Origin of the sequence: Bradyrhizobium sp. C9, assembly GCF_002532045.1 — a bacterium.
Taxonomy (GTDB): Bacteria; Pseudomonadota; Alphaproteobacteria; order Rhizobiales; family Xanthobacteraceae; genus Bradyrhizobium.
In genome coordinates, this window is record NZ_NWTG01000018.1 from 111,544 (window position 1) to 163,535 (window position 51,992).

Genomic DNA, 51,992 nt, shown 5'->3' on the forward strand with positions numbered 1-51,992 from the left:
TTCGAATTCATCAGCCAGTATCCGTCCGTCAATGGCTCGTTCCTCGGCATCGGCGCGATGAAGCGGCGGTCCGGGCAGACCTAGAAGCGGCGACCGCGATCACGCGTTCACCGGCCGGTCGCCGAGATTGAGCTTGCTCTTGTCGCCGCCGGCCCACGCCAGTGTCTTCGGGTCCATCACGCGGAACCAGAGCGGCGGGATCGCAGCAAGGCCGAACATGCCGGTGTAGCCGTTCGGCAGCCGCGGGATGTCGTCGAAATCGCGCAGCGATTGGTAGGGACGCATCGGGTTGGCGTGGTGATCGGAATGCCGTTGCAGGTGGAACGTCATCAGGTTCGAGACGATGTGGTTGGTATTCCAGGAGTGGCGCGGCTCGACCGCCTGGTAGCGGCCGCTCGGCAGCTTTTCGCGCAGCAAGCCGTAGTGCTCGACATAATTGGCCTGGGTCAGCGCGTACCAGCCGAGGAAATGATGCGCGACGATGAACGGCGCGACCTTCCAGCCGAACAGCGCAATCAGAATGGCCGCGACGACGATCGTGAGCGCAAAGCCCTGCAGGATCTCGTTGTTGACCGACCAGACCGGCTCGCCGCGTCGAGTCAGCCGTTCGGCCTCATTGCGCCAGCCGCGCTTGAACGCGCCCGGCAGTTCACGCGTCGCGAACGCATAGATCGATTCACCGAACCGTGCGCTGGCGGGATCTTCCGGCGTTGCGACCCAGGTGTGATGGCCGCGATTATGTTCGACGCGGAAGTGGGCGTAACCCACCGCGCAGTTGGCAAGCATGCCGAAGAAGATGTTGAGTCGGTCAGCCTTGTGGCCGAGCTCGTGCCCGATCAACAGCGCACCGCCATTGATGGTGCCGACGCCGAGCAGCAAAGCGACGTAGGACCACCACGGCAGGTCCTGCGTGCCGAAGAAGGCGATCAGGGCAACGTAGTTGATCCAGGGAAACACCACGGTGATGCGCGCAAGCCGCAGATAATAGGGATCGGCCTCCATCGCGGCGACCACTTCGGCCGGTGGATTGTGGGTGTCTTCGCCGAACAGGACGTCGAGCAGCGGGATCAGGATGAAGATGAAGACGAACGGAATCAGCGTCACCAGCGGATTGTGCGTCCGCAGGAAGAGCCAGTAGGACAGCAGCGGGATCAGCGGAGGGATGAACGAGAGCATCCACAGATAGCGCTTGCCGTCCCGGTAGGTGATCGTTTCGCCAGCGGCATTGGTGCCCGTGAAGATCATCGCATTCCCTCCAGCATTCCTTGTCGAGGCGGCGTTCGCCGTTGTTGTCCCGAGGATGCCGCGAGGCGGGCCTGCGCCGCCAGTTCCCAACAGGCCAATTTTGTGGCATTTTGCGCCAAGCGGCTGGACGTTCGCGAGGGAGGGCGCCAAGGCAATGCAGGGATCGGAGGCCGATGCCCTTCGCACGCCGGTGTCCGTCAGCTATGCGCGGGCGCTGGTGCGGGCGTTCGGCAAGACGCGGGGCGAACGCGACGAGCTGCTGCAGGGCACTGCAATCCAGCAGGACGTGCTCGACCAGCCCGGCGCTCACATGCCGGTGTCGTCGCTGGTGATCCTCGCCGCCAACATCACGCGCCGGCATGGCGAGCTGTGGCCGTTGTCGGCCGCGGCGGTCTGGTCGACATCACTGCAAGGGGCGCTCGATGTCGCGACCAGGACGGCGCCGACCATCGCGGATGCGCTCAACACCGGCGCGCGCTTCGGGTCGACCCGCGCGCCCTTCATCCGCAACCGGCTGCACACCACGCCGCGCTCGATCCAGATTGAAATCTCGCCTGCGGTTGCCATGGAGGGCGCGCTGTGGCGCGCCGTGGCGCTGGCGGTCAGCCTCAACGTGCACGCGGTCTATGCGCAGCTGCTGGAGGATGCGATCGACCAGGCGACCCTGCAGTTTCCCTGGCCGCCGCCGGCGGGCGCGGAGCGGCTGATGCAGCATTATTCCTGCGCCGTGAAGTTCAACGCCGCCACCTTCATCTTCGATGTGCCGAAGGCGTTGTGCGCGCGGCCTTCGCCGTTTGCGGATCCGGAATTGCACGCCAAGGCGATCGAAGCGCTCGAGGAGATCGAGAAGCCGCGCTCCGACACCGCGGCGCTGGCGCGGATGGTCGAGAGCCTGATTGCGGCGCGGCTGCCGCAGCGGCTCGGCGAGGAGGAAGCCGCGCGCCTCGTCGGCACCTCGCGGCGGACGCTGGTGCGGCGGCTGGCGGAGGCGGGCTGCGCCTACCGGCCGCTGCTCGACGGCGTGCTGCGCGAACGCGCCCGGACAATGCTGGCGGCCGATTCACAATCGCGCGACGAGATGGCGGCCGCGCTCGGCTATACCGACGCGACGAGCTTCAGCCGCGCCTGCCGGCGCTGGTTCGGCGAGAAGAGTTTGCGCAGCTAGCTCAGCGGCGCGCTCTGGCGCGGCTGCGCAGGCTCTCCACCTTGCGACAAAGGTTGGGTGGATGGCCGATCGTCGCGCTGGCGCTTCGAGGTCCACGCGAAAAACGGGTAGGCCAGGAGCGCCAGATAGCTGGAGGGCATTGGATGATCGACGCCGAATGCCGTGGGATCCTGCCCCTTCGGAAGGTAGGAGCTCCCGAACAGCACATCATAGAACGAGAACAGCCCGGCGAAGTTCTTGTCCCTGGCTGCCGCGTCGCTGCTGTGGTGCCAGTGATGAAATTCCGGCGACACCAGGACGTGGCGCAAAGGTCCATAGTTCAAGCGGACGTTGGCGTGAACCAGCCAGGCCTGCCAGTAGTAAACGAGCAGGTAGGTCGCGATCGATTCCGTGGAGAAGCCGAGCGCGTAAAGCGGAAACAGCGCGCCGGCCTTCATGAACATCACGTCGAGCGGGTGCTGATGAATCGCAGCGAGCCAATCCAATTCCTCGACCGCGTGATGAACGGAATGGATCTGCCACATGGCGGGCACGACGTGCAGGATGCGGTGCGTCCAGTAGACGCCGAGGTCTGCGATCAGGATCACAAGGGGCACTTGAACCGGATACGGAAGATCGCCGATCGCCTTTGTCACTGCCGCAGGCAGGATCGATTGATTGACCAGAATGGCCGCCGTCATGATGGCGATCACGCCGGCCAGCACCAGCCCGGCGTTGATGAACAGGAAGGCCATGTCGGTCAGCAGGCCACGCCTGAAAATCTTCTGAGGCCTCGCAGCGAACAGTCGCTCGAAAGGCACGAAGATCAAAACCGCCAGCAAAAGCTGAGTCAGTCCAAATAAATCGCGCATTCAAAATGGCCACCTGAAATGGCGGTAGCCTATCACCTCGGCTCCCAACAGCGTCAAGCGGAAGGAAAGCGCACCTCAGAGGAGCGTTAATCGGCCCGGTTCCAGGTCGCCGGGCGCGGCAGGAAACCAAGCAATCGATCTGGCAAGTTCAATTGATTTGGGTGGTGCGCCGGTGGCGCGCTCGGAGAGATTCGAACTCCCGACCCTCGGAATCGAAATCCGATGCTCTATCCAGCTGAGCTACGAGCGCGTTGCGGGTCGATTATCAGACTTGGGCTGTCGGGGCCAGCATGGACGGCGCGGCGTCCGCGCGTCCCGCCGGCCTTCCTTTGAGCTCAGAAGCAGGGATGCCGGCGACGATCCTGGCCGACATAGGCGGCCGAGCCCTGGTAGCACTTGTTGGTCGACGGGCCATCGTAATAGGCGAAGCTGCCGGCGGCCGGGCCCGGGCCGTAATTGTGCAGATAGCTGATGTGGTAGGGCAGGCCCCAATGCGCGTGGTGGTGATGCCGGTGGTGGCGCGGGGTGGCCGAGAGGTCGGCCGCGGCAGCCGGGGTGAGGGCCGGGATGGCCAGGGAAACGGTCACGGCGAGGGCGGCGAAAAGCTTGGTCTTGGTCACTGGCGGCCTCCTTGCATTCACGCTGGAATCGGCTTCCATGGCCGGTCCAAGGTCCTCTAGCGCTTCATTTAACCCGGAATCCGGCCAAAAGCTGCGGGAAATCAGTCACAGCGCGCCAAATTTTGCCTTTTTGGGGATGCTTAACGGATTGCCAACACAGTCCGGCCAGAGTCTTGCGGTCAGGTCCGCCCGGGCCGCCTTTCCCTCGGTTTCGAACATTCCATGCGCATCACGCCCCTTGTCGCTTTGCTGCTCTCGGTTCTGGCGGTTACGCCAGCGCGGGCCGTTCTGCACATTACGCGCGACCATGGCGGCTATGTCGAGGAGTACAAGACCAAGTACAAGCAGATCCGCGACCGCCGCGAGCGCGTCGTGATCGACGGCATCTGCAATTCGGCTTGCACGCTGGTGTTCGGCATCGTGCCGCTGAACAAGATCTGCGTGACGCCGAAGGCCAGCATCGGCTTCCACCAGGCCTATTACGACAAGGCCTTCACCTTCGGCATCAAGGTCACCAGCCTCGAGGGCACCTCCGACTTGATGTCCTATTATCCCGACACGGTGAAGGACTGGATCCGCCGCAATGGCGGGCTCACCACCGAGATGAAGAAGATCAAGAACGGCGTCGATCTCTGGAAGATCGTCGATCCCTGTCCGGAAGAGTGGTAGGCGCGGGCGCTCGCGCGCTCCGGACCTTCCTCCAGCGCGGCTTTGTGTGCTTGCCGCGTGCGGCTAACGCCGCGATCTGAAACCCTACGGTCAGAACTTGGAACCGGCAGCACGGGCCATTCGTTTTGCTCATGATGCGTTCATCCTGATGATGCGATGGTGGTGCCGGGAGCGAGAGCGAGCTTCACGGCCGGAGCGGATCGGCCTTCGGCTCGCACGCACAGGAGGTTGTGATGGCAACCAGGTCCAATCTTTCGAAGGCCGAACTCGCGCGCGGCGTTGCTGGCGCTGCGTCAGCGCTGGTGCTGAGCGCGCTCGTCCTGTTCGTCGCCGCACATCATCTGAGCGGCGGGTAGGCCGGGCGGCGGGTCCGCCGGGCCAAGCCCAGTCCAAGTCCATATCAGAGCAGAAAGGTCCCGATCAGGAGGCCGGCCGCAAATGCCCAAAGCCCGAGGGTGCAGGCCGATATGACCCGGACGAGATTACGCAGATCCACGTCCTGCCAGCTGCTGTGGGATCGATAGGTCAATGCAGGCACCCCCTGCGACGGTCGCCCTTGCTCTCCGCCGGGGAACCCTGTTCCCCATAGATGCCCAAATGAAGGCAACGGCCGGTTGTGCCAATCACGCGTTTGCGATCCGTAGGCGCCGATTGGCAGCCTTCCTCGCCAGCCGGGACCGAGCCTGAGCCCCTCAGGCCGCGAAGGCCGAACCGCCGCCTTGCACGATGTCGCTGAGATATTTCGCCGGCGGCTTGCCGAGCGCCTTCTTGAACATGGTGATGAACGCGGTGACGGATTCATAACCGAGCGCAGTCGAGACCTGCTGAACGCTCGCGCCGGCCGACAGATCGCGCAGCGCGACGATCAAATGCAGCTGCTGGCGCCAGCGGCCGAACGTCAGGCCGGTTTCGCTCAGGACGAGACGCGCGAGACTGCTTTCGCTCATGGCCATACGGCCGGCCCATTCGGCCATTGTGCTTCGATCGGACGGATCGTTCGCGAGATCAGCCGCGATCCGTTGCAGGCGCGGTTCGGGCGAGATCGGCAAATGCAGCTGCTGGACCGGCATGCGCGGCAATTCGTTCAGCAGCAATTGCGCGATCAGCGTCGCCTCGCCGGCATCGTGCTGCTTGCGATCCGACAGCGCGACAATGAGCTCGCGGAGCAGCGGCGAGATCGACAGCGTGCAGCAGCGGTCGGGCAGGTCGGCGGCACCGGGCTCGATGAAGACGAAGAAGATCCGCGCATTGGCGGTTGCCATATTGGTGTGGCGCGTGCCGCCCGGGAGCCAGACGCCGCAATGCGGCGGTACCATCCAGAGTCCGTTCGGAACGCGGCACATCACGCCACCGCCGAGCGCAAACACCAGCTGTCCCTTGCGGTGCGCGTGCTCGGCCGCCTCGACCCTGTTCTCGGTGACGTCAAGGCGAACGGCGAGGGCCGGGGCCGCGACGTCATCCGGATCGAGATCCGGCCAAGGATAGCGAAGCTCAAAACCCATGGCGAAGCTGTAAATCCTTCGGGTGACTGAATTTAGCGATCAATAGAGCAGATATATAAATTCTTCCAGCAGCCAGGTCGATAGTTTCCGCGCGTGCAGATAGCCGGGAGCATGCGATGACGATGATTGCGCCGATGCGGAATCTAGGCGGGCAGGGGCTCCTGGTCGCAGGCATCCTGTTGATCGCCTCGGCGCTCCGTGCGCCCATCACCGGCGTGGCGCCGATGCTCGGCATGATCCGCGAAAGCAGCGGGGTCACCGCGGCGGAGGCGGGGGTCCTGACGACGCTGCCCTTGCTTGCGTTCGCTGCGATCTCACCGGTTGCTGCCATCCTCGGGCGCAGGTGCGGCATGGAGCGGTCGCTGTTCGGCGCGCTGCTGGTTATCGCGGCCGGGATCGCGCTGCGCTCGTCCGGCCCGGTCTGGGCGCTGTTCGCCGGCACTGCGACCATCGGTGCCGGGATCGCTGTCGCAAATGTCCTGCTGCCGAGCCTGCTCAAGCGGGACTTCCCGACCCGCATCGCCAGCCTGACGGGCGCCTACGCGATCACGTCTGCATTGGCCCAGGCGTTCGCATCCGTGGTGGCGATCCCGCTCGCCCTGTTGCCCGGATCGAGCTGGCACCTGTCGCTCGCGAGCACGCTGATCTTCCCGCTGGTGGCGCTGGTGGTCTGGGTTCCGCAACTGGGGATGCACTCGGCTCCGGCGATCGAGCCTGGCTCGCCGTCGCATCGCGGGCGGATCTGGCAGTCGCGGCTCGCCTGGCAGGTCACCGGCTTCCTCGGCCTGACCTCGCTGGTGTTCTACATCATCGTCGGATGGCTGCCCGCCATCCTCGTGCAGGCGGGGTATTCAGCTGCGGCGGCGGGCACGCTGCACGGTGTGGCGCAATTGGCGACGGCGATTCCCGGCGTGATCCTTGGTCCGATGGTCCGGCGCATGAAGGATCAGCGCGGCATCGCGATCGCGGTATCGCTCGCGACCTGCATCTCGCTGCTGGGATTGTGGCAGCTTCCGTCGTTTGCGATGGCGTGGGTCGCGCTGTTCGGCTTCGGAGCGGGAGCTGCCTTCATCCTCGGTCTGACATTCGTCAGCCTGAGGACTGCGCGCAGCCAGCAGGCGGCGGCGCTGTCGGGCATGGCGCAATGCCTCGGCTACACGCTGGCGGCAGCGGGCCCGCCGCTCGCCGGACTTGCTCACGATGCGACCGGAGGCTGGGAGGTCGCGCTCGTTTGTTGCGCCGTCGCGACTGCGCTGATGGCGGTGCTTGGCAACTTCGCGGGCCGCGCGACAACGGTCCAATCCTGCTAGTGGAGGCTGTACGGCACCCGCCGGGCCGCAGATGAATCGGCGGCTTGGGTGCAATTCGCTCAGAAATTCATGCTGAAAGTACGGAACCAGGGGTAGCCGGAAGAGCGGAACGCGCCGAAAGGCGGCAAAGAGCCACAGCAGCTTCTCCTGAAGCCTTCATACATGGTACTGCAATAACGAGAAAAGAGGATTTATCATCTCCTTCTCAACGGCTATACTGGTTGCGGAAATTATTGGATGCAATCTTGCCGCAGTTTCACATGGTCTCAATTGCCCTTGCAGCTGGATTTGTTGTGCTGCTCGCAATTTGCGTGCGGGTGGCCTACCGCGCGGGCTTCCGTGAGGGGCGGGAAGTAGGGCAGACAGAGGGCTTTCAATTCTGCCAGTGGGGCATCGGTTCCGCCAAAAAAAGCCAGTAAATGTGACGCCGAGACTTTCTTTCAATGTGCTTGTGCTGATTGGTTCTGCAGCATTTGTGCTCGCGTCGAGTGCGCTTCTTTACGCACTTCCACCCAGCCGGATCGATAGGCATCTTATCCGCGGCAGCTTTCGTCCTTACGAAGGCTTCGCGTATCTGAAACCCGTCAAGTACATCGACGGTGACCTCAGCGGTGCTCGGCTGTACGAGGACGACAAGCTCCTCGGACCGGCTGAAAGCGATCTACGGGAGATCGAGACAAAGGGTGATGGCCGGTTTTCGCTTCGGCGACACGCTTGGGAAGTTCATGGCGCGGTCCTGATGTTCTCGACAAGCGACAACACCGACCCGAACACCAACGGCAGGAAGTATCACCTCAGATGACGATCGGCGCCATGCGACGATCGAATCGAGACCCGCGCGGGTCACATGAAACCCGGATTGCGGGGCAGGTACTGGGCCCAATTGCCGAATTCTCGCGACGACATCAGCAGCATGGGACATTTGATCCGCATTCCGTGCGTCATCGCGGTATCAAGCGCCGCCTTGCTCGCACCAGGCAGGAATGCCGATATCCGTGACGCGCCGCTCCCGGCCGCCAGGTACAGCGCCGTTCTCAAGGCGGGACCTACCGCGTGCGGCTCCATCACTGCGAGCGGTCCGATATGACCACCGGCGTCCACGTAGACGTAGCCGATCCAGCCGTTTCCATCGTGGAGATCGAACCCGGTCGCCGCGCCGTCATCGATCAGATAGCGATGATGCTTTTCGCGCGAGACACCAAGGATCCGCTGGTCTGCCTGCGCGAGGCGGCGCAGGGTCGAGGCCTCCGGCTTGAGCGGTGTGACGTCGTATTGGGGACCGTGCAAATGACCGATCAACTGGTCGCGCGATGCACTGACACTGTAGATAGGGAATCGTGGAAGCAGTCCGTGACGGATGTAGAGCCCCTGCGATACCGTGTTGAAGCTGAAGGTGATGAGCACCCTGTTGGACGCGCCCGATTTCCCGGCGTGCTCGATCGTCCGCTTGATCAGTTCGTTGCCGATACTCCGCCCCTGCTGATCGGGCGACACGAACAGCTGCGCCAGAAACCACATGTCGCCGCAGACCCAGCTCCAGGCGAAGCCGAGGATCCGCTCGTTCTCCTCCGCCACCCAAAGACCATCGGGATCGTCCCTCATGGAAAACAATTGGAAATTGGGTGGAGACGAAACCGCCATCGGGCCGAAGCCGTGCCGTTCCGTGAGATCATTGATGCTGGAGACGACGAGGGCATCGGCGAATTCCAGATCCTGTGGGCGTGCCGGCCGGCAAACCACTGACATGAGCTGCTCCGTTGGTGGCCGGATAATGGTCAAAACCTCGCCGTGCCGGGATCGAGCCCAAGCGCGAGCCGGCCGGCGGTGACGTAATTGTTCGGACTCATTGCGACATGCTTCGCGGCGGCGCGCACATCGCCGACCGCACGCTCCAGGGCGCAGGCCTCGAAGATGGCGATGGCGCCCGCGCTGGCGGCCAGCATCTCGGTGACGGACGTCGCAGTCTCCGCCGCATGTGCGTTGGCGATCCGGATATCCGCGCGTGCCTCCACCAGCCGTCGGCCGCCCGTGTCGGTTGCGGCCATCAGTTCGGTCATGGCATCGGTCAGAAGCGCACGGGCGGCGCGAAGCATCGCTCTGGTCCGCCCGACCGTCGCCTGAACGATTTCGCGATCGCGGAGCGCAGCTCGGTTTTCGGAGCGGCCTTTGGCGAGCTCCGCGAACGAGGTCACGGCGCCGGACGCGATGCCGAGCGGCACCCCGCAGATGCTCCACGCGAACACAGATGACGGCGGCATGCGATAGAGCAGTCCGGGCTGGGTCGGTTGCAGCCCGAGAAAGGGATGGGCGTGAGCGGCCGGCACGAAGATATCCCGCGCCTCGAAATCGCAACTGCCGGTGCCGCGCAGTCCGGAAACATGCCAGTTGTCGAGGACGGTGACATCCGCCCGCCCGAGATAGCAGCAGAGAAGCGGCGAAGCCGGATCGTCGGGCCTGACGCTGGCCAGCGCCATGAAGCGTGTCGCGTGATGCGCGCCGCTGCCGAACGGCCAGCGCCCGGAAAGCCGATAGCCGCCTGCGACGGCGGTCGCCGTGCCGACCGCGCCGGTTGCGCTTGCGACAAAGGCGCGCGGGTCGGCATACCACTCACGTGCGACGGCCTCATCGAGGTAGCCGCCGATCCGGCTCATGCCGGCGCCATTGCCGACGAGCCAGCCGACGGAGCCATCGAGCGCCGAGGCGGCTTCGACGACGCGCATGAAAGCGAAGGGAGACAGTTCGGGTCCGCCGAGCGCTTGCGGCAGCCACAGGCGGAATAGGCCGGCGTCCGCCAGCCCGGCGAAAACCGTGTCTGGCAACCGCCGTCCGCTGTCGAACGCGTTGCGCTGCGCAGCGATGAGCGGGGCCAGCGCCTGGACGGCCTCGAGCATGCGGCAGACGTGGGCGGGGTCGCCGGCATTCACTTCCGGACCTGGAGCGGCCGTCGGACCGTCCGCTTTCGCCGCATGGCCTGGATCGCGCATCGGGTTCTCCTCGATGTTCAGCTCCGCTGCAGCCTGATCGTCCGCTTCCCCGAGGTCCTGAATCCGTTCCGAAAAAGTTGCAAAAAATGTAATCTCCGGAGCCATGACGACGATCCACGAATTCGGTCCGTTCCGCCTCGACACCAGGGCCGAGATGCTATTCCGGGAGTCCGAACCGGTCGCGCTCGGACAGCGCGCGGTGGTGCTGCTTCGGCTGCTTGTCGAGCGAGCCGGATCGCTGGTTTCCAAGGATGCGCTGATGGACGCGGCCTGGCCGGGGCTTGCGATCGAGGAGAGCAACCTGACCGTGCAGATCGCCGCCTTGCGCAAGGCATTTGCCGACATCGACGGAGGCGCAACCTGGATCGAGACGCTGCCGCGTCGCGGCTATCGCTACGTTGGTCCCCCGGTTGCGACCGTACCCGGGCCGAGCTCTCCTTTCTCACCGGCGCCGGCGCTGTCGCTCGCGGTGCTTCCATTGTCGAATCTGAGTGGCGATCCCGCGCAGGAATATTTTTCCGACGGGATCACAGGAGACATCATCGCCGAGCTGTCGCGGTTCAGGTCACTGTTCGTCGTCGCCCGCCACTCCAGCTTCGCCTACAAGGGCAAGACGCCCGAGATCAAACGGGTCGGCCGCGAGCTCGGCGTCCGCTACGTGGCCGAAGGGAGTGTACGCAAGATCGGCAGCCATGTGCGAGTGACCATTCAGCTGCTCGATGCTGCGAGCGGTTACAATCTCTGGACCGAGCGCTACGACCGCGATCTCGATGACATCTTTGCGCTGCAGGACGAGATTGTACGGGCGATCGTCGCGGCGCTGCCGGGCCGGATGGAGGATGCCGGCCGGGAAGTCGCCAGACGCAAGCCGACCTCCAGCATTACCGCCTATGATCTGGTCTTGCTTGGAAACGAGCGATGGCGTCAACTGACCGTGAATGCCATGGCGCAGGCCAGGGACTATTTTCGAAGCGCCGTCGCGCTTGACCCGCAATATGCCCGCGCCCACGTCAACATTGCCTGGACCATCGTCTGTGACGTGTTTCTCGAAGCACCCACCACAGCGACTCTGGACGAGGCGCGGAACGAGATCGAGAACGCGCTCGATATCGAGGACGGCGACGCCTGGTCTCATGGCGTCTTCGCTCAGTTGCTGTTCCTGCTGAAAGATGACGCCAAGGCCGAAATCCATTTCAGCCGCGCGCTCGCGCTCAATCCAAATGATGCCGACGTCGCCGCCGTTTTCGCCAACATCCTCGTCTACTGGGGACGGTGGCGCGAGGCGCTGATGTGGATCGGGACAGCCAAGCGGCTCAATCCGTTTCCACCCAACCTGTATCACTGGTATCACGCGCTTGCCCTCTATTCAGGGCGCGAGTACGAGCAAGCGGTCAAGGCGGTGATGGAGGCGCGGTCGTTCGACAGGTGGTCGCACGGCCTCCTTGCAGCCTGCTATGCGCAGATGGACCGACTTGGCGAGGCGCGGGCCGAGGCTGACGCGTTCGTCAGTCAACGGTGTCGTGAACTGAATGCGATTGGCAATACCGCGCCCGCGAGAACTCTCGACCTGGCCCAGGCCAGAGCCGAACGGTACCGCAATCCCTCCGACCGCGAGCATTTCCTCGATGGATTGCGCAAGGCGGGTTTCACCGGTTGACGTTCACAGCCGCTTGTTTCTCGAACCGGCGAGTTCACCTGTGCCGTGTCCGGATGCCGTCACGTCGTGCGTATCATGCCCAGTTCCTTCGACCGCTGGAGAAGAGCCGGCCGGTAGGGCGGCGAGGGATCGTCGTCGTCATCGTCAGGGATGGCGCAATAGCCGAACTCCTGCTGGAGGCGATGGATCTCCATGACGCGATCGTTCAACCGCTGCAGATGCTCGAGCGACCTGGCCTTCCAGTAGCGGAAGGTATCGAAGGTGATCGGCACGAAGGCGGTGCCGAACAGCGTTGGATCGGGCACGATGGTCCGCCCGAGCAACAAATAGCGGTCGTGACCGACGATGACGGGGGTGGCATACGGCCGCCCGTCACTCACCCTGAGGCCCCTCAGCGATAGTCCGCACAGCTTGTTGAACTAGGCTTCCTCGCGCCAGCGCCGGAGATCCTCGAGATCAACCTGCACATTGAGCGTGTCGAGCCCGAAATGCGGCACCATGCCCGCGGTCGCGGGAAACCAGCCGACATCGAGGTGGCCTTGCAGCCAGGCACAGCTGAATGACCGGCACTGCCGGGGACGCTCGTGGTAGATCTCGCATCCGCCGCCCGCCAGGATGTGGTTGCAGACCGTGTTCACCGGTTTGCCGAGGTCGGTGACTTCAAGCACCTTGCAGCAGAGGGTGCATGATCCGCATTGCTTGACCGTCGGGGCCACGGGAAAGCCGAGGGCCCACGAGCCCTGTCGTTCGCGAACGAGCAGCTTCTGCTTCTCCAGCGTGCCCAGCGCGCGCTCGATCTTGAGGCGGGACAATCTGGTGACGCCGATAATATCTTTCGTCGTCGTCGCGCCGCTCTCGACCGCCCGGACTGCAGTTTTCTTGGCCGCCGGTATTCGGTGACGGCAGATCCCGATGTCATCCGGAACGCGCCGCGACCGACGGCTGCGAGATTGCGGAGAGAGCGTATCCGCGAGGGCAGGATGCTGCATCCGACAAGCGCATGGCATCCTTGAGGACAAATGGTCGTGATCGACGCCTGCGTGCGGCGACCTCGGGTAAGCGCCGCATCTGGGTCGGGCAGAGATGTGTTGCCACGGCATTTTGTGCTTTCGTTCCGAAATATGCCGGGCCTGCAATTTGGTCGCAGGTCTGGTGTTGATCCTCATCAAGTTCGAGGGCGCTGAGTCGTTTAGGCTTACTTTTCGAAAGGTGAGCCGTGATGCGCGTGCGAGATGATTACAGTCCACTTGCCAAGGCACTGCACTGGGTAACAGTGCTTTTCGTGGTCGCTGCCTGGGCCTTGGGTATTTTCAACGACGAAGTGACGCAGCCGCTGGGCTTGCTCACTCATATCTGGGTCGGTCTTAGCATTCTGGTGCTCGCAGCAGCGCGAATTCCATGGCGGATTGCCAACCCACCGCCCAAAGTCGTTTCCACCGAGTTTGGCAGGTGGTTGATCGAGTGGACGGACCCGGTGTCCCGGGTGATGCACTACGTGCTCTACGGATTGTTGCTGGCCGTCCCATTCTTCGGTATTGCGTTGCAGTTTGCAAATGGCCACTCGCTGCCGCTTTTTGGGCTTGGTGAAATAGCTTCACCATGGCCCGCTGATAAAGCGCTCGCTCATAACCTCAAGGAGGTTCACGAAGTCCTGGCCAATCTTCTGGTGATCCTCGCAACGGTCCATATGACTGCTGCGCTTGTGCATCACGTTGTATTTGGCGACAACACTCTGAAACGAATGCTGCCGGCTTTTAGCAAGCGGACGGAGCGAGGCGCGCAATGAGTATTATCCTTCGCATCCTCTTCGTGGTCGCTGGAGGTATCGTCGCCTTGTTCGTTGCACGTGACAGTCTGCACTTCGACTTGATCCAGACTTGGGTATCTATTGTGCTGATGGCCGTGGTGGCAGCTATTGCGGGCTTTTGGGCACGACGGCGCAAGGCGTGAGTGCGCAAGCTGCACGGACCGGGCTGAGCCGGGCCGAGGCCGCAGCCCGGTTGCTCAAAGAGGGCCACAACGAGCTGCCTCGAGCCCTGCACCGCACGCCGCTTCGAATCCTGATGGAGGTGTTGCGAGAGCCGATGCTCGCACTTCTGCTTTGCGGCGGGCTGATCTACCTCTTGCTTGGCGGTCTCCAGGAAGCGCTACTGCTCCTTGTATTTGGTGCAATGTCCACGCTCATCACCGTCGTGCAGGAGACGCGAACCGAGCGTGTGCTGGAGGCCCTGCGTGACCTGACCAGCCCCCGCGCCCTCGTCATTCGCGACGGCGAACGTCTGCGTATCGCCGGCCGAGAGGTGGCACGGGGTGATCTCGTTCTGCTCGCCGAGGGTGATCGAGTTCCAGCCGACGCGACGCTCGTCGAAAGCCGGGATCTCCAGGTGGACGAGTCGCTGCTCACCGGTGAGTCGGTGCCTGTACGCAAACAGGTGGCCGGAACGCCGGCAGAGGACCACCGGCCGGGCGGCGACGATCAGCCATTCGTCTATTCGGGGTCGCTGGTGGTGCGAGGCGAAGGCGTTGCGGTGGTGACTGCCACAGGACCTCGGAGCGAGATCGGCAAGATTGGACAATCGCTGCAGGGCTTGCAACTGGAGCCGCCGCGCCTGAAGCAGCAGACGGCGCGTTTGGTGAAACTTTGCGCCATTGGCGGTGCGGCGATCAGCCTTGCTGCGGTCGTGCTTTACGGGACGTTGCGCGGCGAATGGTTGCAGGCCGTCCTGGCGGGCATCGCTATCGGTATGTCGATGCTTCCGGAGGAGTTTCCTGTCGTACTTACCGTGTTCATCGCCATGGGCGCGTGGCGAATTTCAAGGGCCCGCGTGCTGACTCGGCGCGCAGCCGCAATTGAAACGTTGGGCTCTGCCACTGTTCTGTGCACGGACAAGACCGGTACTCTGACGCAAAATCAGATGTCGGTCGTCGAACTTCGGCTTGCGAATGGAGCCTGCCTGCGTATTTCGTCGCTAGAGCCGGGTCATATCGAACGGCATTTTGTCGACCTGGCACGATGCGCTGCGCTGGCGAGTTCGCCGGAGCCATTCGATCCCATGGAAAAGGCCTTTCATAGCTTTGCCCGCGAAAGGCTGAAGGAGGGCGGGGCGGATGTCCGACGCGAGCTGATACGCAGCTACGGACTGCGGCCGGAGCTACTGGCCATGACGCAAGTCTGGAGTGATGCGGCGTCGGGAAATCTAGCTGCAGCCAAGGGCGCGCCGGAAGCGATCGCCCGTCTGTGCAGGATGTCGGATGCGGATCAGATATCCATGCGCGAGGACGTCGATGTCATGGCCAGGAATGGCCTGCGGGTGCTGGCGATTGCCACTGCCGAGCATGGCGGAGAGGCGCTTCCTTCAACTCAGGAGGGCTTCGCTTTTCGATTCCTCGGTTTGATCGGGCTTGCCGATCCCATCCGCAAGAGCGTGCCGGCCGCTGTGCGCGAATGCCGCTCGGCCGGAATTCGTGTCACCATGATCACGGGTGATTATCCCGCCACGGCATTGGCTATCGCAAGCGAAGCGGGGCTGGAGCCGTCCAGCGTTGTGACGGGCGCACAGATCGTCGCCATGGACGACGCGGAGCTGAGCAAGTTTGCGAAGAGTGTGAACGTATTCGCGCGGATCACGCCGGATCAGAAGCTCCGCATTGTTCAGGCAATGAAGGCGGATGGCGAGGTCGTCGCGATGACGGGCGACGGCGTGAACGATGCGCCGTCGCTGGAGGCTGCCCACATCGGTATCGCCATGGGCGGGCGCGGAACCGATGTGGCGCGCGAGGCGTCGTCGATCGTGCTGCTCGATGACGATTTTGGATCGATCGTCTCGGCTATTCGCCTCGGCCGGCGCATCTATGACAATCTGCGCAAGGCGATGACGTTCATCTTTGCGGTGCACGTGCCGATCGCTGGGCTTGCGCTGTTTCCCCTCGTATTCGGATTGCCCTTGATCTTCAGTCCCGTGCACATCGCGTTTCTGGAGATGATCATCGATCCTGTCTGCTCGCTTGTGTTTGAAGCAGAGCAGGAGGAGCGTGATGTCATGAGCCGTCCGCCGAGGCGGGCCGATGCTGCGCTCTTCACACGGGCTTTGATCGGCTGGAGCGTTCTGCAGGGCGTGATGGCATTCGTTCTGGTGGCACTGACCTTCGCATTTGCGCTTCGCGGCGGCATGCCTCCGGACGAGGCCCGGGCACTCGCGTTCTTCTCCCTGGTTTTGTGCATCGTTGGTCTCGTACTCGTCAACCGGTCGTTCAGCGCTTCGTTCGCTTCGGCCGTGTTCCGCCCGAATGCCGTGCTCCTCTGGATATTGTTGGCTGTTGTGGCCATTCTCGCAACTTCGCTGCTATGGGCGCCGGCGTCGGCTCTCTTCCGTTTCGGGCCCCTGCATCTGGACGACCTGACCGTCACGCTGGGCGCGGGATTGACGCTGCTGGTTCTGCTCGAACTGCTGAAGCCGATCTGGACCACGCGCCTTCGTTCCTAGCGCCCGACGGGCAACTCAGCAAAAATCTGTCAATCCCCTTGTATGAAATAGTTCGGTTTATCGGAATGAAAGCTCGATGTATGGTCTGCGCGTCTCAGCCGATCGAGGGGCGCGCCGGGGAGAGCACGAAGTAAGCCGTAACCCATCGTGCAGGGAAAGTCGGATTGCTCCGGTTACACCTGTGGTCCTACCTCCCGCGTTTTTTTACTACGCGGGACCCATGGGTGAGATCGGCACCCGGCTTTCCCTGCGCCCTCTGTTGAAGAGGGGGTGAAAACGAGATGAAAAACTCGGACAAATCATGTCGCGAGAATGCCAGTGCATAGCTCACGAACTCGCGCAATCTTCTCAGTGTCGTCGTAGCCAAAGCCAGGACCCATTACCTCGAATCTGATTTGCTGTGCGATGCTTGGGCTGCGATCCGGCTCATCATCAAGTGCGGTGGCTATGGGTCCTTGGCATTCGCCTGGACGACGATCGGGGAGATCGTATGCTCCTGTGTCTGGCACCGTCATGCCGAGGTGCGAGTGGAGCGGGCCCCGAAGCACGGCGGCACGACTCTGGCCGTGCATCCTTCGGGACACGCTACGCGCTCCTCGGGATGACGGATCTGAACGCTTCGCCGGGACGACAGTATGCTTGTGGCATCAGCCCGCCATCGCCCGAAAAATTCGCGATTGCCGGTTGCCTCTTCTTCAGGCAATGACGACCTGCAATGAACAAGAGCTTCGAGGAAACTGCCGCTCGTCTGGCCCCGGCGATTTTTGTCGTGCTGTGGAGCACGGGATTCATCGGCACCAAATACGTCATCAACAACGCGGAGCCGCTGACCTATCTGGCGATCCGGATGGCGTTCGTGGTGGTGGTGATGGCGGTCATCGCCGCTGTTGTACGGCCGAAATGGCCGGACCGGACAGGTGTTTTCCACAGTGCGATCGCCGGCATCCTGGTGCACGGCTTCTATCTCGGCGGCACCGCGATTGCGATCGCGCATTCGATTCCCGCGGGCCTGTCGGCGTTGATCCCGGGCCTGCAGCCAATCCTGACCTCGACCATCGCCAACCGCTGGTTAGGGGAGCGCGTCACGCCGCTGCAGTGGGGCGGGCTCGTGCTCGGCCTCGCCGGCGTCGTGCTGATCCTGCATAATCGGCCGATGACGGGTGACGCGGGGTGGGGCTGGCTTGCTTCAGGCGTCTCGCTGATCAGCATCACGCTCGGCACGCTGTACCAGCGCCGTTACTGCAACCAGATCGACTGGCGCGCCGGCAATCTCGTGCAGTACGTCGCGGTGACGATCTTCTTCGGCATCGGCGCGTGGCTGTTCGAGACCAACATCGTGCATTGGACCCGCGAGTTCGTGCTGGCGATCGCCTGGCTGGTGTTCGCGCTGTCGATCGGCTCGATTGGGCTATTGTACTGGTTGATCCGTCATCATGCCGCGACCTCGGTCGCGAGCCTGTTCTATCTGGTGCCGGCGGTGACCGCGCTGATGGCCTATGTGCTGTTCGGCGAGCGGCTCGATTATGTCGCGATGGCCGGCATGGCGGCCTGCGCCGCCGCGGTGCTGGTGGTCAACCGCCGCAGCTAATCCTTGCCACGGATTTTTGCGTAGGCCGCGAGCGCGCGTTCACGGCCCTGCTTATGATCGACAATCGGCGCCGGGTAGGTCTCGCCGAGTTCGATGCCGGCGCTCGCAAGTTCGATCGGCGTCGCAGTCCAAGGCTGGTGGATCAGGTCGTTGGGGAGCTGCGCAAGCTCCGGCACCCAGCGCCTGACATAGGCGCCGTCCGGGTCGAACTTCTCGCCCTGCAGGATCGGGTTGAACACGCGGAAATAGGGCGCGGCATCGGCGCCGGAGCCGGCGACCCATTGCCAGTTCGCCGGGTTGGAGCCGGCATCGGCGTCAACCAGTGTGTCCCAGAACCATTGTTCGCCGGAGCGCCAGTCGATCAGGAGATGCTTCACCAGGAACGAGGCGACCACCATGCGTACCCGGTTGTGCATCACGCCGCTGTGCCAGAGCTCGCGCATCCCTGCATCGACGATCGGATAGCCGGTCAGGCCGTGCTGCCACGCCTTCAGCGCTCGGGCGTCGCTCTTCCACGGAAACGCGTCGAACTGCTCCTGCAGGTTCCGATCCGCCATATCGGGCACGTCGAACAGCAGGTGGCGGCAGAACTCGCGCCAGCCGAGCTCGCTGAGGAATTTGTCGATGTCGCCGGCAAGCCGCGGGTGCTCGGCGGCGGCGAAGCGGGCGGCATGCCAGACCTGGCGCGGGCTGATCTCGCCGAAGCGCAGATGCGGGGAGAGGCGCGAGGTCGCGTCGCGGTCCGGCCGGTCGCGGTCGCCGGCGTAGCCGTTGATACGCTCGTCGAGAAATGTCTTCAGTCGATCGTGCGCCGCGGCTTCGCCAGGGGTCCAGCTTTCGCGCAGGCCGCCCGCCCAATCCGGTCGCGTCGGTTCGAGATCCCAGCCATCGACGGTTTCGCTCACGACGCCGCTAATGGAGGTGAGCTTCCTCGGTGCCGGCAGCGGCTTTGGCGGATCGCCAAGACCCTGTACGCGCCGCCAGAATGGCGTGAACACGCGCAAGGCCCGATTGTCCTTGTTGCGGATGACCTTTGGGTCGACGAGCAGGTCGCCGGCAAGAATTTGCGAGTCGATGCCGTCAGTTGCGAGCGCAGCTTCGACATCTCTGGCAACGGCTCGATGCGGCGTCTGCGCGATGTCGTTCCAGAACACGGCGCCCACGTGAATGTCGCGGGCCAGCGTGGCGATCACGGAGGCGGCCGGTCCCGTCCGCAGCACCAGCGTTCCGCCGATCGCCTCAAGGCTCTTGCGGAGTGCGCGCAGCGACTGTGCCAGCCACCATCGCGTCGCGCCGCCGAGGGGACGCACCGCCGGCGGCCTCAAAGCGCGACTTTCCTCGTCGCGGACATAGAGACCAACCACGGGCGCGCCGCGGCTGGCCGCTTCATGCAGGGCCGGGTGATCCGACAGCCGCAGATCGTCGCGGAACCAGACGATAACAGGCTGTACGCGGGCCACCCGGACGCTGCGTACCAACAGTTACTTCGGCTGCGGCACGATACGGATGTAGGGCTTCGGTTCTTTCCAGCCCTGCGGATAGATCGTCTTGGCCTCGTCGTTGCTGACCGAGCCCGCGATGATCACGTCCTCGCCCTGCTTCCAGTCGGCAGGGGTGGCGACGCGGTGCGTGGCGGTGAGCTGCAACGAGTCGATGACGCGCAGGATTTCCTGGAAGTTCCGGCCCGTGGTCATCGGGTAGACCAGCACCAGCTTGATCTTCTTGTCGGGGCCGATGATGAAGACGTTGCGCACCGTCTGATTGTCCGCGGGCGTGCGGGTAAGGGGATCGCCCGAGGTCGAGGCCGGCAGCATGTCGTAGAGCTTCGACACGTTGAAATCGGTGTCGCCGATCATCGGGTAGTTCGGCGCGGCACCCTGGGTTTCCTTGATGTCCTCGGACCATTTGGCGTGGCGGTCGACCGGATCGACCGACAGGCCCATCAGTTTGACGCCGCGCTTGTCGAATTCAGGCTTAAGACGGGCGAGCGTGCCGAGCTCGGTGGTGCAGACCGGGGTGAAGTCCTTGGGATGGGAGAACAAAAGCACCCAGCTGCTGCCGATCCAGTCGTGGAACTTGATCTTTCCTTCGGTGGTCTCAGCTTCGAAGTCGGGGGCGACGGCGCCAATCTGAAGTGCCATGATTTTACCTCATCTCTTTGATGTTGCTGCTTAAATTGTATTTGAGGTCGTCTGTTCCAGTATAGGACGGGACAACGCTTAAGTGAACGGCTTCTGAAAAAAGGTGAGACATTTCTCCTTGAGGCTGGAATTCCAAGCAACTTGTTTTGATCCATCCCTCTGCGACGAAATATCAGCTGCGGCACAAAAGCTTGGAAATGCCCAGATAAAGCCGCTTATCGCCGTCATCACGCCGGCCCCGGCTGCTATAGGACTGAACCGCGACAGCGTTTAAAGCGACCAAATAGCAACCATCTAAAAATCTCGGAACCCAAGTTCCGAATCATTAACCACTCGTTTACGCCCGCATGGAAAAGCTGGCCTCAGATAGGAATTGAAAGCTCCCACAATGTCTACCCCAAGTACCAAGACCGCTGAGGCTCTCAGCGGTGCGTTGAATCCATCCTGCCGCAAGACCGCCGCCCATGCGCTGACCATCGTGCGCGACGGCGTGATCACCGGCGAAGGCCCGACCACCAAGGGCCGTATCCATTTCTCCCGGTCACTCGATGCCGATGACGCTGCCTGGTGCGCGCGCATCCTGACGGCGGCCGCGGTCGAGCATCAGCCGGTCAGCCGGGCCGAGATCGAGGCGCTGTTCGCGATCAACGAGGCTGCGGCCGAGCGCAGCGATGCCGGCCGGTTCGATGACCTGCTCGCCAAGGCGATTGCCCATCATGCAGCGTCGGAGTCCGGCCTGCCGGTGCCGCCGCGCACGGTGGCGCTGTCGCCGGATACGAACATCGATCGCTGGGCGCCGACGCAGGGCACCAAGATGGACACCAAGGTCTTGGAATGGATCGCGGGCCGGATGCGCGGTCAGCGCCGCACCGGTCGCGCGCTCGCTGCGATGGTGGCGACGCTGGTCGGCGCGACCGCGCTGCCGCTCGCAGCGCAGCTGCCCAACGTGTTCGACATCGGGATGATGTGATCATTCGGGATGATGCCGCTGCATCATCCCGAACCAACTGCGAGAGCGGCGGGGATCACTTCCCCGCCGTTTTCTGTTTGCCGCCGGTCTCCTCGAGCCCGAGCGTCCGTCCCGGGAACCCGGCGACGTCGAAATAGCGGGTCGAGAGCACGCGCTGGAATTTCAGCACGGTGCGCAGGCCGTTGGCCGACGGCTTCTTCGACATGAGGGTGCCCTCGGCCATCTTCGGCACGATGCCGTTCGGCAGTGCTTCCGACATCACCCGGCCAATCAGCCCGCCATTGTTCGGCGCGCGCAGTCCGAGCAGTTGCGCTGCGGTCATGCCGACGTCGGCGTTGCTGACCGGCAGCGGATCGACATAGCCGGCCTTGAAGTCGGGGCCGATCGCGGCGGTGAAGTTGTAGGTGTCGCCGCGGCTGAAGCTGCCGTGCATGCCCTGGCCCTGGCGCAGCACGGTGTCGGCGATCTGCACCGAGCAGTTGGTCGGGATCTCGCAGCCGCTCGACCAGGAGCGGAAGTTGACCACGATCGACGGGTTCGGCGTCACCGCCTTGCCCTTCAAATTGAGGTTCGACATCGGCAGCGTTCCGGGGAAGGTGCCGAGCTTGTCGTCGACGAACAGGCCGCTGACATAGTCCTGTTCGAGCAGCGCCTTGATGACGCGGTCGGCGAGCTTCTTGTCGCGGTTCGGCAGATAGATCAGGTCGGAGCCGCCATTGGTCGCGATTACGACGTCGGGCTTGGTCGGGTCCTGGCCGAGCACGCCGTTGCCGGCCTTCGGATGGGCGTTGTCGGCGACCTTGGCGTTCTTGTCGTTGGGGTCGAACAGCGGCAGGTTCAGCGCTTTGGCGAGATCGATCGCCACAAAGCCCATCGGCAGGAAATCCTTCGGCGTGTCGGCATAGGCGATCTTGGCCGAGGGGCTGGTTTTGCTCTCCTTCGAGATCGTCGAGAAGCCGTGGTCGGAGGAGACCATGATGTTGGTGTTGGCGGACAGCCCGAGCTCGTCGAGCGCCTTGCGGAGCTGGGCGAGGTTGTTGTCGGCATTCTTGATGCCGGCCATCGAGGTCGGGCCGTTGATGCCGGGGGTGATGGTGTTGAGGCTGTCGCCGGTGTTGTGCTGGCTGCCGTCCGGATCGCGCGACCAGAACACCAGCACGAACGGCTTGTTGCGCGCTTTGAACATCGGCAGCACGACCTTGGTCGCGACATCGGCCATGTAGGCCTGCTGGGCGACGTTGGCGACTGTGGTGCCCGGCGTCTTGGCGTCGCCGGCCTTGGCATTGTCGCCGCGGCTCGGGGTGGCGAGCGGCAGGCCGGCCTTGGTCAGCGCATCCTTCATCTCGTCGGAGAGCGGCACGCCGGTCTTGCCGCCGGTGGAATCGTCGATCACGATCGTGGTCTTGCCGCGATCGGTGTGGTCGAACAGCAGGGTCGGGCCGACCTTGCCAATGGCGGCGGTGCTGAAGCCCTGGCCGCGGGCCATTTTCAGCAGCGTATCCTCGTTGAGGTAGTCGCCATTGAAGTGATCGTCGATATCGGCGAGCACGGCGTCGTTTTCGATGAAGGGCACCACGGTGTCGCCGGCCGGCACCGAGGTGTAGCCGGTATAGATCGTGTTGGAGAAGGTGCCGGTGTCGCCGAGATAGTGGCCGGTCGACAGCGCCGAGCTGTTCGCCATCGTGAAGGTCGGGAACAACGAGTGGGAATTCTTGAAGTTGACACCCTTGTCGCGGATCTCGGCCATTGCGGGCGCCGTCTGCGGCGTCACGATGCCGCCGCGCAGGCCGTCGGGGACGAACAGGATCAGGTTGCGCGGTTTTGCATTTTGCGCGGCAGCGGCGCCGGCTGAAAGCGCGATCATGCTCGCGGACAGTAATGTAACGGCACGGCGCATTTTGTTATTCCCCCTGATGAAGCCCCGCGGCAGCCTGCCGCCGCCTTCGTTTAGTTTTGCCATATGACAGAAATGTTACAGCGCCTGCCAGGCGCTGTAACTGCCAGATTTTCCTTGGCGACGGCCGGTGAGCGGGCCGTCATTCCGCGGGCTGAATCGCGGCTGTCTCATTGCGCGCAGCGCTGCCGGCATGCCCGTACCGAGCATAGAGCGCGGGCAGGACGGCAAGCGTCAGCAGGGTCGCGCTGATCAGGCCGCCGATTACGACGGTGGCGAGCGGCTTCTGCACCTCGGCGCCGGTGCCGGTGGCGAATGCCATCGGCACGAAACCGAGCGAGGCCACCAGCGCGGTCATCACCACGGGCCGGAAGCGGGTGAGGGCGCCTTGCTCGACGGCCTCCCGCAGCGGCACGCCGCGCTCGCGCAATTGCCGGACGAAGCTCAGCATCACGAGCCCGTTCAGCACTGCAACGCCTGATAGCGCGATGAAGCCGACGGCCGCCGAAATCGAGAACGGCATACCGCGCAGCCACAGCGCCGCGATGCCGCCGGTGAGCGCCAACGGCACCGCGCTGAACACCAAGAGCGCATCGCGTGCTGATCCCATCGCCGCCAGCAGCAACAGGAAGATCATCGCAAAGCAGGCCGGCACCACGACGGCAAGGCGCTGGCGCGCCGCGGCGAGATTTTCCGACTGGCCACCCCAGGTCATCCAGTAGCCGGGCGGCAGCTGCACCGATTGCGCGACCTTTGCCTGAGCTTCTTCAACCACCGAGCCGAGATCGCGGCCGCGGACATTGGCCGTCACCACGATGCGGCGCTTGCCGTTCTCGCGGCTGATCTGGTTCGGTCCCTCGGTAAAGGAGAACTGCGCGACGCGGTTGAGCGGCAGGCTCTGCACCGGCGAGCTCGGCGTTGCCTTCGGCAAGGCGACCGGCAGGTTGCTCAACGCCTCGAGATCGGAGCGCACGCTCTCCGGCAATCGCACCACGATGTCGAAGCTGCGATCGCCCTCGTAGACCACGCCGGCATCCTGGCCGCCGACCGCGGCACCGATCACGTCCTGGACCTCGGAGACGCTGAGGCCCCGCCGGGCAATCGCCGCCTTGTCGACCTTGATCTCGAGCACGGGCAGGCCGCCGGCCTGCTCGACCTTGACGTCGGTCGCACCGCGCACGCCGCGCAGTGCGGCGGCGATCTGGTTGGCGGCCTTCTGCATCGGCTCGAACTCGTCACCGAACACCTTGACCGCGATGTCGCCGCGAACGCCGGCGAGCAGCTCGTTGAAGCGCATCTGGATCGGCTGGGTGAATTCATAGACGTTGCCGGGCAGCCGGCCGACCGCCTTCGAGATATCTTCGATCAGCTGCTCCTTGGTCAGCGAAGGATCCGGCCACTCTGCGCGCGGCTTCAGGATGATGAAGGTGTCGGACGCGTTCGGCGGCATCGGGTCGCTCGCCACTTCCGCGGTGCCGGTCTTGGAGAAGACGAACGACACCTGCGGGAAGCGGCTGACGGCCTTCTCGACCGAGAGCTGCATCGCCTGCGACTGCGACAGCGCCGTGCTCGGAATCCTGAGCGCGTGCATGGCGATGTTCTTCTCGTCGAGCGAGGGGATGAACTCCTGGCCGAGCCGGAAGAACCCGAACAGGGCGGTTGCGAACAACACGACCGCCACGCCGATGACGGGCAGAGGCGTCGCAACCGCGCGCCGCAGCAGCGGGCTGTACCAGCGCTTTAATGTGGCAACGAGCCAGTTCTCCTTCTCCTGCACGCGGCCGGTGATGCCGATCGAGATCAGCGCCGGAACCAGCGTCAGCGACAGCAAGAAGGCGGCGGCAAGCGCGAGGATCACGGTCAGCGCCATCGGCTCGAACATCTTGCCTTCGACGCCGGTGAAGGTGAGGAGCGGCACATAGACCAGCAGGATGATGGCCTGGCCGTAGAGGCTCGGCTGCACCATCTCCACGGCGGACGCCCGCACCGTCGCCAGCCGTTCGTCGCGCGTCAGCACCCGGCCGAGCGCATGCTGCTTCTCGGCGAGATGACGCAGGCTGTTCTCGGTGATGATGACGGCGCCATCGACGATCAGGCCGAAATCCAATGCACCGAGGCTCATCAGATTGGCGCTGATGCGGCCCTGAAACATGCCGATCGCGGTCATCAGCATGGCGATCGGGATCACTAGTGCAGTAATCAATGCCGCGCGGAAATTACCGAGCAGCACGAACAGCACCGCGATCACCAGCAGCGCGCCTTCAGAGAGGTTGCGCGCCACCGTACCGATGGTCGCATCGACCAGCTGGGTGCGATCGAGCACGGTCTCGACTGCGACACCTGCCGGTAGGGATGGCGTGATCGCGCGCAGCTTGGCGTCGACCGCGGCCGATACCGTGCGGCTGTTGGCACCGATCAGCATCAGTGCGGTGCCGACCACGACCTCCCGGCCGTTCTCGCTGGCGCTGCCGGTGCGTGTCTCGCCGCCGATCGAGAGCGAGGCGAGGTCGCGAATCCGGACCGGGACGCCGCCGCGGGTGGTGACGACGACGGCGCCGAGCTCCTCGATGTTCTCGAGGCGGCCGCCGGAGCGGACCACGAATCCTTCACCATTGCGCTCGATATAGCGCGCACCGCGGCTGACATTGTTGCTCTCGATCGCTTTGGCGACGTCGGCAAAGGTGAGGCCGAGCGCGATCAGCTTCGCCGCATCGGGCTGCACCTGGTACTGCTTGAGATAGCCGCCAATCGAATCGACGCCGGCGACGCCAGGCACCATCTTGATCTGCGGCTTGATGATCCAGTCCTGCACCGTGCGCAGATAGGCGTCTTTCTCGACCTCGCTTTGCAGCACCTGGCCGTCCGCCGTCAGGAAGCGGCCGTCGCTCTGCAGGCCCGGCGCGCCGTCGGTCTGCACCTTCTGGCCGGAGTAGTGGACGGTCCACATGTAGATTTCGCCAAGACCTGTCGTGGTCGGCCCGATTCGCGGCTCGATGCCCTGGGGCTGGCGCGCGCGAACCTCGGTCAGGCGCTCGCCCACCTGCTGGCGGGCGAAATAGATGTCGGTGGCTTCGCTGAACACCGCCGTGATCTGCGAGAAGCCGTTGCGGGAGAGCGACCGCGTGCTCTCCAGCCCCGGCGCGCCCGCCAGCGCCGTCTCGATCGGGAAGGTGATCTGCTTCTCGATTTCCGCCGGCGACAGCGCCGGGGCCACGGTGTTGATCTGGACCTGCTTGTTGGTGATGTCGGGCACTGCGTCGATCGGCAGCTTGGTCAATGCGAGGCCGCCGAGGAACATCAGGACCGCCGCCAGTGTGACGACGACCCAGCGCCGCTGGATCGCAACACCGATGATGCGCTCAATCATGGCCGTGCTCCGCTTCGTCCTTCTCCACCTCGGCCTTCAATGTGAAGGTGTTCTGCACCGCGATGGTCTCGCCGGCAGCAAGACCCGCGACGATTTCGATGTCGTCGTCGTCCTCGCGGCCGGTTCGCACCGACCTCGCCTCGAAGCCGTCGGCATCACGCACGAATACGGTCGGCGTCCCCTTGATGGTTTGAATCGCCCTCTTCGAGACCATCACGGTCGATGGCGCGCCTGACAGTGGGATCTCCGCGGTGACGAAGGTGCCCGGCTTCCAGCGGTGCTCCTTGTTGGGCATAGTCGCGATCACGCGGGCATTGCGGGTCTCGCGGTCGAGCAGGGGGCTGACGAAGATCACGCCGGCATTGGCTTCATCCTCGGTGCCGATGGCGCGGATCTTGACCGTAACGCCTTCGCGGACCGCGCCGATGTCTTCAGGCGAAACCGCCAGATCGACCCAGATGTCGTCCAGATTGACGATGACGTAGAGCTCGCTCTCCTGGCCTTCGCGCCCGATCAGTCCGCCGAGATCGACCCGCCGTTCTGACACCCGGCCGCTGATCGGCGCGCGCAGGAACTGGGTCCGCAGGCTTTCGGGCGGCTGGTTCGGCAGATCGGCGATCTCGCTTTCCGACAGGCCCAGCGCAAACAGCTTCTGTCGCGCGCCGTCGAGCTTGATCTGGGCGTCGTTCGCGGTCAGCCGCGTGCGCAGGAACTCGTTTTCCGAGACGATGCGGGTCTCGACCAGAGTCTTCTGTCGCGCGTAGAGCGTCTGCTGCAGGTCGTTGGTGAGCCTCGCGGCGAGGTATTCGCTCTTGGCGTCGGCGACCTCGCGGCTTTCGATCGCCGCGACGATTTCGCCTTTCTCGACCACGTCGCCGAGACGCTTGCGCAGTTCCGTGACCGTCGCGAGCACGCGGACCGAGACGCGGCCAATGTGATCGGCGTCGGGGATCAGCGACCCCGGCGCGAGGAAATGCCGCTTCAGCATGCCGCCGCTGGCCGGTGCAAGCGTGATGCCGGATTCACGGATCTGGTCTTCGCTCAGCTCGATATGTCCGGGAGCCTCATGTGCGGTCTTAACCTTCGTTACGCTGGTGACCGCCGTTTCCTGCGTGGTGGCCGGGAACTTGACCGGCCAGCCGATCCATCCGGCCGCCAGTATGATCAGTGCAATGCCGGCAGCCATGCCGGCGAAAAATAGAACAACCCGTTTCATATGCGCCTCTCCGCAGCGCATGCCGATGGCCCTGCGCTGTCGCTGACATCGATCTGTGCGGAAGCGTGCGCGCTACCGGATGGCAGCGGCGCACGGCCGGTCATGCCGACCGGATCAGGCGCGGGGTGGTTTGAAGGGGGAGAGGCGATCGGCCGACGCCGGCAGCCTGATGCTGCCGTCGCCATAGCTATGCGGCGCATAAGCGATCGGGAATGCCGTCTCCTGCGGCGCCACCGAGGCGACGTGGGTCAGGCAGTGATCGCCGTGCAGTGAGGCCGGATGCGCGGGAGCCTTGCCGCCGGTGTCGTTGATCGACTGTGCGATCGAGAAACCGGGAGCTGCATCGTCGTCGCCGTCGAAGGCCCAGCCGTGGAAGAACGACAGCACCAGCGCAAGCGAAATCAGCCCCGCAAGCAGGCTGCGCCAGCGGCGCGATCCTGTTGCATGAGCGGAAGGCTGAATCATGGTGCGCGAAGCGTCCATCGCCCCTAATTAGCGCCGCGACTGCGCGCATTCAAGTTCGACGCCGCGACAGAATTGCCGCGGATACTATAACGTTACACGCTTTCAGCGGTTCGGCGCATCAGCCAGCGGCGCGCGGCGACGACGGCCCAGATCGCCTCGACCAGGCCGAACGGCCAGGCGCCCTGCAGGAAACCATAGGCCGAGCCGAGCGCGCAGGAGACCGCGAAGGCCAGGATGAACCACGGGCTGCGATCCTCGGCTGCGTAGCAGACGAGCATCATCGTCACGGCGAACAAACCGAACAGCGTGAGCGCATCCATTCCGCAGCAGGACCCCTGTTGTAATGCCGTTGATATCTGAGCATGCTTGGGTTGGAATATCCATCCAGCGTCGCCGCCCGAAGGGATTGCCCCATGAAGCGCATGCATGTTCACGTCGCCGTCAAGGACATCCAGCAATCGGTCGGTTTCTACTCGGCGTTGTTCGGCGCCGAACCGTCGGTCGTGAAATCCGATTATGCCAAGTGGATGCTCGACGATCCCCGCGTCAATTTTGCAATCTCGACCCGCGGCCGCGAACCGGGGCTCGATCACCTTGGCATTCAGGTGGAGAGCGCCGAGGAGCTTGGCGAGGTCTATGGCCGGCTGCGCAAGGCGGGCGGCGAGGTGATCGAGCAGGGCCAGACGGTGTGCTGCTATGCCAGGTCCGAGAAGTCGTGGATCGATGATCCCGCGGGGATTGCGTGGGAGACCTTCCATACGACGGGTGAGAGCATCGTCTATGGCGACGGCAGCGGCGAGCGGAGCGCACGCATCGCGCACGAGAAGCAGGACGCCAAGCAGAGCGCCTGTTGTGCGCCGGAGCCGCAGGCCACGCCGCCCGAGGCTTCGGCCTGCTGTAGATCGTGAGCTGCGGGACGGTCGCCCATGCCAACGCCAAGGGGGCACTGGGGCAGCCGTCACGTCGACGCAGCCGGCTACCGCTGTAAGCAAAGGCTTAATGCCTGCGACATATTATCTCAGCGACGACTCCCCTCCGTGCTAACAGCCCCTTAACCATGCGGCTTTTGCCAATCAAGGATCCTGAGCGGTCCTGGCGTCTCATCAAGGCACAATGGAAGAAGGACGCTGAAGGCGTCGGAGAGGATTTTGCCACCTTTGGCGGCATCGGAGCCTTTGAAGCACTGACCGCCAGGGAAGGTGACAGTCAGGGGCTGTATCACCTGACCGACGGCGAACGGGTCCACGCGGTCTGCCAGGTCAGGCGTCTCCTGATGAGCCGATACACGTCGCCGGCGCTGAGCGCGCGTTTCGTCAATGTGTCTCCGATCTACGATCTCGGCCTCGCCGATGTCGGCGCTTACGCGCAGATGCTGGTGGCGCTGTTCTCCGGCGTCGTCTGGCTGTCGCGCGATGCGCTGGCGGCCAGCCACATCCGCTTTCTCCTCAAGAGTCCGGGCGACTCGCAATTCTTCGCCGCGCTCAAGGCCGCGACGCCGTTCTCTCCATTCTCGAAGTTCAGCATCGAGGGCGCGTTGATCGAGTGCAGCCTGAAGGAAGCCTGAGGCGGTCGCACCCTGAGGATTCCCGTGCCGATCGCGCTCAGCTACTCATCCAACTTAACAGTCCGATAACTGACTTTCCTAACGAGCCCTTGGGTTGTGTTCCCTTAGAAGGGCAGCCGCAGGGGCAGGAAAATGTCGGTTATCTCAACGAACAGCGTGAAGCCGGAGCACCGGCGGCTGTCGATCAAGGGTGCGCTGCGCGCCACCAGGATGGGCGCCATTCAGTGGCTCGTCCTGAGCGCCGCGCTGCTGGTGCTCGCCATCACGCTCGGCACCGGCTATCTCGCGCTGCAGTTTCGCGAGCGCGCGCTGGAGATGTCCGAACGCGAGCTCAACAACACCGCGCTGTTGCGCGGCATTTCGACCAGCAGCTCAGCGACCTCCAGCATGTCCACGACGACATCGTGAACTATCTGCGGTCGGAGCAGGTCGAGACTGCCGATCAGTTCGAAAAGAACATGTCACTGCTGAGCGCGCACGAGATGCTGCGCACGCGGCTGGCCGCGCTGCCGCATGTCGGCGGGCTCAATCTGTTCAATGCCAAGGGATGGCTGATCAACTCGTCCGAGATGTGGCCGGTGCCCGACATCAGCATTGCCGAACGGCGCTATTTCCAGGAGTTCACCTCGGGACGGCCGACGTCGCCGGTCATCGTCGAACCGGCGATGAGCAAGGTGACGGGCAACTGGACCACGATCTTTGCGCGCAAGATCACCGGCCGCAACGGCGAGATCATCGGCTTTGCGAGCCGCGGCGTAGAGCCAAGCCATTTCGAGGATTTCCTTGCCTCGCTGGCACTGAACGGCGACACCGTGATTTCGATGATTCACCGCGACGGCACCATCATCGCGCGCTATCCGCAGGATGCCGGCGTGATCGGCCGCAACATCATCAACCTGCCGGTATTCCAAAAGGTCATCAGCTTTGGCGGCAACACGTCGGGTCGGTTCGTTGGCGCTTCTGGTGAGGAGAATGTCGGTGCGGTCAGATCGCTGTCGCATTTTCCGATCCTGATCCTCGCCACCACGAGGACATCGAGCGCGCTGGAGGACTGGCGCGCCCAGACCAAGCTGCAATTCTGCGCGGCCGTGTTGGCGGTGCTGGTCATCAGCTTCGCGGTCTTCCTGATCGTCCGCCAGCTGCAGCGGCAGCACGACGCGGCAAGCCGCCGGCTGTCCGAAAAAAGCCAGCATCTCGACACCGCGATCAACACCATGACGCAGGGGCTCCTGCTGTTCGACGCCTCGGCGCGGCTCGTGATCTGCAACCAGCGGTACATCGACATGTTCGGCCTGTCGCCCGATGTCGCCAGGCCCGGGTGCGATCTGCGCGACCTGATCCGGCATCGCCAGGCGCTCGGTTCATTCGTCGGCGATGTCGATGAATATTGTGCGCGGTTCACCAATCCCAGGGGCGATGAAATCCGGGATTCGGTGATCATGACGCCCGACGGCCGCAGCATCCGCCTGATCTACAAGCGCGCTCCTGACGGCGGCTGGGCCACCACGCTCGAGGACGTCACCGACGGGCGGCGTGCGCAAGCGCAGATCGAGTATCTCGCGCATTACGATGCCCTGACCAATCTGCCGAACCGGACCCTGTTCCAGCGTCACGCGGAAGAATTGCTGCGTGAATCTGTCGTCCGCGAGTTCGCGATCCACTACATCGACATCGACGAGTTCAAGCGGATCAACGACACGCTGGGTCATCCGATCGGCGATGAATTCCTGAGACGCGTCGCCGAGAAGCTACGCCAGTCGGTCGGATCGAACGATTTCATCGCGCGCCTCGGCGGCGACGAATTCGCGATCGTCCAGCACGACATCATGTCGGACGACGACGTCAGCGATCTGGTCGCGCGCGTCTATCAGTCGCTGCGTACGCCGTTCGACTGCCACGGTCATTGGCTGTCGAGTGACGCCAGCATCGGCATTGCGATCGCCCCGCGCCACGGCTCCGACCTGTTCGGCCTGCTCAAATGCGCCGATCTCGCCATGTACGCGGCCAAGGCCGCCGGCCGCAGGACCTACCGATTCTTCGATCCGGCGATGGAGAAGCAGGCCAATCTGCGCCGCGCGCTGGAGGCCGACCTGCGAAGTGCCTTGGCGGAGGACCGCTTCGAACTGCACTATCAGCCGCTGGTCGACCTGCGCAGCGACGAGGTGACCGGCTGCGAGGCGTTGCTGCGCTGGCGCCACCCGGTGCGCGGCATGATCTCCCCGGCGGAATTCATCCCGGTCGCCGAGGAGACCGGGCTGATCGAGGAGATCGGGCAGTGGGTGCTGCGCACCGCCTGCATCGAGGCGGCGGCCTGGCCGGCGCATGTGCGCCTTGCGGTCAACGTCTCGCCGATCCAGTTCAAGTCGGAGACGCTGGCGCTAAAGGTTGCGAGCGCGCTCGCCGAGAGCGGGCTCGACCCGCGCAGGCTCGAGCTCGAGATCACCGAGGCGGTGCTGATCGCCGACGACGATGCGGCGCTGGTCACGCTCGGCCAGTTGCGCGCGCTCGGCGTCCATATCGCGCTCGACGATTTCGGCACCGGCTACTCGTCGCTGCAATATCTGCAGCGCTTCCCGTTCGACAAGATCAAGATCGACCGCAGCTTCGTCAAGGAAGTGACCGGCAACAGCGGCTCGGCCTCGATCATCCGCGCGGTGGTCTCGATCGCCGCCGACCGCAACATGATCACGACAGCCGAGGGCGTCGAGACCGATCAGCAGCGCGACACCGTGCAGATGCTGGGCTGTACGCAGATGCAGGGCTATCTGTTCAGCAAGCCGGTCCCGGCGCAGGACCTGCGGACGCTGCTCGCGGCCGACAGCGTCGAGGATGCCGCCTGAGCGGCTCTTGCTGAAAGTTCCAAAAAATCGACCTGCCGACGCGACGAACGCGGAACCGAAATCGTGGAACCGCGTTCCATTGCGGGGCTCGACCGGCAGGCAATCAATGAAGACCGCAATAACGTCCGCGGCCATGCTGCTGTTTACATCGTGCATGGCGAACGCAGAGAGTGGCCTTGCGTCCTATTATCACGGCATCGGCAGGAGTGGCGAGATGACCTGCGCGCATCGCAAGCGGCCATTCGGCAGCATGGTCACCGTGTCCTATCGCGGGAAATCGATCCGCTGCCGGGTTAACGATCGCGGACCGTTCATTCGCGGACGGATCATCGATGTCTCGACCACGGCGGCTCGCGCGCTCGGCATCCTTCAGCTCGGCGTCGCGCATGTGGAGATCGAGTAGCGCTCAGCCTGTGGCGGGATCACGGTTTTGAGGCGGTTGCGCGCTGCTCGGCGATCGCCTTGCGGAGCGTGCGCGACAGCGCTTCGACTGAATAGGGTTTCTGGATCAGCTCGAAGCCGCTATGCGCGTTCTCGGCGAGCACGTTGCTGTAGCCGCTGGTCAGCACCACGGGCAGGCCGGGAAACCGGTCGCGGATCACACCGGCGAGCTCGACGCCATTCATGCCGGGCATGATCACGTCGGAGAACACGAGGTCGGCGGCGAACTCGTTCTCGGAGAGGATCGACAGCGCCGCGCTGGCATTGGCCGCGCGCTTGACCGAATAGCCGAGGTCCTCGAGCAGCTCGGTGGAGAACTGGCCGACATCGTCGTTGTCCTCGACCACAAGCACGCGATAGCCGCGGCCGATCGAGGCCTGCTCGATGCCCGCGCTGGCCGCGACCTTGGCGTCCGCCGGGCGCATTGCCTGCGGCAGGTAGATGGTGAAGGTCGCGCCGTGGCCCGGCGTGGAGGTGACCTCGATATCGCCGTCGGATTGCTTGACGAAGCCGAAGGCCTGGCTCAGCCCGAGGCCCGTTCCCTTGCCGACTTCCTTGGTGGTGAAGAACGGTTCGAAGATCGCGTCGAGATTTTCCGGCGAGATGCCGGTGCCGGTATCCTGGATCGAGACCGTCACGAAATCGCCGCTGCGCGAGGCCTGGGCGCGCAGGGCAGGGATGTGCTTGACCTTCCTGACGCCGATCGTCAGCTGGCCTTCGCCGTTCATGGCATCGCGGCCGTTGACCGCAAGGTTGATCATCGCGGTTTCGAACTGGCCGATGTCGGCGATCGCAAAGCAGTCGGGATCCTCGATCCTGACCTCGATGTGAATCCGCGCGCCGACCAGCGGCCGGATCAGCTGCGCCACGCTGTCGACCTGCGTTCCGACATTGAACACTTCGGGATTGAGCGGTTGCCGGCGCGCGAACGCCAACAGCTGCGCGGTGAGCTTGGAGGCCCGCTCCACGGTCTCGGAGATCGCGTCGATATAGCGGCGTCGTCGCTCGTCCGGCAGCTCGCGGCGGCGCAGGAAGTCGGTCGCGGAGCGGATGATGGTGAGCAAATTGTTGAAGTCGTGCGCGACGCCGCCGGTGAGCTGGCCGACCGCTTCCATCTTCTGCGACTGCCGCAGGGCTTCCTCGCCGCGGCGCCGTTCGGTGATGTCGACGGCCTCCGGCACCGCGCCGACGATCGTGCCATGCTGGTCCCGCAGCGGCCGTATCTCGAAGTCGAAATGGCGGTCGCCGATCGGCAGCCGCAGCGGCAGTTCGGATTTGACATCCTCGCCGCGCATCGCTGTGGCGAAAGCATTCCTGATCGTTTCCGGCGCGCCTTCGGTCGCGCTGAACCAGGGCGTCTCCCAGAACAGCTTGCCGACGACATCTGCGGCGTCGGCGCGAATGCCGGCCAGCGCCGTCCGGTTGGCGTAGAGTAACTCGCCGTCCTGGTTGAGCAGCCCCTGATGTTGATGGCTGGTCTCCAGGATCGCGCGCATCTGCGCCTCGCTCGACTCGAGCTGCGCGGTCCGTTCGGTGATGCGCCGCTCCAGCGACTCGTTGAGCTTGCGCAGCTCGATCTCGGCTTCCTTCGCCGCCGTGATGTCGTGGGCGACGCCGATGAAGCCGATATGCTTGCCATTCGGGTCCCAGCGCGGCTGCGATTCCGAGCGCAGCCAGCGCCAGTCGCCCGCGGCATTGCGATAGCGTGCCTCGAGCACGAATGGCTTGAGCGACAATTCGCCGGTGATCTGCTCCTGCAGGATGTTCGGCAGATCATCCGGATGCAGCGCCTTTCGCCAGTCGAACACGACCGCTTCCTCGAACGGCAGGCCGAGGAAATCGAGATACGCCTGGTTGGCAAAAGAGCGGGTGCGGTCGAGCTTGGTCACCCAGATCGGCACCGGCGCGCTGTCGGCGATCAGGCGGAAGCGTTCCTCGCTCTCGCGCAGGGTTTCCTGCGCCAGCATCTGATCGGTGACGTCGAGATCGGCACCCACCAGCCGTAGCGCCCGGCCGTTGCGATCGCGGTCGATCTTGGCGACGACACGGATCCAGCGGCTCTCGCCATCGTTCGGGCGGACGATGCGGTATTCGGCGGTGTAATCCTCGCCGCCGGCCTTGAGCACGCCGAACAGGTGGCTGATGGTTCGTTCGCGATCGTCGGGGTGGATGCGCGCGACCCAGTTCTCATAGGTCTCGTTGACCTCCTCGGGCGGCAGGCCATGCACCAGCAGATATTCGGGGGAGCGGCGGTTGCGCACGCCGTCGCGGAAATCGATCTCGAGCCCGCCGACCCGGGCGATGCGCTGGATCCGGGCCAGCTCGGCTTCACGCTCCTGAAGCTCGCGGTGGGCCCGGTCGCGTTCGCGCGCGATCTCCTCAAGGTGCTGCCGCAGCCGTTCGGCTGCCGCAGCTTCGGGAAGCACATCAGCGGGATCGGGTGGGGTCATGCGCGCCGGCAACCTCTCGGCGCAGTTTCACACAGGACGAGGCGGCTTTTCCAGCGTGATTTGCGGCGATCACTTGCCCGTCACTTGCTCTTCATTTGCCTTTGGGCGGGCGGCAATTATAGGCCCTGCGGAACCCGGCGGCCTGCGCATCCTCCTCGGAGCAGAACCAGCGATCCGGATTGCCGAGGCCCGGATAGCTGCGGCACGCCTGCAAATGATAGATGCCGACATTGCCGGTGACGCGGGCGCGCACGGCGTACTTGCCCTTGATGTTGCAGCTCGCCGGCATTGGCAGGTCGTCGGGGAAGAGCGCATTCCGAATCTGCGTGTCACGGTCGGCCGGACAGGCGTTGCCGAGCAGGGCGCCGTCCTTCTTGCCGAGACGAAAATCGCGCGGCGCCACGAAGCAGCCCTTCCACAGCCCGGCACGACCGTCCTTGGCGGTGGCTTGATCCGGCTTGAATCGGCCAGTGGCCGACGTCTCGACGTTGAGGGCGTAGCCCTTCTGCACCATCACCTGGCTGAGGCTGGTCGGGTCGCCCTCGAGCTTGCAGACGCCGAGGCGGCGCTTCTTGAAAGTCGGATCGACGCCGATGTCGTCGCAGTGAATCGGCTTGCCGCCGATCAGCTTGGTCAGCTGGTCGCGCGCTTCAATCCCGCAGGTCCAGACGTCGGCGTGCTCGTCGATGCAGAGCTGGTCGGCCGCCGGCGCGTCGATGCCGTCGAGCCGATAGACCGTGTTGCCGAGCTGAACGGTGCCGGCGTCCTTGACGATCGCCGTGGCCGAGGGGGCAGCGGTCGCAGACAGCGCAGCCGTCGCAGACAGGACAGGGCTCGCGGACAGGCATGTCAGGAGAAGCGTCGTGATGACCGGATTGCGAAACCGCATTTTCTCACTTCAAATTTTTGGCGGGCAGCCGAACTTCTAGCACAGGCGAGGTACGATCCAACCAAGGACTGTTCGCACGAGATGCGTGCGCGCCGTCACATCCCGATCGGCATTCCGCGACGTAGAACGGCCGGACATCGCCATCGATAAGGATGCTGATATGGCCGAGTTCATCGTCACCATCATTGCCGATGTCATCACCGACATCTGGACCCTGCAGTGCCTCGCGCGCTGGCAGCGGAAACGAGCGGCGCCTCAGGAGGCAGCTTCCGAGCAAAGATGCGATTGACTTCATGAGAACAAAATAGGAACATGATGTGCCACCTGAATCCCGGATGCCCCATGATGTCTGCACGGCCCGAATCTGATGACGATGACGGGCTGGGAGCGGCTGTCGATCAGGCTATTTCCGCCTGCGGCGGCAATTTGCGCGCGACCATCCGGGCGCTGATCGTGGCCAATGAATTCCTGGAGAACGAGGTCAGCGAGCTCATGAAGGCCGTCGCCAAGGCGCATTCGCGCGGCCGCTTCAAGACCTATTCGGGCTGAAATACCCCTCAGGCTACCGCCAAGGACTGGGCAAGAACCGGCCCAGAACCTGCTAAGCACCGGGTCCGGTCTGGATTTGCCTCCGGAGCATTTTGCTGTACCACGGAGTGGTTACGCCAATCGCCCGTGCCGGATTGCGCGGGGGAGGAATCCTGCCCAAAGCCCAAGCAAGAAGAGCATGTTCAAACGAATCCTGATCGCCAACCGCGGCGAGATCGCCTGCCGGGTCATCAAGACTGCGCGCCGTATGGGGATTGAGACGGTTGCCGTCTACTCCGAGGCTGACCGCGACGCGCTGCATGTCGAGATGGCCGACGACGCCGTGTTGATCGGCCCGCCCGCCGCGGCCGAGAGCTATCTTCTGATCGACAAGATCGTCGACGCCTGCCGCAAGACCGGCGCACAGGCGGTGCATCCCGGCTACGGCTTCCTGTCCGAGCGCGAGGCGTTTCCGCGCGCGCTGGAAGCCGCTGGCATCGTCTTCATCGGCCCGAACCCCGGCGCGATCGCCGCGATGGGCGACAAGATCGAATCCAAGAAGGCCGCGGCCAAGGCCAAGGTCTCGACCGTGCCCGGCCATCTCGGTGTCATCGAGGACGACAAGCACGCGGTCCAGATCGCCGACGAGATCGGCTACCCCGTGATGATCAAGGCCTCCGCCGGCGGCGGCGGCAAGGGCATGCGCATCGCGCATTCGAAGAGCGAAGTCGCCGAAGGCTTCAACCTCGCCAAGGCCGAGGCGAAGTCGTCGTTCGGCGACGACCGCGTCTTCATCGAGAAATTCATCGTCGATCCCAGGCACATCGAGATCCAGATCCTCGGCGACAAGCATGGCAACGTGATCTATCTCGGCGAGCGCGAATGCTCGATCCAGCGCCGCAACCAGAAGGTCATCGAGGAAGCACCGTCGCCGCTGCTCGACGAATTGACCCGCCGCAAGATGGGCGAGCAGGCGGTCGCGCTGGCCAAGGCGGTCAACTATGATTCGGCCGGCACCGTGGAATTCGTCGCCGGCCAGGACAAGAGCTTCTACTTCCTGGAGATGAACACTCGCCTGCAGGTCGAGCATCCCGTCACCGAACTGATTACCGGCATCGATCTCGTCGAGCAGATGATCCGCGTCGCCGCCGGCGAGAAGCTTGCGCTCGCGCAGAAGGACGTCACGCTGACCGGTTGGGCGGTGGAGTCCCGCGTCTATGCCGAGGATCCGTTCCGCAACTTCCTGCCGTCGATCGGCCGCCTGGTGAAATACCGTCCGCCGGCCGAGGCAAGCCATGACGGCATCACGATCCGCAACGACACCGGCGTGCAGGAGGGCGGCGAGATCTCGATCCATTACGATCCGATGATCGCCAAGCTCGTCACCCATGCCCCGTCGCGCGCCGCCGCGATCGAGGCGCAGGCGACCGCGCTCGACGCCTTCTATGTCGACGGCATCAGGCACAACATTCCATTCCTGTCGGCCTTGATGAACCATCCGCGCTGGCGTGAGGGCCGGCTCTCGACCGGCTTCATCGCGGAGGAATTCCCGAAAGGGTTTTCCGCGCGTGCGCCGGAAGGCGAGATTGCGCGGCGGCTCGCGGCGGTCGGTGCTGCGATCGATCATGTGCTCGGCGAACGCAAGCGGCAGATCTCCGGCCAGATGGGCGGCCGCGTGGTGCAGCGCGAGCGCCGTCGTGCGGTGTGGCTCGACCGCGCCGAGATCGCGCTCGATGTCGCGCGCGAGGATGACGCCATCGCGGTGCGCTTCATCGGCGCAGACGGCTTGCCCGGCAATCCGCACAATCTGGTGTCGAGCTGGGCGCCGGGCGAGCCGGTCTGGCAGGGCACCATCGACGGCAATTTTGTCGCGGTGCAGGTGCGCGCCATCAACAACGGCTTCCGCCTCGCGCATCAGGGTTTTGAGGTGCCGGTCTATGTCTTCACCGAGACCGAGGCGACCTCGGCGCGGCTGATGCCTGTGGTTTCGGCCGCCGACACCGGCAAGAAGTTGCTGTGCCCGATGCCCGGGCTCGTGGTGTCGATCGCGGTGACCGAGGGCCAGGAGGTCAAGGCCGGCGAGACGCTTGCGGTGGTGGAAGCCATGAAGATGCAGAACGTGCTGCGCGCCGAGCGCGATGGCACAGTCAAGAAGATCCACGCCGCTGCCGGCGCCACGCTCGCGGTCGACGCACTGATCCTGGAGTTCGCATAAAGGAGCTCCGCCTTCGTGAAGGCTCCGGCGGACCAGTCGTCGCCGGCGCCCTCGCAAGGACGAACAAGGAGTCAGAGACATGGCCTTCCGCAAACGCCGCGAAGCACTGCGATCGATTCTGAGCGGATCAACCTGCATTCGGCCAGGCTCGGTCTATGACGCGACCTCGATCCGGATCGCCGAAGATCTCGGTTTCGAGCTCGGCATGTTCGGCGGCTCGGTGGCCTCGCTCGCCGTGCTCGGCGATCCCGATATTGCGCTGATCACGCTGACTGAATTCGCCGAGCAGGTACGTCGGATGTCGCGGGCTTCGACCTTGCCTGTGCTTGTTGATGCCGACCACGGTTACGGCAATGCGCTCAACGTTCGCCGCACGGTTCAGGAGGTCGAAGCCGCTGGTGCCGCCGGCCTCACCATCGAGGACACGCTGCTGCCGCAGGCGTTCGGCCAGGCCAAGACGCAGCTGATCTCGCTTGAGGAAGGCGTCGGCAAGATGAAGGCCGCGCTCGACGGCCGCAGCGATCCGTCGCTCGTCATCCTGGGCCGCACCGGCGCCGTCTCGATCACCAATCTCGACGACGCGGTCATGCGCGCCAAAGCCTATGAGGCAGTCGGCGTCGATGGGCTGTTCTTCACCGGCATCACATCGCGCGGGGAGCTCGAGGCGCTTTCGGCTGCGACGACGCTGCCGATCGTGCTCGGCGGTGCGCCCGAGGCGATGACCGCGCTGGACTATCTGGCAAGCCAGCGCGTCAGGATCGCGCTGCAGGGCCACGCGCCGTTCGCGGCCGCAACCCAGGCCGTCTACGAGACGCTGAAGGCGCTGCGCGAAGGCGCTTCGCCGAAGAGCCTCAAAGGCATCGCCTCGTCTGAACTGACCGGCCGCGTGATGCGCGAGGCGGAGACCAAAGCGCGCAGCGGCGAGTTCCTCGGCCTCAAGAAATGAGCGGCGTGATCCGCCATGTCGCGATCAGCGGCCGCGTCCAGGGCGTCGGCTATCGGGCCTGGGTCGACGAGCAGGCAAACGCACGCGGGCTCGAAGGCTGGGTTCGCAACCGCCGCGACGGCAGCGTCGAGGCGGTGTTCGCCGGCCCCGAGGCCGTCGTCGCCGATATGATCGCTGCCTGCGGCCGCGGACCGTTCTCGGCGCGCGTCGACCATGTGCAGACAGATACCGGTACGTCCGACCTTTTGAACTTGCGCGGGGCAGGAGAGCGGTTCGCGTTCCTGCCGACGCTCTAGGCCGCCGAAATCACCAGCGCCTGAATTTTTCCATCGATGGCAGCGTTGCCGAAGCGGTGCGCCAACGCCTCCGCGACGCGCTGCGTAGCGGCCTCCAGACCGGGCTGATCCCTGGCCTCGATCTCACCGCGCATCGGCGTGCCCTGGCAGTAGGCGATGGCGGCATCCTGTGCCGAGGCAGCGGCACTGCGATGGGTGACCAACTCGATGGCAACGTCGCGAAAGCCGGCGGCGGTCAGGTCGGCGCGAATGCGCGCCGGATCGTGATAGCCGTGCGGCGTCCGCGCCATGAATTGCGGCGGATTGCCCGGAAATATCTGGTGCATCGTCTGCTGCATGACGGCGGCGAAATCGTTCTCCTCGATCTTGTCCCAGACGTTGAAGAGGAAACGCCCGCCGGGCCTGATCACACGCCGCGCTTCGGCGTAACCCTTGACGCGATCGGGGAAGAACATCGCGCCGAACTGGCAGGCGACGATATCGAAGCTCGCATCGCCAAACGGCAGGGATAGCGCGTCTGCCTGCCGCCAGCTGATGTTCGCGTTGCCTCCGAGGTGCGTCTTCGCCTGCGCCAGCATCGGCTCGTTGAGGTCGGTGGCGGTGATACGTGTATCGGGCAATTCCGTCGCCAGAACGGCCGTGACGGCACCAGTGCCCGCTGCGATCTCGAGCAGGTCACGCGGCCGATGGCCCTTGATGCGCCGCGCGAGATCACTGGCATAGGGCGCAAAGATCATTGGCACCATGAGCCGGTCATAGAGCTGCGGGACCGAGCCCGCGAATACCTTGTCGGAAAGAGGGGCCGTCATGACGCGTTCCTTCGAAAGCGGGGCCAGCCCTGGCCGTCACGGGCCGAGGCCTCCGAAGTATGAACCAGCGATCCGTCGCCGCCAACGCCTCGAATTGTGCGGCAGCCCCAATTTCGGGCGGCTGCCGGGCTCTTGACTTTTGCTCCGAACAATCTGATATTTCTGTCATGACAGAAATATCCGCCAAGAAAAAACTTCCCACCGCCGTCGAGCGCTTCATCCTGCATTGGGGCGACATGGGCGACGAATGGGGCGTCAACCGCTCGGTCAGCCAGATCCACGGGCTGCTCTACCTCGCCGAAGCGCCGATGACCGCGGAGGACATCGCCGACACGCTCGGCATGGCACGCTCCAATGTCTCCAATTCGATCAAGGAATTGCTGTCTTGGGGATTGATCCGGCGGGTGCCGATCCTCGGCGATCGCCGCGACCATTTCGAGGCCGAGACCGACATCTGGGAGGTCGCGGCGAAGATCGCGGCCGGGCGCAAGGAGCGCGAGATCGATCCCGCGCTGGCAGCGCTGCGCGCCTGCGTCTCCGACGCGGCCGACGATCCCGCCATCAGCCCGCTCGCCAGCAAGCGGCTGAAGGAGATGCTGACATTCACCGAACTGGTCGACCGCTGGTACACGCAGATGCTGAACGTGCCGCGGCCACGCCTGGTCGCGTTGATCAGGCTCGGCGAGAAGATCGTGAGTTTCCTGCCGACAGGCAGAGCCAAATAGGGGCGGCGGCGTAACGGGAGTGTGCGATGGCGTCAGCAAGGATATCGACCTTAAAGACAGCGCCGGCTTCCGATACGAAACTGCTCGACGACCATCGCTTCCGCGCGTTGCTGCCGGACGAGGATTGGGGCCGCCTGCCGGTCGCGATCTGGCGCCGCTTCTCGAAGCGGTTTGAGGACGGCAACACCGTCGTCTATGTCGGCGAGGTCGAGGAAGCCTCGAGCAGCCGCGCCGGCTGGTGGCTGGCACAGGCCGCGCGGCTGATCGGCGGACCGCTTCCGACCGGCACCGAGACCGGCGTGCCGATGATCGTCACGGTCACCGAGGACGCCGCCAGCGGCGGCCAGATCTGGACCCGCATCTGCGCGCGCCGCGACGGGTTTCCGCAGGTGATTCATTCCGCCAAGCGCTTTGCCGGGCCGACCGGCCTCGAGGAGTATGTCGGCTTCGGCGTCAGCATGGCGCTGCGGATCGCGGTCGAGCACGAGGCGCTGGTGTTTCGCAGTGTCGGCTATTCGCTGCGGCTCGGGCCGTTTCGGATGCAACTGCCCGAATGGCTCACGCCCGGCGATCTCACCGTGACCCATTCCGATCTCGGCTGCGGCGACTTCCGCTTCACGCTGGAGATCATCCACCCGCGTTTCGGCCGGCTGATCCGTCAGTCCGCCGTGTTCAGGGAGGCCTCGTCATGACGCCGCTGCTGTGGACTTTGGTCGCCATCCAGATCGCGATGGGCGCCTTCGACACCTTTTATCACCACGAATTCACTGAGCGGCTGGCCTGGCGTCCCTCGCAGCGCCATGAGCTGCAGCTGCACAGCGTGCGGAACTTGCTCTATGCGCTGCTGTTCCTCGTGCTCGGATGGCTTCAGGTGCACGGCATTCTCGCGATCGCCGTCATGGTCGTGCTGGTCATCGAGGTCGTCATCACGCTGATGGATTTCGTCGAGGAGGATCTGAGCCGAAAGCTGCCGCCGAGCGAGCGGATCAATCATACGCTGCTGGCGATCAACTACGGCGCCATCCTCGTGCTGCTGGTTCCAGTGCTGATCCACTGGGCGATGCTGCCGACGGCTGTGGTGCCGGCTTATGCGGGTCTGCTGAGCGTATTCGCAACCGCCGCGGCCTTCGGCGCCGCGCTGTTCGGTGCGCGCGATTTCGCCGCTGCCAGGCGGCTGGGGCGGATGTCCAGCGTGCCGGCCGCCACCTTGGTCGAGAAATTGCCGGCGCGGCAGACCGTGCTTGTCACCGGCGCGACCGGTTTTATCGGCAGCCGTCTCGTCGCGGGCCTCACCGCATCCGGCCATCAGGTGATTGCGCTGATCCGCAATCCGGCGAAGGCCGGGGTGCTGTCGCCGCCGGTGACGCTGATTACGAGCCTCGACCAGCTGCCTGCCGACAGAGGGATCGACGCCATCGTCAATCTCGCGGGCGAGCCGATCGGCAACGGTCTTTGGACGGAGGCCAAGCGCCGCAAGATCATCGCCTCCCGTGTCGACATGACGGCCGAGGTCGTCAGGCTGATCGCGCGGCTCGAACGCAAGCCGACGGTGCTGGTGAGCGGCTCCGCGATCGGCTGGTACGGGCTCTGGCAGGACCAGGTGCTGACGGAGTCGGCGAAATCCCATGCCTGCTTCAGTCACGAACTGTGCGAGGCCTGGGAGAATGCGGCGAAGCCAGCCGCCGGTTACGGCGTGCGCGTGGCGTATTTGCGGATCGGTCTCGTGGTCGGCACCGACGGCGGTTTCATCACGCGGATGTTGACGCCGTTCGAGTTCGGTCTCGGCGGCCCGCTCGGCTCGGGCAAGCAGTGGATGTCGTGGATCGAACGCGACGATCTGGTGCGCCTGATCGCGCATGTGATCGCGAAGCCGGAGCTCTCAGGCCCGATCAATGCGACCGCGCCGATCCCGGTGACCAATACGAGATTCACCGAGGAGCTGGGGCGGCGCCTGCATCGGCCCGCGATCTTCCGCGTGCCGGCTGCGCTGCTCCGTGCCGTCGGCGGGGACTTCGCAAACGAGCTGTTGCTCGGCGGTCAGCGCGTGCTGCCGAACAAGGCGCTGAGCAACGGCTTTGTGTTCCGCCACGAGACTCTGCGCAGCGCGTTCGAGGCGATCTTGTGAGGAGGGCGAGATGTCCAGCACTTGTTCCCGCGCATTCGGAAGTTGGCTCGCAGGATGCGGAGCCGCAACTGCAGTGATTGCTGCAATCGGTCAGACCGTGCTCATGTTTGCGTCGCACGGCGATCTCGCCCGGTTGCTGTACGGAATCCTTGTGCTCATGCTGCCCTCGGCCGTGATCTTCGTCGTCACATGTGTGCTGACCGCCGTTCCCGCGGCGATCGTGATCTGGCTGAGCGAGGAGTTCGAAATCCGATCCGCGGGGTTCTTCGCCGGTGCAGGTGCCGCGATCGGCGCATTGAGCATCACGGTGCTGCTGTGGTCCCCGGCCGTCTGGACATCCGGACTTGTCTGTCTGTTCGCCGCCGCCGGATTTGTCGCCGGCTTGACCTACTGGTTTGTCGTAAGAGAGCTGGAAGCCGCCGAGCATTCCTTGTGACGCCGCCGTGCGCGCGACACTAGGCTGCAGATGCAATGCTCCGGAACGTCGCAGCCAGCGTCCGCAATGCCGCGAGCTTCGCGGGATCGCTGACCTTCGAATGCAGCATCGCCTTTGACGTGCCGAGCCGCGGCAGCTTGTGCGTAGGCCCAATGTCGATCAAACCCGGCGGCGCGATGCGGCGGACGAGCGGCGCGACCGCAAGGCCTGCGAGCGCGGCTGCGACCACGGCGGTGACGCCGCCGCCGACGAAGCTTTCGGTCCAGGCGATGCCGGCCTTGTCGAGCGCGCGCACGGCCAGCGCGCGTACTCCGCAGGGCGGCGCCAGCGTTGCCAGCGGCAGCGCATCGCCGCGCGGCCAGACGAAGCGCCTGGCGGCGAACCAGCCGAATTCGTCTTCAGTCAATTTCTCGCCGCCACGCCGGCTGCCTTCCTGGCGCACGATCACCGCGTCGAGTTCGCCGGCATCGTAGGCGTCGAGCATCTCGCGCGAGAAGCCGATGGTTACAGATAGCGCAAGCTGCGAGGCCATCGCGTGCAGCCGCTCCAGCAGCGGCACCAGCTCCGGACCCGCGGCGTGATCGCTGATCCCGAGCGTGAGTTGCTGCCGCGCCGGCGCCTCGCCGGACAATGCGCGGTCATGCACCTCGATCAGCGTGCGGGCGTGATGCAGGAACGCCGCGCCATCGGCAGTGAGCCGCACCGCGCGCGGCGAGCGCTCGACCAGCCGCTTGCCGAGCACGGTTTCGAGCCGCTGCAATTTCATGCTGATCGCCGCCTGCGTGGTGCCGAGCGCCTCGGCGGCGCGGGTGAAGCCCTGCAGCTCAGCGACGAGGAGGAAGGCCTGCACGGTGTCGATATCGAGCGTCGCGGTCATGATCAATAATGGTTATCATTGCTATCCAGATAGATAAGATACCAAGATGACGCGCGAAGGTCTAGCTAGAGGAGGCGCGATTGACCGCGCCAACCGAATTCAAGGAGACCGATCATGCCGCTCATCACCGTCACCTACGCGACCTCCCGCCAGTCGCCGTCGCTGAAGTCCGACATCGCCGCCGCGGTGTCGGAACTGACCGCAGGGATTCTGCACAAGGACCCCAAGGTCACCGCAATCATCGTGAAGTCGGCCGACGCCGCCGACTGGTTCGCCGGCGGCAAGTCGCTCGCCGAGCAGGGGCTCGCGAGCTACTGGCTCGACGTCCATGTCAGCGAAGGCACCAACACCAAGGACGAGAAGGCGGCCTATCTCGCGGCGCTGTTCAAGCGGATGGGCGAATTGCTCGGGCCGCTCCACACCGAGAGCTATGCCCATGTCGACGAGGTGAAGGGCGATGCCTATGGCTTCGGCGGCCTCACCCAGGAGCGCCGCTACATCGCCGGCAAGCTCGAGGTCGCGCCGCAGAAGGCGGCGTAGGTCCTATGAGGTCGCTTCCGGCAGGCGCGCTGCGGTGTCGCCGAACACCTCGGCAAATGCCTGCCGGAGCGCGATGTCGACATCGGTCATCGTGACCGGCAGCCCGAGATCGACCAGCGAGGTGACGCCGTAGCGCGGATCGACCACGCCGCAGGGCACGATCGCCTGGAAGTGCGAGAGGTCGGGCTCGACATTGATCGCGATGCCGTGGAACGAGACCCAGCGGCGCAGCCGCACGCCGATCGCGGCGATCTTGTCCTCATGGCCCGGCCCCTTGTCAGGGCGTTTCACCCAGACCCCGACGCGGTCCTCGCGGCGCTCGCCGCGGACGTTGAAGGCGGCCAGCGTCCGGATGATCCATTCCTCCAGCGAGGCGACATAGGCGCGCACATCCGGCCGGCGCCGCTTGAGGTCGAGCATCACATAGGCCACGCGCTGGCCCGGGCCGTGATAGGTGACCTGGCCGCCACGGCCGCTCTGGAAGGTCGGAAAGCGCGGAGCCAGCAGATCGTCCGCCTTGCCGCTGGTGCCGGAGGTGTAGAGCGGCGGATGCTCGAGCAGCCACACCAGTTCCGTTGCCTCGCCGGCGGCGATCGCCGCCACCCTTGCGTCCATTGCGGCCAGAGAATCGGGGTAGGGCACCGGACGGTCCGCGATCCGCCATTCGACCGCTTCGCCGCCCGCAGGACGCGCAAAGGTCGTCAAATCGAGGCTTTGGCGGTCGTTAACCATTAGCTAACCCTAACGTGGTCAGGTGAACCCACAATTTAGTTCCCGTTCGGCGGTTCAGAAGTGCCCACCCTCGATAAAGTCAGCGTTGATCTCATGGTGGTCCTCGGCACGACCACCATGCCGATTCACCAGGTCATGCGGCTGTCCCGCGGCGCCATCATCGAACTGGATGCCACCGAGGCCGACGAGGTCAAGATCCTCGCCAACAACCTGCCGGTGGCCAGCGGCGTCGTCCTGGTCGACCGCAACCGGATTGCGGTCGAGGTCAAGCAGATGCTGCCGAAATCTCCCGGGGTTCGCAGTTAATTCACGCATCAAGCGCCTTGTCCCTGCATCCGTGATTTGTTACATGGCCCCCTCGATGCGGCGGCGCCTTAGGGTTCCATCCGACATCCTTAGCGCTCGTGGCGGAATTGGTAGACGCGCTGCCTTGAGGTGGCAGTGGGTAACACCGTGGGGGTTCGAGTCCCTCCGAGCGCACCACACCTCAGTTGATCCTTGAAATCGCTGGATTTTTCGACGAACTGGCCGGGCCGGCTCCGCGCCCTCGGGCAGGATCGGCGAATGCCGTCGGCTGACGTGAGGCGCCGGTCGATGCGGTCCTGTAACACCGCTCAGGTAGATTCGCGGATGCATGGCCTCTTGGGCGCGGCGCTGCCGACCGGAGGCGGCCGCTTTCTCCCGATCGCGCGGCCGCAAGCCAGCCCCACCCGGAGTGCCTGATGATCTTTGCCAGCTACGCCTACCGTATCCTCTCCAACTTCGTGTTCCTGGGGCTGGTCTATTTCACGCTGAACCTGCTGGAGAAATACGAGCAGCGCGCGACGGTCGCGATCCTGGTTCTGGTCTATGCGACGATGCATGCCCTCTCGGGCCTGCGCTCGTTCTATTTCTTCCAGCGGATCGAGCGCCTCGAAGGCGAGACGCGGCGGCTGGCGGCTGCGGCCGGTGAGGGGCCCAACGCTGCGGCCTCGCGCAAGCAGATCGTCGCCGATGTCACCGAGCTCAGGCATGCCGGCGAGATCAAATCCTATATCGACATCTTCTTCCTGGCGCTGGTGATCCTGCTCTGCGTCGCCAAGATCGTGGTCAGCTAGATCGCGGCTCTAGTCAGGCACGCGCTTGCCGGCCGCCGAGGCCTCGGCGCGCGGGGTACGCTTGGCGACGTGGACCGACGCGTTGCTCGCGGCCGGCGGCACGACGTGCAGCGGCGCGCCGTGGAGCCGGCCATGAGCGGCAGCCGGGATCTGATGCGCGGCCTGCTTCGGATGCCTGGCCTGGCGCGCCGAGATCGCCTGCGCGCGTGGTGCGCCTACGCCGGGGACAGCAGCTGCCGCGCGCTGTGCGAGGCGGCGATCGGCCGCTGAGCGGGCCGCGAGCAGGGTCAGATCCAGCGCTTCGGGAACGCGAAACACGTCAGCCGCCGGAACCGGCAATGTCGCAATCGATGCGAGCTGGGTGAGCTGCGGCTGCGGCCACGCCGTGCGGACGGATGCGCCGACGCGCGCGCGCTGCGCGTGATCGAGGACGTCGGCATCGCGCCAATCCAGGTCGGCAAACACCGGCGCCGGCAGCGTCCGCGTCGCGGTGAACACGAAGTTCGGAATTTTGGGCCAGCGCGTAATCGCGACCGTCTCGGTCGGCGGACGCATGAACCATTGCTGCGGCTCGGTCGGCGTCGCCGGGCGGTCCGCGGTTGCGGGCACGACATGGACGATGCGGTAGCCGCGCTCCTTCAGCGTGTTGAGGATGCGCGGCAGCGCCGCGACGGTGCGCGGCTGGATGTCGTGCAGCAGCAGGATGCCCTTGTGCTTGGCTTCGATCCGCTGGATCGCAAGATCGTAGACCCGCTGCGGCGAGATGTGGCGCCAGTCGTCAGCGGGGAAGTCGGCGCTCCAGACCTGGATGCCCTGCGACGCCAGATAGGCTTCGGGGATCTCGGCGCGCATCAGGCCGGGAATCCGGAAGAACGGCGCGAGCTTGCTCTTGTCGCCGTTCAGCGCGGCGAGCGTCGAGGCGATGCCGTCGTCGACTTCCTGCCGTACCTTCTCGAGCGGCATCTTGTTCATCGTCAGCGGATGGTTCTGGCTGTGCGTGCCGACGGTATGCCCGGCAGCGATCAGCTTGCGCACGCCCTCCGGATTGAACCGGGCCTGGGAGCCGATGGTGAAGAAGGTCGCCTTGACGCACTGGCTGGCGAGAATGGCCAGCACCTGGTTGCTGTATTTCGGCAGCGGCCCATCGTCGAAGGTCAGCACCACCTCGTGGTCGGCGAGCGGCAGTGTCTCCGGATACTGCATTGTGCCGATCCGCGGATGCTCCCTGGGATCGACGACGATGGTCCGCGAGGTGCCGAGCGCGTTGGGGTTACCTGGGCAGTCCGCAGCAAGGGCGGCCTGCGGCGTCATGAAGCAGCAGCCCAGCAGTGCCGCGCCGATCACGGTCCGCGACCGCTTCCGGATCATCACCAGGACGTTTGCAATCATCGAATCTCGGCCGCATTCCAAACGCACTGACGAATCCTTAAGGGCGGCCCCATGAATGCCGCCTTAACGGTCTGTAATCCAGCTTGGGTGCCGGGTTCAATGTGTCCGGTCAGACACGGTCTTCATCGCCGCCGGGACGATGTGGACGATGTGATAATTATGCTCCTGCAGGTACCTTAGGAAGGCGGGCAGCATCTGCGCTGTTCGCATTTGCGGGTCATGTAGCAGGATAATTCCCTTGCGATGGCCCTCGAGCCGTCCGGTGAGCAGCTTGAGTTCCTCCTCGGGGGTCATCTTGTTCCAATCGCTGGCCCAGAAATCGGCGCCGAACACCGCGATACCGCGCTTTTCCATGCGATCGAGCAGGGCGGGCGTCGACTCGAAATAGGGGAACCGGAAGAAGGGCGTGCTCGGGACCGTGCTCGCAGCGCCGCGCAGGGCGGTCTGGACCGCTTCGATCCCCCGATTGATGTTCGCCTCGGCCTGATCCGTCGGCATCTTGTTGAGATGCGGATGGTCCCAGGTGTGGTAACCGATGGTGTGGCCGAGGCGGGCGATCTTGCGGACCATGTCGGGATGATCGGCTGCATTGCGGCCGACCATGAAGAAGGTGGCCTGCACGCATTCGGTTGCCAGCGCCGTCAGCACCTTGTCGGTAACACCAGGTGTCGGGCCGTCGTCGAAGGTCAGCACGACCTCGCCATCCCGCAGCGGCAGGGTCTGCGGAAAGCTCTTCTGCCCGACGCGCGGATAGGTCGCAGGGTCGACCTCGAGCACACGCGAGGTGCCGAGTGCGTCCTTGCGCGGGCATTCGGCGGCCTTCGCCGAGCTGATCAATGCGACGGGTGCGAGCGCAATCAGCGCCGCGACAATGTTCAGGATCGGTCGCGGTGCGCTCGACATCTTTCTCATTGCACTGGCCCCCACCGATTAGGTAATCCGTTCCGCACTCATCAGAGCAGTTTTTCCCCTCCTGTCAAACCGGCGAAACACGGCATGGCCGAGAATATCGACGTTGCCGAACCCGCCGAAACCGACCCGCTCGCCCGGATGCCGATGCGGGACGAGGAGGGCCAGCTCCGCCCCGAATTCGTCGCTGGTATCACCCGGGCCATCCATGCCGCCGACCGGCCTCTGCTGTGCGAGGTGGTGGCGGAACTGCACGAGGCCGATCTCGGCGACCTGATCGAGGCGCTGGAGCCCGACGACCGCGTCACCCTGGTCGAGATCACCGGCACGGACTTCGACTTCTCGGCGCTCAACGAGGTCGACGAGACGGTCCGCGAGGAGATCCTCGAGGAACTCGAGCCGGAGACCGTTGCCGAGGGCGTCCGCGAGCTCGAATCCGACGACGCCGTCGAGCTTTTGGAGAGCCTCGACGAGGAGGACCAGGAAGAGATCCTGGAGAAGCTGCCGGCGGCCGAGCGCGAGGACATCGAGCGCAGCCTGCTGTATCCGGAGAATTCCGCCGGCCGGCGGATGCAGACCGAGTTCATCGCGGTGCCGCCGGACTGGAAAGTCGGGCAGGCGATCGACTACATGCGCGACACGCCCGATCTGCCGGACCGCTTCTATGAGATCTATGTGGTCGACGCCGACAAGCACTTGCTCGGCGCGGTGCCGCTCGACGTGCTGCTGCGTACGCGCCGCCCGGTTCCGGTCAAGGACCTGATCGACGAGGACCGTCGCCGGGTCTCCGCGCTCGAGGACCAGGAAGAGGTCGCGCGGATGTTCGGCAAGTACAATCTGGTCGCCGCTCCCGTGGTCGACACCACCGAGCGGCTGGTCGGCGTGATCACCATCGACGACGTCGTCGACGTGATCGAAGAGGAAGCCGACGAGGACCTCAAGGCACTCGGCGGCGTCACCCATCCTGAAGAACTGTCCGACACGGTCTGGACCATCGCCCGCGGCCGTTTCAACTGGCTGCTGGTCAATCTCGCCACCGCGTTCCTGGCCTCGTCGGTGCTCGGCCTGTTCGAAGGCCAGCTCGAGAAGATGGTGGCGCTCGCGGTGCTGGCGCCGATCGTGGCGAGCCAGGGCGGCAATGCCGCGACCCAGACCATGACGGTCGCGGTGCGCGCGCTCGCCACCCGCGAGCTCGGTGCGTTCAATGCGACGCGCGTGGTGCTACGCGAGACCATGGTCGGGCTCGTCAACGGCCTCGCCTTTGCCGTCATCACCGGCATCGCCGCAGTGGCCTGGTTCAAGATCCCCGGCCTCGGCATCGTGATCGGGCTCGCCATCATCTGCAACCTGGTCGCCGGCGCGCTCGGCGGCATCCTGATTCCGATGGTGCTGGAACGGGTGCGCGCCGATCCCGCGGTCGCCTCCGGCACCTTCGTCACCACCGTCACCGACGTGGTCGGCTTCTTCTCGTTTCTCGGCATCGCCACGCTGTGGTTCGGGCTGAAATAGCCCGGCGCCTGCGGGCCAGCTTATCGTTAATCGCGCCTTAACGGGGTTGGCGGATGATGGTCCTATCTCCAAGGGGGCCATCACGGGGGCCATCATGCAGCGGTTGCGGCTCAAGGCGGACGGACGAATCGTCGAATTGCGCGACGGACAGGAAATCCCGCTCGCGCCTGCGCATCCGGCCGAGGCGACGATGCAGGCTTCGGCCTCGCAACCGGCCGTGCGCGATCTGCGCCGCCGGGCCCGGCTCACCCAGCTCGAATTCGCCGCCAAGCTCGGCGTACCCGTGGAAACCATCCGCAACTGGGAGCAGGGCAAGCGCGCGCCGCGGGGACCCGCTCGCGCGCTGCTCGCCGTGATCGCGCACTCGCCGGAGACGGTGTTCGCCGCGCTGTCGAGTGAGCCGACGGCGGCGTGAGCTGATAGGGCGCGGGCTCCGTTCATTGTCAGCTGATTGATCGCGCTCACTGGCCAGAATATCGATGTCGTCCCGGCGCAGGCCGGGACCCATATGTGGACGGCCCCCGTGGCACAAGAGCTTTCTGAGTAG

General features: G+C 64.6%; 52 protein-coding genes, 2 tRNA genes and 1 pseudogene (1 of these 55 running past the window's edge). 32 read left to right on the forward strand and 23 right to left on the reverse strand.

Annotated elements, in window-relative coordinates:
• Positions 1-84, forward strand: partial view of a class I SAM-dependent methyltransferase gene (locus CO675_RS28645; protein ID WP_097675136.1) — the end only. 699 nt of this gene lie to the left of the window's left edge; only the last 84 of its 783 coding nucleotides appear in the window; its start codon lies off the left edge, out of view; it ends in the stop codon at positions 82-84.
• Between the two features lie 15 nt (positions 85-99).
• Here CO675_RS28645 and CO675_RS28650 read toward each other — a convergent pair whose 3' ends face one another.
• A complete protein-coding gene (locus tag CO675_RS28650; RefSeq protein ID WP_097675137.1) occupies positions 100-1,245 on the reverse strand; it encodes an alkane 1-monooxygenase in 1,146 nt (381 codons plus the stop codon).
• 154 nt (positions 1,246-1,399) lie between these two features.
• Here CO675_RS28650 and CO675_RS28655 point away from each other — a divergent pair, with 154 nt between their 5' ends.
• Positions 1,400-2,410 carry a helix-turn-helix domain-containing protein gene (locus CO675_RS28655; protein ID WP_158231325.1) on the forward strand — a complete coding sequence of 337 codons (1,011 nt, stop codon included), beginning with the start codon at positions 1,400-1,402 and terminating at the stop codon, positions 2,408-2,410.
• Here CO675_RS28655 and CO675_RS28660 read toward each other — a convergent pair.
• The 3 genes from CO675_RS28660 to CO675_RS28670 form a co-directional block, all read right to left on the reverse strand.
• A complete protein-coding gene (locus CO675_RS28660) occupies positions 2,407-3,261 on the reverse strand; it encodes a sterol desaturase family protein (protein WP_097675139.1) in 855 nt (284 codons plus the stop codon). The genes CO675_RS28655 and CO675_RS28660 overlap by 4 nt on opposite strands.
• Positions 3,262-3,434: 173 nt before the next feature.
• Positions 3,435-3,511: transfer RNA gene (locus tag CO675_RS28665), tRNA-Arg, on the reverse strand.
• A gap of 85 nt (positions 3,512-3,596) precedes the next feature.
• Positions 3,597-3,881, reverse strand: coding sequence for a hypothetical protein (locus tag CO675_RS28670; RefSeq protein ID WP_097675140.1), 285 nt, complete (start codon positions 3,879-3,881; stop codon positions 3,597-3,599).
• A 222-nt stretch (positions 3,882-4,103) separates the two neighbouring features.
• On the opposite strand from CO675_RS28670, the gene CO675_RS28675 reads away from it, so the two are divergent.
• Together CO675_RS28675 and CO675_RS41820 are read left to right on the forward strand one after the other, a co-directional pair.
• Entirely contained in the window at positions 4,104-4,550 is a 447-nt protein-coding gene (locus CO675_RS28675; protein ID WP_097675141.1) for a hypothetical protein, read from the forward strand.
• 233 nt (positions 4,551-4,783) lie between these two features.
• Positions 4,784-4,906: a hypothetical protein gene (locus CO675_RS41820; RefSeq protein WP_256459054.1), complete on the forward strand. Its 123-nt coding sequence runs from the start codon at positions 4,784-4,786 to the stop codon at positions 4,904-4,906.
• Between the two features lie 336 nt (positions 4,907-5,242).
• Here CO675_RS41820 and CO675_RS28680 read toward each other — a convergent pair whose 3' ends face one another.
• A complete protein-coding gene (locus CO675_RS28680; RefSeq protein ID WP_097675142.1) occupies positions 5,243-6,052 on the reverse strand; it encodes an AraC family transcriptional regulator in 810 nt (269 codons plus the stop codon).
• Positions 6,053-6,168: 116 nt separating this feature from the next.
• Here CO675_RS28680 and CO675_RS28685 point away from each other — a divergent pair, with 116 nt between their 5' ends.
• The 3 genes from CO675_RS28685 to CO675_RS28690 all read left to right on the forward strand — a co-directional run bounded on the left by CO675_RS28685 (position 6,169) and on the right by CO675_RS28690 (position 8,164).
• Positions 6,169-7,362, forward strand: coding sequence for an MFS transporter (locus CO675_RS28685; RefSeq protein WP_097675143.1), 1,194 nt, complete (start codon positions 6,169-6,171; stop codon positions 7,360-7,362).
• 245 nt (positions 7,363-7,607) lie between these two features.
• Positions 7,608-7,781 carry a hypothetical protein gene (locus CO675_RS40710; protein ID WP_158231326.1) on the forward strand — a complete coding sequence of 58 codons (174 nt, stop codon included), beginning with the start codon at positions 7,608-7,610 and terminating at the stop codon, positions 7,779-7,781.
• Between the two features lie 2 nt (positions 7,782-7,783).
• Positions 7,784-8,164: a hypothetical protein gene (locus CO675_RS28690; protein ID WP_245452968.1), complete on the forward strand. Its 381-nt coding sequence runs from the start codon at positions 7,784-7,786 to the stop codon at positions 8,162-8,164.
• Positions 8,165-8,205: 41 nt separating this feature from the next.
• Here the strand turns inward: CO675_RS28690 and CO675_RS28695 are convergent, their stop codons facing one another.
• Positions 8,206-9,108, reverse strand: a complete 903-nt coding sequence (locus CO675_RS28695; protein WP_097675144.1) for a GNAT family N-acetyltransferase — start codon at positions 9,106-9,108, stop codon at positions 8,206-8,208.
• 29 nt (positions 9,109-9,137) lie between these two features.
• Entirely contained in the window at positions 9,138-10,451 is a 1,314-nt protein-coding gene (locus CO675_RS28700; protein WP_097675145.1) for an acyl-CoA dehydrogenase family protein, read from the reverse strand.
• Positions 10,452-10,500: 49 nt separating this feature from the next.
• Here CO675_RS28700 and CO675_RS28705 point away from each other — a divergent pair, with 49 nt between their 5' ends.
• The gene (locus tag CO675_RS28705; RefSeq protein ID WP_245452973.1) at positions 10,501-12,003 is read left to right on the forward strand and encodes a winged helix-turn-helix domain-containing tetratricopeptide repeat protein; all 1,503 of its coding nucleotides are present in this window, start codon (positions 10,501-10,503) and stop codon (positions 12,001-12,003) included.
• Between the two features lie 59 nt (positions 12,004-12,062).
• Here the strand turns inward: CO675_RS28705 and CO675_RS41890 are convergent, their stop codons facing one another.
• Together CO675_RS41890 and CO675_RS41895 are read right to left on the reverse strand one after the other, a co-directional pair.
• Complete coding sequence (locus tag CO675_RS41890) at positions 12,063-12,383, reverse strand: hypothetical protein (RefSeq protein ID WP_349644038.1); 321 nt, start codon at positions 12,381-12,383, stop codon at positions 12,063-12,065.
• Between the two features lie 39 nt (positions 12,384-12,422).
• A complete protein-coding gene (locus tag CO675_RS41895) occupies positions 12,423-12,815 on the reverse strand; it encodes a hypothetical protein (protein WP_349644039.1) in 393 nt (130 codons plus the stop codon).
• A gap of 407 nt (positions 12,816-13,222) precedes the next feature.
• Here CO675_RS41895 and CO675_RS28715 point away from each other — a divergent pair, with 407 nt between their 5' ends.
• From CO675_RS28715 to CO675_RS28725, 4 genes are all read left to right on the forward strand, one after another.
• Positions 13,223-13,789, forward strand: a complete 567-nt coding sequence (locus tag CO675_RS28715; RefSeq protein ID WP_097675147.1) for a cytochrome b — start codon at positions 13,223-13,225, stop codon at positions 13,787-13,789.
• On the forward strand, positions 13,786-13,953 hold the full coding sequence (locus tag CO675_RS41135; protein WP_198964777.1) for a hypothetical protein: 168 nt from the start codon (positions 13,786-13,788) through the stop codon (positions 13,951-13,953). Before CO675_RS28715 ends, CO675_RS41135 begins: the two co-directional genes overlap by 4 nt.
• A complete protein-coding gene (locus CO675_RS28720; protein WP_097675148.1) occupies positions 13,950-16,487 on the forward strand; it encodes a cation-translocating P-type ATPase in 2,538 nt (845 codons plus the stop codon). The genes CO675_RS41135 and CO675_RS28720 overlap by 4 nt, the downstream gene beginning before the upstream one ends.
• 715 nt (positions 16,488-17,202) lie before the next feature.
• Positions 17,203-18,075, forward strand: coding sequence for a DMT family transporter (locus tag CO675_RS28725; RefSeq protein WP_097675149.1), 873 nt, complete (start codon positions 17,203-17,205; stop codon positions 18,073-18,075).
• Here CO675_RS28725 and CO675_RS28730 read toward each other — a convergent pair.
• Both CO675_RS28730 and CO675_RS28735 read right to left on the reverse strand, forming a co-directional pair.
• Positions 18,072-19,553, reverse strand: coding sequence for a cryptochrome/photolyase family protein (locus tag CO675_RS28730; RefSeq protein ID WP_245452969.1), 1,482 nt, complete (start codon positions 19,551-19,553; stop codon positions 18,072-18,074). The two genes, CO675_RS28725 and CO675_RS28730, sit on opposite strands and share 4 nt — an antisense overlap.
• Before the next feature lie 3 nt (positions 19,554-19,556).
• Positions 19,557-20,216, reverse strand: coding sequence for a peroxiredoxin (locus CO675_RS28735; protein WP_097675150.1), 660 nt, complete (start codon positions 20,214-20,216; stop codon positions 19,557-19,559).
• A 388-nt stretch (positions 20,217-20,604) separates the two neighbouring features.
• On the opposite strand from CO675_RS28735, the gene CO675_RS28740 reads away from it, so the two are divergent.
• The gene (locus tag CO675_RS28740) at positions 20,605-21,186 is read left to right on the forward strand and encodes a hypothetical protein (protein ID WP_097675151.1); all 582 of its coding nucleotides are present in this window, start codon (positions 20,605-20,607) and stop codon (positions 21,184-21,186) included.
• 55 nt (positions 21,187-21,241) lie between these two features.
• Here CO675_RS28740 and CO675_RS28745 read toward each other — a convergent pair whose 3' ends face one another.
• The 5 genes from CO675_RS28745 to CO675_RS28765 form a co-directional block, all read right to left on the reverse strand.
• Entirely contained in the window at positions 21,242-23,083 is a 1,842-nt protein-coding gene (locus CO675_RS28745; RefSeq protein WP_097675152.1) for an alkaline phosphatase family protein, read from the reverse strand.
• A gap of 139 nt (positions 23,084-23,222) precedes the next feature.
• On the reverse strand, positions 23,223-26,447 hold the full coding sequence (locus CO675_RS28750; protein ID WP_097675153.1) for an efflux RND transporter permease subunit: 3,225 nt from the start codon (positions 26,445-26,447) through the stop codon (positions 23,223-23,225).
• A complete protein-coding gene (locus CO675_RS28755; protein ID WP_097675154.1) occupies positions 26,440-27,663 on the reverse strand; it encodes an efflux RND transporter periplasmic adaptor subunit in 1,224 nt (407 codons plus the stop codon). Before CO675_RS28755 ends, CO675_RS28750 begins: the two co-directional genes overlap by 8 nt.
• Before the next feature lie 114 nt (positions 27,664-27,777).
• Positions 27,778-28,128 (reverse strand): hypothetical protein, encoded by a 351-nt coding sequence (locus tag CO675_RS28760; RefSeq protein ID WP_143279162.1) that lies wholly within the window; start codon positions 28,126-28,128, stop codon positions 27,778-27,780.
• A gap of 92 nt (positions 28,129-28,220) precedes the next feature.
• A complete protein-coding gene (locus tag CO675_RS28765) occupies positions 28,221-28,448 on the reverse strand; it encodes a hypothetical protein (protein WP_097675156.1) in 228 nt (75 codons plus the stop codon).
• Positions 28,449-28,541: 93 nt separating this feature from the next.
• On the opposite strand from CO675_RS28765, the gene CO675_RS28770 reads away from it, so the two are divergent.
• The 4 genes and pseudogenes from CO675_RS28770 (at position 28,542) to CO675_RS28785 (ending at position 32,935) form a co-directional block, all read left to right on the forward strand.
• A complete protein-coding gene (locus tag CO675_RS28770) occupies positions 28,542-29,036 on the forward strand; it encodes an ArsI/CadI family heavy metal resistance metalloenzyme (protein WP_097675157.1) in 495 nt (164 codons plus the stop codon).
• 149 nt (positions 29,037-29,185) lie between these two features.
• Positions 29,186-29,692 carry a hypothetical protein gene (locus tag CO675_RS28775; protein WP_097675158.1) on the forward strand — a complete coding sequence of 169 codons (507 nt, stop codon included), beginning with the start codon at positions 29,186-29,188 and terminating at the stop codon, positions 29,690-29,692.
• Positions 29,693-29,824: 132 nt separating this feature from the next.
• Positions 29,825-32,532: pseudogene (locus CO675_RS28780) on the forward strand (bifunctional diguanylate cyclase/phosphodiesterase).
• A 106-nt stretch (positions 32,533-32,638) separates the two neighbouring features.
• A complete protein-coding gene (locus CO675_RS28785) occupies positions 32,639-32,935 on the forward strand; it encodes a septal ring lytic transglycosylase RlpA family protein (RefSeq protein ID WP_223967436.1) in 297 nt (98 codons plus the stop codon).
• A 19-nt stretch (positions 32,936-32,954) separates the two neighbouring features.
• On the opposite strand, the gene CO675_RS28790 is transcribed toward CO675_RS28785, so the two are convergent.
• Together CO675_RS28790 and CO675_RS28795 are read right to left on the reverse strand one after the other, a co-directional pair.
• Positions 32,955-35,423, reverse strand: coding sequence for a PAS domain-containing protein (locus CO675_RS28790; RefSeq protein WP_097675159.1), 2,469 nt, complete (start codon positions 35,421-35,423; stop codon positions 32,955-32,957).
• Positions 35,424-35,514: 91 nt separating this feature from the next.
• Entirely contained in the window at positions 35,515-36,312 is a 798-nt protein-coding gene (locus tag CO675_RS28795; protein WP_097675160.1) for a thermonuclease family protein, read from the reverse strand.
• Positions 36,313-36,472: 160 nt separating this feature from the next.
• Here CO675_RS28795 and CO675_RS41825 point away from each other — a divergent pair, with 160 nt between their 5' ends.
• The 5 genes from CO675_RS41825 (at position 36,473) to CO675_RS28815 (ending at position 40,297) form a co-directional block, all read left to right on the forward strand.
• Complete coding sequence (locus CO675_RS41825; protein WP_283808130.1) at positions 36,473-36,601, forward strand: hypothetical protein; 129 nt, start codon at positions 36,473-36,475, stop codon at positions 36,599-36,601.
• Between the two features lie 53 nt (positions 36,602-36,654).
• A complete protein-coding gene (locus CO675_RS28800; protein ID WP_097675161.1) occupies positions 36,655-36,861 on the forward strand; it encodes a hypothetical protein in 207 nt (68 codons plus the stop codon).
• 178 nt (positions 36,862-37,039) lie between these two features.
• Positions 37,040-39,055 carry an acetyl-CoA carboxylase biotin carboxylase subunit gene (locus tag CO675_RS28805; protein WP_097675162.1) on the forward strand — a complete coding sequence of 672 codons (2,016 nt, stop codon included), beginning with the start codon at positions 37,040-37,042 and terminating at the stop codon, positions 39,053-39,055.
• 79 nt (positions 39,056-39,134) lie between these two features.
• Positions 39,135-40,001, forward strand: a complete 867-nt coding sequence (locus CO675_RS28810) for an isocitrate lyase/PEP mutase family protein (protein ID WP_097675163.1) — start codon at positions 39,135-39,137, stop codon at positions 39,999-40,001.
• Positions 39,998-40,297, forward strand: coding sequence for an acylphosphatase (locus tag CO675_RS28815; protein WP_097675164.1), 300 nt, complete (start codon positions 39,998-40,000; stop codon positions 40,295-40,297). Before CO675_RS28810 ends, CO675_RS28815 begins: the two co-directional genes overlap by 4 nt.
• Here CO675_RS28815 and CO675_RS28820 read toward each other — a convergent pair.
• Positions 40,294-41,106 carry a class I SAM-dependent methyltransferase gene (locus tag CO675_RS28820; protein ID WP_097675165.1) on the reverse strand — a complete coding sequence of 271 codons (813 nt, stop codon included), beginning with the start codon at positions 41,104-41,106 and terminating at the stop codon, positions 40,294-40,296. The genes CO675_RS28815 and CO675_RS28820 overlap by 4 nt on opposite strands.
• Positions 41,107-41,273: 167 nt before the next feature.
• On the opposite strand from CO675_RS28820, the gene CO675_RS28825 reads away from it, so the two are divergent.
• From CO675_RS28825 to CO675_RS28840, 4 genes are all read left to right on the forward strand, one after another.
• Entirely contained in the window at positions 41,274-41,831 is a 558-nt protein-coding gene (locus tag CO675_RS28825; RefSeq protein ID WP_097675166.1) for a GbsR/MarR family transcriptional regulator, read from the forward strand.
• A gap of 26 nt (positions 41,832-41,857) precedes the next feature.
• Positions 41,858-42,523: a DUF4166 domain-containing protein gene (locus tag CO675_RS28830; protein WP_097675167.1), complete on the forward strand. Its 666-nt coding sequence runs from the start codon at positions 41,858-41,860 to the stop codon at positions 42,521-42,523.
• Positions 42,520-43,956 (forward strand): TIGR01777 family oxidoreductase, encoded by a 1,437-nt coding sequence (locus tag CO675_RS28835; protein ID WP_097675168.1) that lies wholly within the window; start codon positions 42,520-42,522, stop codon positions 43,954-43,956. Before CO675_RS28830 ends, CO675_RS28835 begins: the two co-directional genes overlap by 4 nt.
• A 103-nt stretch (positions 43,957-44,059) precedes the next feature.
• Positions 44,060-44,392, forward strand: a complete 333-nt coding sequence (locus CO675_RS28840; RefSeq protein WP_143279163.1) for a hypothetical protein — start codon at positions 44,060-44,062, stop codon at positions 44,390-44,392.
• 19 nt (positions 44,393-44,411) lie between these two features.
• Here CO675_RS28840 and CO675_RS28845 read toward each other — a convergent pair whose 3' ends face one another.
• A complete protein-coding gene (locus tag CO675_RS28845; RefSeq protein WP_097675170.1) occupies positions 44,412-45,269 on the reverse strand; it encodes a LysR family transcriptional regulator in 858 nt (285 codons plus the stop codon).
• Positions 45,270-45,383: 114 nt separating this feature from the next.
• Between CO675_RS28845 and CO675_RS28850 the strand changes: the two genes are divergently transcribed.
• Positions 45,384-45,809, forward strand: a complete 426-nt coding sequence (locus tag CO675_RS28850) for a tautomerase family protein (protein WP_097675171.1) — start codon at positions 45,384-45,386, stop codon at positions 45,807-45,809.
• 3 nt (positions 45,810-45,812) lie between these two features.
• Here CO675_RS28850 and lipB read toward each other — a convergent pair whose 3' ends face one another.
• Entirely contained in the window at positions 45,813-46,541 is a 729-nt protein-coding gene (gene lipB / locus CO675_RS28855; RefSeq protein ID WP_097675172.1) for a lipoyl(octanoyl) transferase LipB, read from the reverse strand.
• Between the two features lie 60 nt (positions 46,542-46,601).
• Here lipB and CO675_RS28860 point away from each other — a divergent pair, with 60 nt between their 5' ends.
• From CO675_RS28860 to CO675_RS28870, 3 genes are all read left to right on the forward strand, one after another.
• Positions 46,602-46,847: a FliM/FliN family flagellar motor switch protein gene (locus CO675_RS28860; protein ID WP_021080574.1), complete on the forward strand. Its 246-nt coding sequence runs from the start codon at positions 46,602-46,604 to the stop codon at positions 46,845-46,847.
• Positions 46,848-46,939: 92 nt separating this feature from the next.
• A tRNA-Leu gene (locus tag CO675_RS28865) sits at positions 46,940-47,024 on the forward strand.
• A 239-nt stretch (positions 47,025-47,263) separates the two neighbouring features.
• Positions 47,264-47,638, forward strand: a complete 375-nt coding sequence (locus tag CO675_RS28870; protein ID WP_097675173.1) for a hypothetical protein — start codon at positions 47,264-47,266, stop codon at positions 47,636-47,638.
• Positions 47,639-47,647: 9 nt separating this feature from the next.
• On the opposite strand, the gene CO675_RS28875 is transcribed toward CO675_RS28870, so the two are convergent.
• Positions 47,648-49,027 carry a polysaccharide deacetylase family protein gene (locus tag CO675_RS28875; RefSeq protein ID WP_097675174.1) on the reverse strand — a complete coding sequence of 460 codons (1,380 nt, stop codon included), beginning with the start codon at positions 49,025-49,027 and terminating at the stop codon, positions 47,648-47,650.
• Positions 49,028-49,123: 96 nt separating this feature from the next.
• The gene (locus tag CO675_RS28880; protein ID WP_097675175.1) at positions 49,124-49,939 is read right to left on the reverse strand and encodes a polysaccharide deacetylase family protein; all 816 of its coding nucleotides are present in this window, start codon (positions 49,937-49,939) and stop codon (positions 49,124-49,126) included.
• Between the two features lie 84 nt (positions 49,940-50,023).
• Here CO675_RS28880 and mgtE point away from each other — a divergent pair, with 84 nt between their 5' ends.
• Together mgtE and CO675_RS28890 are read left to right on the forward strand one after the other, a co-directional pair.
• A complete protein-coding gene (gene mgtE, locus CO675_RS28885) occupies positions 50,024-51,445 on the forward strand; it encodes a magnesium transporter (RefSeq protein ID WP_097675176.1) in 1,422 nt (473 codons plus the stop codon).
• Positions 51,446-51,539: 94 nt separating this feature from the next.
• A complete protein-coding gene (locus tag CO675_RS28890) occupies positions 51,540-51,860 on the forward strand; it encodes a helix-turn-helix domain-containing protein (RefSeq protein WP_198964778.1) in 321 nt (106 codons plus the stop codon).
• Positions 51,861-51,992 lie beyond the last annotated feature (132 nt).

Excerpts from the sequence above, each read along its gene's own strand:
- CO675_RS28650 (WP_097675137.1), bottom strand. The coding sequence starts at position 1,245 with ATGATCTTCACGGGCACCAATGCCGCTGGCGAAACGATCACCTACCGG.
- CO675_RS28655 (WP_158231325.1), top strand. The coding sequence starts at position 1,400 with ATGCAGGGATCGGAGGCCGATGCCCTTCGCACGCCGGTGTCCGTCAGC.
- CO675_RS28660 (WP_097675139.1), bottom strand. The coding sequence starts at position 3,261 with ATGCGCGATTTATTTGGACTGACTCAGCTTTTGCTGGCGGTTTTGATC.
- CO675_RS28675 (WP_097675141.1), top strand. The coding sequence starts at position 4,104 with ATGCGCATCACGCCCCTTGTCGCTTTGCTGCTCTCGGTTCTGGCGGTT.
- CO675_RS41820 (WP_256459054.1), top strand. The coding sequence starts at position 4,784 with ATGGCAACCAGGTCCAATCTTTCGAAGGCCGAACTCGCGCGCGGCGTT.
- CO675_RS28680 (WP_097675142.1), bottom strand. The coding sequence starts at position 6,052 with ATGGGTTTTGAGCTTCGCTATCCTTGGCCGGATCTCGATCCGGATGAC.
- CO675_RS28685 (WP_097675143.1), top strand. The coding sequence starts at position 6,169 with ATGACGATGATTGCGCCGATGCGGAATCTAGGCGGGCAGGGGCTCCTG.
- CO675_RS28695 (WP_097675144.1), bottom strand. The coding sequence starts at position 9,108 with ATGTCAGTGGTTTGCCGGCCGGCACGCCCACAGGATCTGGAATTCGCC.
- CO675_RS28700 (WP_097675145.1), bottom strand. The coding sequence starts at position 10,451 with ATGGCTCCGGAGATTACATTTTTTGCAACTTTTTCGGAACGGATTCAG.
- CO675_RS28705 (WP_245452973.1), top strand. The coding sequence starts at position 10,501 with ATGCTATTCCGGGAGTCCGAACCGGTCGCGCTCGGACAGCGCGCGGTG.
- CO675_RS28715 (WP_097675147.1), top strand. The coding sequence starts at position 13,223 with ATGCGCGTGCGAGATGATTACAGTCCACTTGCCAAGGCACTGCACTGG.
- CO675_RS41135 (WP_198964777.1), top strand. The coding sequence starts at position 13,786 with ATGAGTATTATCCTTCGCATCCTCTTCGTGGTCGCTGGAGGTATCGTC.
- CO675_RS28725 (WP_097675149.1), top strand. The coding sequence starts at position 17,203 with ATGAACAAGAGCTTCGAGGAAACTGCCGCTCGTCTGGCCCCGGCGATT.
- CO675_RS28735 (WP_097675150.1), bottom strand. The coding sequence starts at position 20,216 with ATGGCACTTCAGATTGGCGCCGTCGCCCCCGACTTCGAAGCTGAGACC.
- CO675_RS28740 (WP_097675151.1), top strand. The coding sequence starts at position 20,605 with ATGTCTACCCCAAGTACCAAGACCGCTGAGGCTCTCAGCGGTGCGTTG.
- CO675_RS28745 (WP_097675152.1), bottom strand. The coding sequence starts at position 23,083 with ATGCGCCGTGCCGTTACATTACTGTCCGCGAGCATGATCGCGCTTTCA.
- CO675_RS28750 (WP_097675153.1), bottom strand. The coding sequence starts at position 26,447 with ATGATTGAGCGCATCATCGGTGTTGCGATCCAGCGGCGCTGGGTCGTC.
- CO675_RS28755 (WP_097675154.1), bottom strand. The coding sequence starts at position 27,663 with ATGAAACGGGTTGTTCTATTTTTCGCCGGCATGGCTGCCGGCATTGCA.
- CO675_RS28760 (WP_143279162.1), bottom strand. The coding sequence starts at position 28,128 with ATGATTCAGCCTTCCGCTCATGCAACAGGATCGCGCCGCTGGCGCAGC.
- CO675_RS28765 (WP_097675156.1), bottom strand. The coding sequence starts at position 28,448 with ATGGATGCGCTCACGCTGTTCGGTTTGTTCGCCGTGACGATGATGCTC.
- CO675_RS28770 (WP_097675157.1), top strand. The coding sequence starts at position 28,542 with ATGAAGCGCATGCATGTTCACGTCGCCGTCAAGGACATCCAGCAATCG.
- CO675_RS28775 (WP_097675158.1), top strand. The coding sequence starts at position 29,186 with ATGCGGCTTTTGCCAATCAAGGATCCTGAGCGGTCCTGGCGTCTCATC.
- CO675_RS28785 (WP_223967436.1), top strand. The coding sequence starts at position 32,639 with ATGAAGACCGCAATAACGTCCGCGGCCATGCTGCTGTTTACATCGTGC.
- CO675_RS28790 (WP_097675159.1), bottom strand. The coding sequence starts at position 35,423 with ATGACCCCACCCGATCCCGCTGATGTGCTTCCCGAAGCTGCGGCAGCC.
- CO675_RS28795 (WP_097675160.1), bottom strand. The coding sequence starts at position 36,312 with ATGCGGTTTCGCAATCCGGTCATCACGACGCTTCTCCTGACATGCCTG.
- CO675_RS41825 (WP_283808130.1), top strand. The coding sequence starts at position 36,473 with ATGGCCGAGTTCATCGTCACCATCATTGCCGATGTCATCACCGACATC.
- CO675_RS28800 (WP_097675161.1), top strand. The coding sequence starts at position 36,655 with ATGATGTCTGCACGGCCCGAATCTGATGACGATGACGGGCTGGGAGCG.
- CO675_RS28805 (WP_097675162.1), top strand. The coding sequence starts at position 37,040 with ATGTTCAAACGAATCCTGATCGCCAACCGCGGCGAGATCGCCTGCCGG.
- CO675_RS28810 (WP_097675163.1), top strand. The coding sequence starts at position 39,135 with ATGGCCTTCCGCAAACGCCGCGAAGCACTGCGATCGATTCTGAGCGGA.
- CO675_RS28815 (WP_097675164.1), top strand. The coding sequence starts at position 39,998 with ATGAGCGGCGTGATCCGCCATGTCGCGATCAGCGGCCGCGTCCAGGGC.
- CO675_RS28820 (WP_097675165.1), bottom strand. The coding sequence starts at position 41,106 with ATGACGGCCCCTCTTTCCGACAAGGTATTCGCGGGCTCGGTCCCGCAG.
- CO675_RS28825 (WP_097675166.1), top strand. The coding sequence starts at position 41,274 with ATGACAGAAATATCCGCCAAGAAAAAACTTCCCACCGCCGTCGAGCGC.
- CO675_RS28830 (WP_097675167.1), top strand. The coding sequence starts at position 41,858 with ATGGCGTCAGCAAGGATATCGACCTTAAAGACAGCGCCGGCTTCCGAT.
- CO675_RS28835 (WP_097675168.1), top strand. The coding sequence starts at position 42,520 with ATGACGCCGCTGCTGTGGACTTTGGTCGCCATCCAGATCGCGATGGGC.
- CO675_RS28840 (WP_143279163.1), top strand. The coding sequence starts at position 44,060 with ATGTTTGCGTCGCACGGCGATCTCGCCCGGTTGCTGTACGGAATCCTT.
- CO675_RS28845 (WP_097675170.1), bottom strand. The coding sequence starts at position 45,269 with ATGACCGCGACGCTCGATATCGACACCGTGCAGGCCTTCCTCCTCGTC.
- CO675_RS28850 (WP_097675171.1), top strand. The coding sequence starts at position 45,384 with ATGCCGCTCATCACCGTCACCTACGCGACCTCCCGCCAGTCGCCGTCG.
- lipB (WP_097675172.1), bottom strand. The coding sequence starts at position 46,541 with ATGGTTAACGACCGCCAAAGCCTCGATTTGACGACCTTTGCGCGTCCT.
- CO675_RS28870 (WP_097675173.1), top strand. The coding sequence starts at position 47,264 with ATGATCTTTGCCAGCTACGCCTACCGTATCCTCTCCAACTTCGTGTTC.
- CO675_RS28875 (WP_097675174.1), bottom strand. The coding sequence starts at position 49,027 with ATGATTGCAAACGTCCTGGTGATGATCCGGAAGCGGTCGCGGACCGTG.
- CO675_RS28880 (WP_097675175.1), bottom strand. The coding sequence starts at position 49,939 with ATGAGAAAGATGTCGAGCGCACCGCGACCGATCCTGAACATTGTCGCG.
- mgtE (WP_097675176.1), top strand. The coding sequence starts at position 50,024 with ATGGCCGAGAATATCGACGTTGCCGAACCCGCCGAAACCGACCCGCTC.
- CO675_RS28890 (WP_198964778.1), top strand. The coding sequence starts at position 51,540 with ATGCAGCGGTTGCGGCTCAAGGCGGACGGACGAATCGTCGAATTGCGC.